The organism is Bacteroides sp. 14(A) (assembly GCF_000526555.1).
Classification (GTDB): Bacteria; Bacteroidota; Bacteroidia; order Bacteroidales; family Bacteroidaceae; genus Bacteroides; species Bacteroides cellulosilyticus.
The window spans coordinates 980,414-1,038,084 of record NZ_JAGH01000002.1 but is presented as its reverse complement, the minus strand read 5'-3'; the positions used below and the strand labels follow the sequence as shown (position 1 = coordinate 1,038,084).

Genomic DNA, 57,671 nt, shown 5'->3' with positions numbered 1-57,671 from the left:
TTTCACTGGTAACCTGTAAAGGTAATACCCATACGGCTTCCGGATCAGTTTCCATGAATGCTTTTACACTCTGAGGTTTCAGGAAGATATTTACCAGTTTATACCGGTCGGCAGATGAAAAGTCCAACGTGGTTGCATCCAGCGAATAACAGTTCTCACCTATCAGCTTATAGTTCGTTCCTTCCGGTTCGCTATATTCCTCGTCAAGTTCCGCTTGTGTCAGCACACTGACTTTGACACTGGCAGTCAGACTGGGATCACTCCCGGACTTAACTACGGAAAGAGTATACTTATTATCTTCATCCGTATCATACAACGTAAGATCCTGCTTACCGCTATTATTCACATACAGTATTTTATGGTACTCTTCCGGTACCAGTTGGTCCAAATCATATTTTGATTCGCTGCAGGCACCCAGTAGCACCAGGCCGCCCATCAACAATATTGTTCTTATTTTCATAAAGCTTTGTTATTAGAGATTGATTAATATCCGGGGGCCTGTACTAACTGAGGGTTACTGTAAAGCTCATCCATGTCACTTCTTGACCAAACGGGCATCAGATACAGTTTGTCATCCCACTTGAACGGTTGGTTAACCAAGGTAGGTTTGTTGAATTCCTCAAAACTCGGATTCACACGAAGACCATCCAGACCGTAGCGCATACCGGCTTTCAACATCTGAGGAGCAATTGCCCAACGACGCAGGTCATAGTAGCGGTGTCCCTCTTCAAAGAGTTCAACGAACCGTTCATTACGCACCCAGTCAGTCAGAGTCATGTTGCCTGTTACATCACTTCCAGTCAGTTCGGAAATACCGGCACGACGACGAATCTCATTCAGATTAGCAAGGGCTTCACCTTCATTATCCAACGCTGCATAGCACTCTGCCAGATTCAGGTAAAGTTCGGCCATACGAATCAACGGACGACGGGGAGCTGTGTGCTGACGGGTACCATCGGCGCCAAAATAGATGTTGGGATCGATGAACTTCTTCGACAGATAACCGCTTCCAGCACAGTTACGGGTATTACTTGTGTTATATCCGTTTGTATTGGTATTTTTCAGGTTAATCCACAACGGATTGCCATTATTAATCTTCGAGCTGTATTGAGTGCCGTCAAATACAATCCATGCATAGAAACGGGCTTCACGCTTAGCGTGCATCTTGATAATGTCATTCTTCACATCTTCACCGTCCAGATTATTGGTTGCCAGAGCAGGGCTTTGAGCGCCTTCATAGAAACGGGTATACCATTCTTCCTCAGGATAGAAATTGGGGTCCTGTGCCGGCAACTTACCGTTCTCAGTATAGAAATGCTGTACAGAATACAACGTCGGTGCCATAGCTGCCCAACCTCCTACATAAACTCCATTACTTCTCTTCACCACTTTGTTTGGCAAACGACAGTCCGTACCTTCTCCACCATTCTGGGCATCCAGTTCAATACGTTGTGCCCAAATCAGCTCCTTGTTATTATCGCCTTCGTTGGCAGTAACCATATATTGGAACATACGTACACGTTCTTTAAACTCACGGTTTTCCTCAGTGTCTTCTTCACGTCCCGGGATGAAAGGAAGAGCTATTCCGTCACGGTCAGCTTTCTTGTTTGCCGTTTCAATGTCAAAGAGTTGATAACCGGCTTCCTTGGCAGCAGTCAAGGCTTCCTGACAAGCAGTAAGGGCACGTGTCCATTTCTCGCGGTCGTAGCTGGAACTTACCAGTTCGTTACCATAACCGTCTGTCTCATAATTCTTATTCTTCCATTCCGGATTGGGGAACGAACCGTTCCACAACGGAGAAGCGGCATACAATAATATACGGGCTTTCAAAGCCTTAGCCATAGTAGAAGTAGCACGGCCCAATTCATTGTTAGGACGTGTTGCAGGAAGCGCACGGGCTGCATCATCCAGCTTGCCCACGATAAAATTCACACAGTAGTCGAAGTGTGAGCGTCCGGGAAGGTCTGAACTGGTAACATTCGGGTCCACTTTCTCAGGAATAATAGGACAGGGACCGAAAGCCTGAAGCACACGGAAATGATAATAAGCCTCCAGGAAATAACATTCACCTTTGTACTCTTCCTTATCTTCTGCCGTAACTCCCACCGGTTGCAAGTCATCAATCAGGCTCAGGAAATGGTGTACATACCCCAACCAGTTATAACTGGGAATCCAGATATTCATATCATCACCTCCCCAACTGTTGGAATATGCCGGAGAAATAGTTCCCCACGCCACTTGTTGCTGCCAGTTGGAGTAAGCATAAGGCTGAATAATCTCATCAGCTGACTGCTCAAAAGCATGATAATGATAAGGAGTAGAACGCGGAGTACCGCCATAGCAAGTATACAAGAAAGACAATGTAGCTTCTTCATCTTTCATGGTGTCTTTAAAATCAGCCTGTGCAGGCGGAATGACATCCAGATAATTGCATGATACCAGGCAACAGGAAGCTATCAATACCTGCGCCATTCGGGATATTTTATATGTTAGTTTCATACTTCAATAATGTATTAGATTGTTTCTTAGAATGTAAATTGAACGCCCAGATTGAACGTGCGTGACAACGGATAAGCATTCCATGCCAGTTCAGGATCCCACAATTTGAAGGGGCTGAATACCGCCAGATTATCGCCACTGAGATAGATACGGCAATAAGGCAAGCGATAGCCGATTTCCAACGTCTTGAAGCGAAGGAAGTTTCCATTGCGCAGCCAGAATGTACTGGGCTGAACGTTATTGGTTACATCGGCTTTGGTCAAACCCAAACGGGGATATGCCGCATTCGGATTCGGATTGTCTACTGACCAATGGTCGTCTGCAATCCACTGCATCAGGTTTCGGGCCAATGTTTCAGCCTCTTCACCATCTCCACCGCCAGAAAGGAAAGGAGCGATTCCACTGTTGATCATTATCTTACGTTTAGCCGAACCGTTGAAGAATACACCTAAGTCAAAGTTCTTATAGACAATATTCAAACCGAAGCCATACTGAATACGGGGATGCCAGTCATAAGATGAAATCATCACCTGGTCTTCAGTAGTAATCTGTCCGTCACCGTTTATATCACGATACTTGATATCACCCGGCATGATGTTGGCACCCAGTTGTGATTGGTCCGGTGAGTTGGCTATTTCTTCTTCGCTTGCGAACAATCCCTCGGCAATATAACCTTTAACAGTATTCAATGGTTTGCCGGTATTGGTTTGCCAAACATACGGATAACTGGGTTCATCCACATATTTATATTCATTCTGGTTGTAGGTAAAGTTACCGCGAAGGTCTAACGTCAGGTCTTTTCCAAACTGTTTCGTCCAATTCAAGCTTAACTCGAAACCTTGGTTTTCTACTTCACCAATATTACTCCAGGGTTTTGATCCCCAATATCCCAACATCGAAGGCCAGGAAGCACGTGACATCAGGATGCGCTCGCGTTTGTCATGGAAATAATCAAATGTAATATTCAGTTGGTTAAACAACATCATGTCGAAACCGATATCGAACTTCTTCACATGTTCCCAACCTGCGTCCTGCACCGCTAATACATAGAATCCGGGACCTTGTTTACTGATCTCACTCGTAGGAAGTCCGGTCCAAAACTTATGTGCTGAACCAATACCGATATTATTCTGATAGAGGAAATGTGGAGCTCCACTGGCAAAGGCATCACTACCTACCAAACCGTAAGAGCCTCTGATCTTAAAGTGATTGATATACTTGCTTATCGGCTCCCAGAACTTTTCAGAACTTGCTACCCAACCTGCTGACACAGCCGGGAAGAACTCAAAACGCTGACCGGCAGCCAAGCGTTCGGAACCATTATAACCGAAGTTGAATTCAACCAGATATTTACTGGCGTAATCGTAAGTCACACGTCCGGAGTAACCTTGATTACGGTTCGGCAATACATCGCTACGATATTCACGCATCATATACATTGCCATTGCTGTCAGGTTGTGATCACCGAAACTACGTTTCCAGTCCAGACGGGCATCGAAGTAGAAAGTCTGGTCCGAATTACGACTAATGCCGGATTGGCTCAGGAACTGATCTCCGGTCTGCAACAACTGATAATCATATTCGCCGGTTTCAGGATTATAGGAACCATCTTTCACCTTATATATATTAGACTTTATACTACGGGTATATGAAGTTTCCGACCAGTTTTTAAAATTCACCAGTGCTTTCAGGCTCAATCCTTTGGTAATAACACTCAAGTCCTGATTCAAAGCCAATGATGTATTCAGGGTATTGAAGTTTACTTCCTTGAAAGAACTCATCATATATTCATACGGATTGGTTCCCAAAACGCCCGGTTTAATCTCTGCACCGCCAAAGCGAATGAAACCGTCGTCCCCATCCTGCTGTGGAAAATAAGCGGGGAATTCCACCGGATTGGTACGCATAACCCTCTTGTACAAGTCATTGCCTATATTATAGTTAGGACCTTGCATATTACCGATCTGTGCCATCATGCGCAAATCAATGGTAGTGGTATTGGTCAGTTTATAGGAGATGTTATTCTGAAAATTATATTGCCACTGGTTAATATTGGGATTATAGAAGTAGTCCGGTGCATCGAGGAGACCTGTATCATGGTTAGCCTGAAGGCTCATATAGTAAGTTACACGCGAACCACCACCCGATACATTCACATTGGCACGTTGGTTATAATTGCCCGAACGGAATATCTGGTCAAACCAGTCCACATCGGGATATACATAAGGATTAGTACCCAATTCTGTATTCAGGATCTGGTCTTCACTATACTTAGGAGAAGTGATCGGGGTCAAACTTCTGGCCTGTTCCGCTTCATTGTAAGCCCGCATATAGGTAGCACCATCAGCAAATTTCGGTACATTTATCGGACGGAAGTAAGAAGCTTCCAATGAAACATTGATAGTAGCTTTCGTATTCTCCTGCCCTTTCTTGGTGGTTACCAGCATTACACCGTTTGCACCGCGGTTACCGTAGATAGCAGTTGCCGAAGCGTCTTTCAATAAAGAAAAGCTTTCGATGGATTCTGCCGGGATACGATTCAGGTCGGCAGATGAAATTTCGATGCCATCCAACAAAATCAACGGAGTAGCCACACCACCGAACGTATTGATACCGCGGATATAAAATTCGGAAGTAGAACCCGGTTCACCACTGTTCACCATGGATACCACACCGGCAAGTTTTCCGGCAAGTGAACTGGTCAATGAAGAGGAAGGTGCTTTTAATGTAGCTCCCTTCACTGTAGCAATGGCACCTGTCACAGATACTTTCTTCTGTGTACCCTGACCTACAATCACTACTTCATCCAACATTTCATTGTCCGATGCAAGCTTCACGGTCATTACACCCAAGTCACCTACCATCAGTGTCTGTGTTTTGTAGCCGATATAAGAGAATATCAGCTCTGTTTTGCTGGTTACAGAAATCTGGAACTTACCATCAATGTCGGTAATGGTACCTCCATCTTCACCTTGCACTTTCACATTTACACCAATCAAAGTCTCTCCGGTAGAGGAGTCAACTACAGTTCCTACCAAAGTACGTTTCTGCGGTGTTGTACTTTGAGTCGTTATTTGCACTGAAGAATTATCCGATTCCGCAAAGGCAGAAGAGGGATAATTGCAAATAAAACCAGTGCAAACGAGCAGGCCGGCAAGGACTCTCCGATTGTTTCTTACTAATACTGATTTCATCATCTTACTAGATTAAAGTTAAAAAATTAAGTTAGCTTCTTTTATTATCTTTTCTGATATTTATCTTGTTTTATAGCACCTGTATATAATAATATCTGCGTCAGAAAAAATCGCATAAACCCTGCAAAGATAACATACAAGAAAATGTATACCTAAGTACTTATGCAGGTTTATGCCAGTTTCTTCGCAAAACTTATCTTACTATCGCTTTTTAGTAGGTTGTTATTACTATGGAAGCATCTTCCAACCCTTTTGCAGAGACTTTCACCTGTATGTCGCCTTTTTCTCCATCAGGCTGAACAATGGCAATAGCCTTTCCCCGGAATGTATTGGGAGTAAGTGAACGGAAACTTTCCATATCGGCATAGGCTGCATTTCCACCTGCTATGACAGTTCCTTTACCCGTACATTCGATTTTGACAGGCAGAGAGGTTTCGGGAACTACGTTTCCATTTTTGTCCACCAGCTCAATCTTGACGTAGGAAAGATCGTTCTTGCAAGCCTTTATTTTACTGCGGTCAGCAATCAAACGGATAGCCGCAGGTTCTCCGGCAGTCTTTAATACGAATTCCTCCTTACCTTTTGAGTTCACCGCTTTCAAAGTTCCCGGTTCATAGGGCACATCGAAGGTAGCTGTGTAGTTCTCTTTACCCGTTTCTTTTTCTCCGATAAGCTTGTCGTTCAGATAGAGTTTCACTTTCGGAGAACGGCTGTATACGTTTACTTTCATCACTTTTCCTTCGCAACTCGTCCAATTCCAACTCACCAACTCATTGGGCCAGCCCCAACCGTTCACCACTTCTTTCTTGCCTTCGGGAACAGGAGCATGGACTGCCATAGTAATGGGACGCTCGCGCCACAACACATCACGATAATAAGATTGAGGCTTCTTGTCGCCACAAAGGTCAATATCACCGCACCAACCATTATACCAAGGCCAACCCATAAACTGCGTATCATGCTCGCCCTCTTTCAGATATAAGGCATGAGCTAATCCAGCCTCACCCAGATAGTCAATAGCGGTCCACACGAAATCACCTATTACATAAGGATGCTTTTCTACCAAGTTCCAGTTCTGGGCAGCTTCTTTCGGATAAGACTCACTACCATAGATCACGCGATCGGGATAGGCAGCATGATCGCTCTCATATTTCCACCAGATATAATTGTAGCCTGCCACATCCAGATTCTTGAAGATCCGGTAGGAATCTTTGTCCCAACTAAACTGGCGTCTGTCCCAGAAGTCATTGGAACCGATGGTTGTGAAACGGGATGTATCGTACTTGCGGACGGTATTCACCAGTCTTTTGGAAATCAAGTCTCCCTCAGGTTCATCAGCACGTTGCTCCACCTCGTTACCGATACTCCACATAATGATAGAGGGATGATTCCGGTCACGGCGGACAGACGCAGCCAAATCCCAGTCGCTCCATTCATCAAAGAACTGATGATAGTCCTGCTCGCGTTTAGCTTTCTGCCATTGGTCGAAGGTTTCATGAATCACCAGCATACCCAATCTGTCGCAAGCATCAAGGAAATGCTCGGACACTTGATTGTGGGCACATCTGACGGCATTGTAGCCGTTAGCTTTCATCAGTTCCACTTTCCGTTCTTCGGCACGGTCGATGGCGGCGGCTCCCAAAAGTCCGTTATCGTGATGTACGCAACCCCCTTTCAGCTTCATCGACTTACCATTCAGCAGAAAGCCTTTCTCAGCAGAAAAAGAAAGGGTGCGGATACCAAAAGGAACAGATATCTTATCATACTCCTTTCCGTCTGAGGAAAGGGATACTTCCGCTGTATAAAGCACAGGGGTATCTACTGACCATAACTCGGGCTTTTTAAGAGAGAAAGATGTTGCCACCGGCGTTCCTTCAGAGAGTATCACGTCCTGTGAAGTAGAAAACACTTCGTTTCCGGCAGGTGAATATATTTTAATACCTATTTTACCTGATTGATTTTGCAGGCCCTCGTTATGTACAATAGTAGAGAACTGAATCACAGCTTCCTTCTTCTGAAGTTCGGAAGCGTTGACAAAAGTATCCCATTTATCCAGATAGAGTTTATTTGTCTTGATCAGCCATACATGGCGGAAGATACCCGAACCGGCATACCAGCGACTGTTACGTCCGGCGTTCACCACTTTCATGGCAATCACGTTCGGAGTACCGGGTGCATTCAGATAAGGAGTGATGTCTACACGATAAGAGGTATATCCATAAACATTATAATTAGCTTTCTTACCATTGATCCATAGCTCGGACTGATTGTATACTCCTTCAAAATAGAGAACAATACGTTTATCGGCATCGCTTCCTGCAAGAGTGAGTTCTTTTCTGTACCAACCTTCACCACCAACGGTCTGTCCCGTATCGATGTCACCTTCGCTCATGCGAGAGAAAGGACCGGTAGTAATGCCTTGTTTTTGAAAAGACAATGGTTCAACGCTCCAGTCATGGGGAAGATCAAGAACTCTCCAATGACTATCATTATATTCCGGTTGTTCGGCATTGGCTACGATGCCTAAATGAAATTTCCAGTTACTGTCAAAAAGAGTCTTCCGGTCGGATGCATGAAGCACAGCGTCCGGCAATAATGTGAATAACATCACACAAGAAAGAAGTAATTTGCTTACTGTTCTCATAATACTAATATGATCTAAGTTTAATTATCCAAGGGCAAAGCAAGTGATATTTAATTAGAAGATAGGCACAAAAACAGGTTATCGAAGGGGCAAAATCCTTTCATGAAACGTTTTTATACCCTGATGAAAGGATTTTATACCCTACTTATTAATGCCTCACTGCAAACTTACGTGTAACTGACCGGTTGTTATCAACAAGCCTCAACAGATATAGACCGGTAGGGAGTCCGGATACATCCAGCGTAGTAACACCGGAACCAGCCGTCTCATGAGAAAGTACCGGAACTCCCTGCATATTATAAATACTGAGAGATACTCTACCCGATGACTGGGCAGGTGTATAAGTAACCTGTAGTTTCTGATCGGCAGGTAAAGGGCCGATAAACAATTCATCATCGGAAATCTGCGGAGTAATGATACCTACCGATCCCCCCTGGGCTACTTTCTTTATATCCTCTGCTGATAACTCATAATTATAAACTCTGAAATCATCGATACTTCCTTTAAACATCGGATCAGCTACAAACTGACTACGACCGATATAGTTCAGACAGGGACGGATATCCATCGGACGGATAGTAATATCCCCGGATGAAACAGCCAGTTCTCCATTCACATAAATCCGTACCTCCGCATCTCCGATAGTCAATGCCAGATGTACCCAATTGTCAATGCGTATGGGAGAGGGTAAGGCGGTTTCCAGGGCCTGTTCTTCCGCTCCGTTTTTCATTGCAAAGCGGAGTGACTGTATATTGGAACTATAAGTAAGGAACATATATTGATCTTCACCACTACCAAAGTCGAAGACACGTTGCCAGTCTGCACCACCATCCCACTTCACCCAAGTAGAAACAGTCAGATTCTGATGATTGGCAATATCCGTAGGTAATTGCAGAAATTCCGTTGAGCCGTTAAGTTGTACAGCTTTGTTTATTTTTCCATCGGTAAACATTGCTTTTTTCAAGGATGCACCATGATTCAAATTTTCCGTCTCGTCCAGTAAATCTCCATCAAAAGTATAATGTGCTACTAGGGCATGCACATCAGTAATAGTGGCAGTTACTTCCTGTGACTTCGGCGAACTGTTCAGACAATTATCATTGGCTTTCACCGTATAATAATAACTCTTACCCGCTAAGGTCTTATGATCGACAAAACTGGTTTCTTTTACATTACGCGCAATAATCTCGTAAGCTCCACCGGATGTTTCGGAACGTAGCACAGTGTATCCTGTAGCATCGGATTGCTTGTTCCACCTCAACAAAACGGATGCAGATTGCCCTTCCGTCGTCAGTCCGGTTGGAGTAGCTAAAGATTTGATTTCAATTTTAGAAGCCGGAGCAGGTATCAGACGCCATTGCAGCCGTTCATCATTACTTCCCTTTTTCGTACCTTGCTGCACATTGAAAGCTTCCTCTCCCTCTTCCAAATACAAGGCACTATGGCGACTGCGGATATAAAACCATCCATCCCCGGCATATTCCAATGCCCATTGCTGATTGCTGCCATTACTGGCACCATAGATGGCGATATTCCCGCCGTCCTCCAACGACCAATTCCAGATGTCGAATGACATCCCATTTATGGGAGACGTAATACAGAAATAGCTGAAATCTCCACCGATACGGCTGGAAACCGGACGGACATACCAACGCTGATAAGCCTTGGAAGCGTCAAACTTTCCGGTCTTCACGTTGGTGCCCTCCGCCGTGTTGCCCTGGGTTATTTCAACTGCCCGCTGAGTACTCCGGTTTATCAGCACATACTGTCCGTCTATCACCGGCTGAATATCTTCTCCCCAAGTAATATTGACCACCCGTTCGGCATTCCGCTGTTCATCGTCCTGATAAGAATTTCCTCCGGGCATCTCCAAGTAGAACTCACGCTGCGGACCATAACCATCATAGAACACATCCTTCTCTTTGGATACAAAACGATAAGTTGTCGTTTTAGCCTGACGTTCCGAAACGCCTCCAAAAGCCTGAACCTTACTGCCATCTTTAGACCGATAGACAGAAGCTGCCGTCCAATTAGGACGATGTTCAGTATATGCCAGTCGTTCTCCACCCCGGCTAATCTTGCAGAATTCACCACGGGCATACTCCGCACTTCCCCACCAGATACCGGTCTGCAACCCATACTCCAGACCCACCATCGCCTCCATCACGTTGTGCATCTCATCATTCATGGCCATTTTTCCATCCTTGCGAACCGTCTCGTAGAAAGCAGCGTAACCATTGAATTCACCGGCAAGCTGATGGGTATTTCCCTCATCAAGTTGTTCTTTGAGATAGTTATACCAAGGCAGTGCTTCATCACAATTCAGAGTATTTCCCCCACAAATCCGAATATTCTTGAAACGGGGATTCGCTCTCAACTCCACAGCAATTTTGTGGAAATCCTCCCGGGTACCTTGTCCTGTATAGGTATAATCCGGTTCATTGAATGGAGCCACTGAAATCACCTCGTATCCTGCATCCTGAAAATAACGAGTATGCAAATCCATCATCTGAGCCCAAGCCTGGGCGTTACCTTTATAAGAATCGTCAATCTTGGGGTGATCGCTATTTATAGCTAACTTGGGTTTAGGAGAGACAAAGCCCAGTAAACCAAGTCGTGTTTGTATATGTTCTTTCTGATCAGCTCCCAAATCTCCATCCACAATGGGATCGGTGGGGCGAAAAGAAACGCGCACTATATCTACCGTTTCCATAAATCCCTGACCACGGCGGATATTTCCCTCATCTTCCCAAGCCGTATCCAATCCCCATTCCACAGGGCGGACTACTCCTTGTTCACTAAGGCGGAAAGGTACAATGCGGTCAGCAGCAGGTTGTGCCGTTATCTGGTCACTTGCGGCATTTGTCTGGGCAGACAAAGAAGAAAATCCGGTGCCTAATGCTAATACAGTAAGTAATAGTACTGATTTGTTTCCGGATGATTTTCCATGACGGATACTGAGGTTCTTCATAACTATGCTTTGATTTAAGTTTGGGTATCTGACAACAAATCAACTCATATCTTATGAAAAAGGAGGTACAGAAATCATTTATAGAAGGGGAGAGATTCTGTCATGACCCGAATTTACCCCTTGATAACAGGATTTTACCCCTGTATGTAGCATCTATATACTAAAAATTAAGGGGTGTTTTTCTGAAGATATTCACTCGGCGTCACACCGAATTCATCCTTGAAGCACCGGGTGAAGTATTTGGGGCTATTGAATCCTACAGCATACGCAACCTCGGATATAGTATGCGAGCGGTTGAACAACATCATGCAGGCACGCTTCATCTTAATATTCCGTATAAAGTCCAAAGGAGTCATTCCCGTCATCGATTTTATCTTACGGTAAAGGGTAGACTTAGACATATTCTTCTCCGCAGCCAATTGTTCCAAGTCGAATTCAGACTCTTCCAAATGCTGTTCGATGCTATCTATAATGGATTGCAGGAACTGCTTATCCGCCGAGGGATAGGCCAGACTTTCCAGATCCAGGTTCTCCTCCTTACGGAAAGCCGCCTGACGCATCTTCGAAGATCGGATAAGGTTATCCACCCGGGCAAAAAGTATCTTCAACTCAAAAGGCTTGGCTATATATCCGTCGGCGCCCGCTTCATAGCTGGTAACACGGTCCTCAATACCATTCTTAGCCGTAAGTATGATAACAGGTATATGATTGAAACGCAAATCACCTTTCATACGCGCACAAAGTTCCCAACCATTGGCATCGGGCAACATGACATCACAAATGACGACATCCACCTCATTATTCTTCAACTTATCCCAGGCCTGTTGCCCGTCTGCGGCTGTCAGTACAGTATATCGTTCCCTGAACATCTCTTTCATAACGAACAGCAATTCCGTATTGTCGTCAATCAACAAGATAGCCGGTTTATCCACCTCATCAGACGAGGCATAATCTTCCATGGGCACATCATCCGTACTGGTTTGCAACACCATCGTCTCGTCAAGCAATTCATCCGGAGAGTAGCTTTCTTTGTCAACAGGCAGCTTTACAGTGAAACAGGAGCCTTGTCCTAAAACGCTTTCCACGGTGATAAGGCCATGATGCAAGGTTATCAAATCTTTCGTTAGCGAGAGACCGATTCCGTTCGACTCGATTCCCCGGTTCTTCTTACTGTTATAGAAACGGATGAATATCTGTTCCAGTTCTTTCTCAGAGATACCAACGCCCTCATCTTCTACTTTCAACACCAATATCCGATGTTCCGCTTCATTCACTACTCGTACATCAACAGTAATACGCCTGTTCTCAGGAGTATACTTCATGGCATTGGACAGCAAATTATGCAATATCTTATCCAGCTTATCAAAATCCACATAACCATGTGCTTCCTCCGCTTCAAAACGAGTATCCAGCGTGATGTTCTTCTTCAATGCAAGCGGTTGGAAGTTTACCTGGCAGATGTTCAGGACAAACTCACGGATATCTCCTTTCGAAACGTTCAGTTTCAGTTTCCCCACATCCATCTTGCGGAAATCAAGCACCTGCTGTATCAGTCGCTTCAACTTCTCCGCGTTAGCCTTGAGCATGACGGACTGTTGCCGCACGGCAGGAACCTTCTGATCCAGATAATCCGATATGCAGGATATGACGGTAAGCGGCGTCAGCAACTCATGGGAAACATTGGTGAAGTAAGTCAGCTTGGTACGCGTCAGTTCTTCCTGCAATCTCACTTCACTCTTCAGTTTAATGCGACGCATATAAAGCCGGATTACCACATAGAAGCACAATCCGATGAAAATGACATAAACAAGATATGCAAACCAGGTTTCATAGAAGGCAGGCTCTTTCACAATGGTCAGCAATACTTCGCCTTCAGTCCACTTACCCCGCTCATATTCCAACTTCAAACGGAGTTTATACGTTCCCTTCGGCAGGTGGTTATAGAAGGCGGAATTTCTGTTATTATCCGAATAGATCCAATAATGATCCACCCCCTCCAACTGATACGCTATGCGACATCCCGCATTCAACGAATACAAAAGCGAAGAAAAGAAAATCTCAATATTCCGATCATCCGGACCAAGGAAAATCTTATGTATCGTATTCTCTCCCGAGGCTTCCGCATTGCCGAAGAAGATACTTTTGTCTTCAACTTTGACATCTGTGATATGCAAGCTCGTGGGAGCCCTGTTCACCGCCGATGCATTACCGGGACGAATATGTATGAATCCGCGATGTCCGCCCACATAGAGTCCGCCCCAACCGTCCAGGCTGATAGCCTTATACCTGAAAACATCTACCATAATATTATCATCAGCAGTAGAATAGTGCTGAAAAGTCTGCGAATCAATATTATATTGAAGTACTTTCTTATTGGTGATAATCCACACACTGTTCTTATCGGAAAGTAATCCTAATACAGTACAGTCATCTATCTCATTATCCAGTGATACATTTTCAAACTTATGCATCGTTTCGTCAGACCGTAGTATTCTTCCCAAAGTAGTGTTCAGCCACAACCGTCCTTCCCGGTCAATGCAGACACTGTTCACTTCTTCCTTTTTCAGAAGAGAAGAAACACTGCCTTTTAATTCACAGGTAATCCGCCCGTCGGCACAACTCAGCCGATAGATTTTGCTCTCATGAGACAACCCTAAAACTTCTCCCTTTACATCATTGAACAGGGAAGTCATTACTGGAACGTCACTACCCGAAACTACCAAGTCATCTTTATCAGGACGTTTCACATTTATATCCGTCCATCTGGATATCCACAGATTACCAACTTTATCCTCAAGCAGCCCTGTAACTCCTCCTATATTGATGTCTTCTTCTATCTGCACCTTCATGTTCCGTTGTGTCAATCTCATGACATGAGGAGTCCGACTTGAATTAACCCAGACACCGGGTTTATGAAGAGATCTGATAATGGCATTAATCTCACCCACACCTGTACCAGCAAATGTATCCCGTGAATAATCGTACATACACAATTCGTATCTGTCCTGCCTGAACCACATAGTACTATCACTTCCTTGACAAAGATTCATAACATTGGCATCCCATCCCATCTCTTCCTTCAGTTGAGGAAGAAGGTAATTGTCTATGTTCGAATTATCGAAAAAGATAGTGTACGCCATATCATACGAAGGCAACCACAGATTACCCTCCCTGTCTTTGCATATCCGGGTGTACATCATGTGCGTATCAACCAGATGGTTGATATCCACCTTTTCCAGTGTTCCCGCATCTGTGTATTTAAACGCATGGAGCCCGGCATACGAAAGCATCCAGAGATAGCCAAACGTATCATCCTGCTCTATACTGAAAAGAATGGATTCAATGCCGGTTTCTTTATTGTTCGAAGCAGCTATATTATGTTTCTTATAGTGTCCTCCTTTCTGTGCATAGGGAAAGAATTGCCACAAACCTTCCCCCATGTGCCGATCCAGTAATTACCGGAATTATCCTGATGCATAATATATGCGGTATGTCCGTTACCCAATGGCGGATAACGGAAAAAAGAATCAGTTTCGGGCTCATATCTGAATATACCCCGTGATCCCACTGCCCAAAGTTGCTTTTGCTGGTCTACATAGATATTGCTAATAGCATATCCTTCCTGAATATTTCCAACTTCATACTCCTTTATAATATGCGCGGTAGAATCGCATCGGTATATCATTCCACCGGCGCTTACCCAAACATTCCCATCCTTGTCGACTGTTATAGCATCCACCACCTTATCCAGGAGCCGTACATCTGAGAAAGGAGTAATCTGACAGGTCTGCTTATTATACAGGTTCAGCCCTTTCCACGTACCGATCCATACATACAGATCATTGTCATTAATAGCAGTAATTCCATTGTCAGTCAGCAGATTCTGATTTTTATAGTCTGTACGGAATGTATTTAACTGATAGCCGTCATAGCGTGCCAGACCATTCGTGGTACCTATCCAGAAGTATCCTTCCCTATCCTGATGAATACTGAAAATCTCATTGGAAGAGAGTTGGTTGAAGAATGGAAATTGTCTGGAGAACATGTGCTGTGCGTTTACGGACAGTTCTCCAATAAACAGAAGTATAAAAAAGGACAGGTATTTCATAGCATAATAATATAGTTGCGAAAGCAAAGGTAGGAAAAAGATAGTTCCAAATGAGATATGTCCTTAGATAAAATGAATTCCTGATCTATTTTCATAAAGCAAGAACTCATTTTATCTTGAAAAGATATCACTCTTCAACAATCAACAAATCCCATGGAGCAATCGTCATCGAATCGCCTTTGCTCAATGTCCTGTTCTTCAGCAGTTCCTTTCCCTTGGATGCATAATTGTATTCCACCTCTTGAGAAGTCGGTGAATAATTAAATATATAGCGAATAGTACGACCTTTATCATTCGTTCCTTTCTTCACTATTATAGGGAATTTATATTCATCATCGGAAACAATGCCAGCCTTTTCTGCCTCTGTACGAACTATCTTCTCAAACAACTCTTGCGAAGGATATGAAGCAATATATACCAGTGATCCTTTACCATAACTATTCTCAGTTATTACAGGCCACTTCCCGAAGAAAGGATGATCAGCATAAGCCAAAGGTTGGGCTGTTTCGGGTATAATGAATTCTATAATTTCACCAATAGCCTTCTTATTATCTAGTCCGAACGGATTATCTTTCAGCTCCATCCATCCAATTGTAGAACTCTCCTGATAATAAAATCCACATGCTTTACGTAAAGGACCGGGAGCCAACATAGCTCTAACCGCAGAATGTTCATTACAGTAACCGCTCTTATACATCATGATAACCTTACCACCATTTTTCACGAAAGCATCTATCTTTTCCAACAGTTCATCGGTAGCAATATAGAGAGGAGGTATAATCAACATTTTATATTCCGAGAAATCGCTCACTTTATCGCAATGAACAATATCCGTTTCTATATTCATATTATAAAGCGAAGAGTGCAACATTTCAACCGGATAATTATCTCCATGAGTATAAGGCATGAATCTTAATCCATAATACGAATCATGACTGTAAAGAATAGCTACGTCATTCTTCTTTTTAAGATTAACCAATTTACTACCTATATTCTTCAATTCTTTTGCCACGGCAGTAAACTCATGATAAATGCGGTTTGGTTCAAGATCATGTCCCAAAATTCCCTTCCAGTAGGTCTCTTGACCATAATGTATAGAGTGCCAGTGCCAATATTCTACCATGTTTGCCCCGGATGCCAGATGTGAATATACATTTTGTCTGAGCTGATTATCATAAGGCGGATATTGATACCTCGCATCCCAACCGGTGGTTTGAGCATTCGTTTCAGTTATCAGATAGTTGCCTTTAGCAACAGTCCTCATGTGGTCGCCCGAATATGATATTAACCTGCCATTCTGGCCATCTTGCACACTATGATATGGATTAATCGCAGGATACTCCATCTGACGAAAACTTTCCACCTGATCTATTTCATGAAAAGCAGGCATAAAACAATGTGTTACAAATTGATCTTTCCGTTTGTATTCATTGACAATATCTACCTGCCAATTCAGAAAATCAGCAATCCTTTTACGGCCATAACGTTCCCACTCATTTTTGTACGAGGGATTAGTAACACCATCTCTGGTATAGAACTCTTCCCAACTATGAATGTTCATACTCCAATAATTCAGGCCCCAGGCTTTGTTTAAAGAATCCAGATCATTATCAAACTTCTCTTTAATATAGCTTCTGAATCCAACAAAAAAGTCATGATTATTAGTTCCACGTGCAGTAGCTTCATTATCCACCTGATATCCGATAATGGCAGGATGATTGGCATAGTGCTCCATCATTTTGCGAATGATACGCTCACTGTAGAACAAATAGGCAGGATTCGATATATCCATATTCTGGCGGGTTCCATAATATGCCTTATTGCCTCGTTCGTAAGCAGTTAACACATCCGGATGTTTTTCTGCCATCCAGGCTGGTATAGCATAAGTGGGAGTTCCCAAAATTACTTTTATACCTGCCTGATGCATCTTATCTATTATCCGATCCATCCATGCGAATTCAAACTCGCCTTCACGAGGTTCAAACAAGCCCCACGATGATTCTCCGACACGAACAACTGAAAGTCCACAATCTTTCATCATTTGGATATCTTTATCCAATCGATCTGTCGGCATGTATTCATGATAATAAGCCGCCCCATACAGTACATTATCAAATTTATACTGCGCACAGGCAAGTGTAGGCAGCAATAATGATATGATTAGCCAAAGGATAACAACATGTTTTTCTGTTTTCATAATCTTTCAATTTAGGATTCTACTTCATCTGCAAATATATGTGCATTTTTTTGCTTTTGAAGAAGGATATTTCCCCAAAAAACGGGTGGTATCTATTCACGTCCAACAATGGCTAAAAAGCCCCTGAAATTTGAATCAATATCCCAACAAATGATACACTCCACCTACTAATGCCTTTACAACACCTTTCATTTCCAGCTCAAAGAGCAAGCTGATCATACGATTTATGGGGATATCTGTTTCTACAACCAGTGCATTAATATGTAAATCCCCTTGACGGGTAAGAATACGAATGACAAATTCTTCCTCTCCTGTCAGTTCAAGGAAGAGATTGCGCTGGATGCCCTCCGGTTTGGCAAGCTTCTCTTCATGAGTCCAGCCCATGGCTTTTATAAAATCTTCGGCAGACTGAATGAGAGCGGCCTTATTATCTTGTATCAGTAGATTGCACCCTCTCGAAGAAGCGTCAGAAATGCGTCCCGGAACGGCGAAACAATCGCGATGATAGTCTACAGCAAGGTCTGCCGTAATCAGCGAACCACCTTTAGAGGCAGACTCCACAACGATGGTTGCGTCAGTCATACCTGCCACAATACGGTTACGACTGACAAAGTTATGCCGGTCAGGATTGGTTTCGGTGAGAAATTCGGTAAGGAGTCCACCGTTGTCCAGCATATCAATGGCAGTTTTACGGTGAACATAAGGATAGATACGGTCCAGTCCGTGAGCAAGGACAGCCACGGTGGAAAGGTTGTTGGCCAGGGCAGCGCGATGGGCATGGATATCAATGCCATAAGCCAGACCGCTGACTACCAGCACATCAGGATAATGAGAGGAAAGATCACGCAGGAAATCTACACAGAATTGCTTGCCATACTCTGTGGCATTGCGAGTACCGACCATATTGATGACACGAAGACAATTGAAATCGGTATGCCCTTTGAAGAAGAGGGCTATCGGAGCGTCTTCACATTCGCGCAAACGAGACGGATAAGCTTCATCTTTGAGAGTCAGACAAGTGAGGCGATTCTTCTCCACGAACTCCATTTCGTGTTCGGCACGCAGGAAAGCGGCAGGATTATCAAGGGCAGTAACTATAGTAGGACTCACACCGGGTAGCAATTCAGGCAGTTCTTTACGTTGAGAAAAGACTCCGGCAGCACTTCCTATACCGTCTATTAAACGCTTTGCCCCGATATGTCCTATACCGGGGCAAAGCGTGAGGGCTATACTGCAAATTCGTTCGTCGTTGTTCATGGTTGTACAAATTCAATTCACCACAGAGTAACACTGAATCTCACAGAGGTAATTATTCACATAAAAAAATAAAACTCTGTGAAACTCAGTGCTACTCTGTGGTGATATTTTAGAGGTATGCCTCAAATATCTCATCAAAAAGCTTACTGTCACTCAGTCGTCCATTCACCAGACACACCGTTTCGACTGTTGCTTTTATGACTACTTTATCATCACTCTTCCGAAAAATATCCTGATAGAAAACATACTTGATGCCTTCTTTCTTCATATAGAGTTTGGAAATAAACTCATCACCGCTCTTCAGAGGAGTTTTAAACGCCATGTTGATACGTGCCACTACGGGATCGACTCCCTGTTCGTGCAATCCCGCAAAACTGACACCGGTAGATAGCAGAAACTCATGACGGGTATGCTCCAAATAGTGCTGGTAATTTGCATTATTCACGATGCCTTGCAGATCACACTCGTAATCGCGCACCTTCATCTCTAACTCATAGATATACTTTTCCATATTCAATATAACTGTATCAAAAGTGTATCATCCACGTGTTTTCTCAATATCCAGTCCCTTGAACTTCTTCAGTTCTTCTGTAGAAACCAGCTTATAGAGTTTGTCACTGGGACGTATTTTGTCCGCTTTCATCGAGAAATGCTGTCCTTTCTTCACGGTTTGCACCGGTTTCAAGTCTACACGAGCTTCATCGAGCGTAGTGAATACTGCTCCTGTAGTGGGACCTGTAATCAGCAACTTGTCTCCCACATTCAGTTCGGCAGCTTCTACCAGGAACTCGGCAACACCGATATTAGAAAAGTATCTGATACCCTTACCTACATATATTTTCCGTTCCGTAGCGGCCGATCCGTAGTTCTTCGTCCACTCGCCGAGGCGTTGTCCGAGATAATACCCATCCCAGAAGCCACGGTTGAATACAGTCTTCAGACGTTCATCCCACGCGGCTATCTTTTCATCGGTAAAGGTGCCGTCCAGGTAAGAACGGATGGCTTCTTTGTAACATTCCGCCACCGTGCGTACATACTCCGGACCACGGGCACGTCCTTCTATCTTGAACACGCGTACGCCTGCATCCAGCATTTTATTCATAAAATGGATGGTTTTCAAGTCTTTGGGAGACATGATATATTGATTGTCCACGTCCAGTTCCACATCCGTCTCCTTATCACGCACCGTGTAAGAGCGACGGCACACCTGCATGCAGGCACCCCGGTTGGCAGAGTGGTTCATCTCGTGCAGAGAAAGATAGCATTTTCCCGACACTGCCATGCAGAGAGCACCGTGACAGAACATTTCGATACGAATAGGCTTTCCGCCGGGACCACAGATATTCTCCTCACAGATATGACGATAAATCTCCGCTACCTGCTCCAGATTCAACTCGCGTGCCAGTACCACAACATCGGCAAATTGTGCGTAGAAACGAAGGGCCTCCACATTTGAGATATTCAGTTGCGTACTGAGATGCACCTCCTGACCGATCTGCCGCGCATAGCTCATCACAGCTACGTCCGCCGCAATCACCGCAGAGATACCTGCCGACTTGGCCGCATCTACGATGGTGCGCATCAATGCCAGATCCTGATCGTAAATAATAGTGTTAACGGTAAGATAACTCTTCATATCGTGCTCATCGCACGTCTGCGCTATTTCCCGAAGATCTTCAATAGTGAAGGTATTAGCCGAACGGGCCCGCATATTCAGGTTTTCAATACCGAAATAGATGGAATCGGCACCTGCCTGGATGGCCGCCGCAAGTGATTCGCGCGAGCCGACAGGGGCCATGATTTCAAAGTCCTTTAAATCCATAAAATCATATATTTAATAAGCTACGAGTTACAAGCTACAAGCTACGAGTACCTTTCGGAGTATAGCGTAGCCCCTTGTAGCTTGTAGTTCGTAACTTGTAACTATTTTCCCTGTGCCTGCAATTCCTGTTGAAGTTCAGTGGCAATCTCCATTCCCAACTTTTGTCCTATTTGCATGCCCTCAGCCATCATGGCAGGAGTAGAAGCGCCCAGTTTCTTTCCTACAGGCGATTCATAGAAAGCAACAATTTTCTTCAAATCATCCAGTGTCAGATATTTCTGATAAACAGGAGCGTAAAGTTCCGCCAGCTTACTGCCAAACTTTCCTTCCCATTTCTTCTGAAAGCCATCCCAAAAAGAAACCGATGCCGATGATTGTTGTTTCAACATAGAAATCATCTGTGGCACCATAGCCTTTGCCGACGCCATAGAACCGGATAGTTCCAGCATTTTTTCCAATGTAGCCTTGTACTCATCACTCGGTGCTTGTGCCGAAGCCGAAGGTGCGGCAGCAAACAACATTGCTACACACATCACAACTAAAACCAAACCTTTTTTCATAATTCCATATTAGTTAAATAAATGAATGATACAAAGGTAGGCTTTTTTCCGTATTTTTGCAGCGAAATAATCATTTAGTTCAATCGATTCATGAAGATAGGCCACATAGACTTGGGCGAACGCCCCATATTTTTAGCTCCGATGGAAGACGTCACCGACCCTGCATTCCGGTTGATGTGCAAGAAGTTCGGTGCCGACATGGTGTACACGGAATTCGTATCTGCCGATGCCCTGATACGCTCCGTCAGCAAGACCGAACAGAAGCTGAATATCAGTGATGAGGAACGACCGGTAGCCATACAGATATACGGCAAAGATACCGAAACCATGGTGGAAGCCGCCCGCATCGTAGAGGAGGCGCGTCCGGATATTCTCGATATTAACTTCGGCTGCCCCGTGAAGCGCGTAGCGGGCAAGGGAGCCGGTGCAGGTATGTTGCAGAATATTCCCAAGATGCTGGAGATTACCCGTGCCGTGGTAGATGCCGTAAAGATACCGGTTACCGTAAAAACCCGCCTGGGCTGGGATGCGAACAACAAGATTATCGTGGAGCTGGCAGAGCAATTACAGGATTGTGGCATTGCCGCACTCACCATACACGGCCGTACCCGTGCACAAATGTATACCGGTGAGGCTGACTGGACACTTATCGGTGAAGTAAAGAAAAATCCGCGTATGCATATTCCCATCATTGGCAACGGTGATATCACCAGTCCCCAAAGGGCAAAGGAGTGTTTCGATCTTTATGGAGTGGATGCCATCATGATAGGTCGTGCCAGCTTTGGCCGCCCATGGATATTCAAGGAGGTGAGGCATTATCTGGAAACAGGCGAGGAGTTGCCACCGCTTAGTGCCGAATGGAAACTGAGTGTGTTACGCCAGGAGGTAGTGGACAGCGTCAATCTGCTGGATGAAAGAAGGGGTATTCTGCATGTACGTCGCCATTTGGCAGCAAGCCCGCTATTTAAAGGAATACCGAACTTCCGGGAGACGCGTATTGCCATGCTGAGGGCGGAGACCAAAGAGGAACTGTTCCGTATATTCGACGATATCACCCCCATACTTCATTCACCCGCATAACTCCTAAACACTTTCTAAATCTATCCGGGCCGTATCTGAGCCGTATCTGCTCCGTACCAACTCCGTAGTTTCTCCGTATAAAGGTACCTTTGACCGAAGAAGGTACGGAGCAGGTACGGCTCAGATACGGTTCGGGTATGGATCGAATGCAATTAGAGAATACAATTACAAGCATCCTTTGACAGGCATAAAAAATAACTTACTGAAATGCCGCTTTATAGAAAAAAGTTTCTACTTTTGCAAAGAATTGAAACAACATGAAAAGCAACAACATGAAAAGGAGCGCATTTATCATCGTTACATTCTTATTTATTGCCCTTGCCGCAAAAGGACAATCCATTGAAGAAATACAAACCAGCAAAGACTACATCTGGGGTACGGGAAACGCGGCTACCTTGAAGAAAGCCGATAATGAAGCACTTGCAGCACTCATCAGCCAGATCTCCACAAACGTATCTTCCAAATTCGAGCAACTGACCGAAGGCGGAATGAAGGATGATCAAGCAACTGTGGACGAGACATTCAAGTCCGTCATCAACACCTACTCGCGTGCTACACTGAACAATACCCGCCGTATCGTGATACAAAACGAACCGGAAGCCGTCGTCATGCGCTATATCAAAGTAGCCGAAATACAACGCATCTTCGACGGACGGAAGACAAAGATACTGGACTTTGCCCAAGAAGCCGTCCGTGCCGAAAAGAAAGCCCAGGTGGCCGATGCCCTGCGTTATTACTACTGGGCGCTCGTCCTACTCCAGAGCTACCCCGACGGCAACTTCCTCACCATGAAGGATGAGGACGGCAAAGACCTCTTGCTCACCACTTGGATTCCCAAACAGATGAACGAGATCTTCTCCAATCTGAAAATAAGTATGGAAAGCACCCATCTGGACGGTGATCTGAAGACGATCAACCTCAAGGTACTTTACAAAGGACAGCCCGCCCGCAACTACGATTACACGTATTTCGACGGTCGCGACTGGTCCAATATATTCTCAGCCAAAGACGGTACAGGCATCGTGGAACTTCCTGTGCTTGCCAATGCCCGCAATCTGCAACTACGCACCGAGTATATGTTTGAAGGTGAAGCCAATATCGACAACGAACTGTCAGAAGTGATGGGAACCGTCAACCCCATAGCCATGCGCAACTGCGCCTTGAAACTGGAAGGGGAGGAGCCGAAACCTGGTGAAGAAAAGACCGAAGAAGCCTTAATGGCAGAATCAGACAGTGCCACCACCACAAACAGCGGTATGCATTATTTGTCCACCATGGAATCCGCTGCCTACGACGATACCATGAAGAAAGTAGAAAAAGCTATTCGTACGCGCAATTTCACCGATATACAATCCTTATGTACCGAAAGCGGATATGAAATGTTCAACCGCCTCATCAAATACGGACAAGGCAAGATCATCAACGAACCGGAATTCAGATTCTTAGAGTGCAATGGGGAAGTAACTTGCCGCAGTCTTCCCATGAGTTTCAAGTTCAGCAACCAACGCACGTTTGTAGAAGATGTAGTGTTCACCCTGAACAAAGAAGGTAAGATAGATTGCCTCTCCTTCGGCCTCAACAAACCTGCCGTAGACGATATCATGAACCAAACATCCTGGAATGATACCGTACGCAACGTACTTATCAACTTCCTTGAAAGTTATAAGACGGCTTATGCTTTGAAGCGCTACGATTATATCAACAGTATTTTCTCTGATGATGCCCTGATTATCACCGGTTCAGTACTGAAACACACTGCCAGCAACGAAGGACAGGCCATGAGCAAGCAAGCTGTAAAATACACCCGTCAGACAAAGTCGGAATACATGAAGAAATTACAGCACATCTTCCGTAGCTCAGAATTCATCAACCTCCGCTTTGCCGACAACCAAGTTCGCAAGTCGGGTGTAGGAGGTGAAATTTACGGTATCCAGATCAAGCAGGATTATTTCTCGTCCAGCTACGGTGATACAGGGTATTTGTTCTTGATGGTAGACCTGAACAACCCTAAAGAACCGGTGATCCACGTCCGCACATGGCAACCGGAAAAAGACCCGAACTTCGGACTGATAGATTTGAGCCACTTCTGATTCTCTAATTTTTCACCACAGAGTAGCACAGAGTCCCACAGAGTTTTAGATTAATTTGAAATCAAAACTCTGTGGGACTCTGTGCTACTCTGTGGTGAACATGCAATAAAATAGCAGGACAGCAATTCTTTTGTCACGGTTTTCCGTTACAAATAAAATATTTTACTAACATCTTTTAATTATTGGAATAAAAAAGAATAACGGGACAGAAATTATATATATATTTGTAACGAAGAATATTAAACAACATTTTACACACTTAATTTATGGGTCAACAATACGCATTTAAGCATGCGCACGTCATTAGACATGTATGTATGCTATTGTTCTTGTTGCCGTTCATAATGGGCTGTGAAGAAGACAAAGAGCCTTCAGTTTATTCACCGACACTGACTACCAACAGTGTTACGGGCTTGAGCCGTTTTGGAGCTACTTTCCAAGGAACGGTGATGAAGCATCCCGGCAGTACCGGAGAACTGAAAATAGGCTTCCTTTATTCCACATCAGCCAGCTTGAGCAACGCACAAGAAGTCAACGCTACCCCGGGAGACGGCAACAACTATACTGCCACGGTCCAAGGACTGAAGCCCGGAGAAAAGTATTATTACTGCATCTTTGCTCGTAGCGGTAAGTCCGTCATCAAGGGAAAGAGCAGCAGTTTCAGTACTGAAGACGCTATTCCGCCTTCACTAAGCATTGCCGAGGCTACTAACGTTACCGAGTACAGCGCTACCCTCACCGCCAGTATTACGGATAATGGTGGCTACGAGCCTACAGTACGAGGCTTCGCCTATGCCATTTATATTGAAAATGCCGCCGAACCTACCCTCGACGACAACATCAAGCTGCCATTCGGTGATGATTTCACCGTAGAACTGACAGATCTGGTGGCAAACACCACCTATATTGTACGCCCTTACGCCACCAATGATGCAGGAACAGGCTACGGTGAATCGGTAAAGTTCACCACCACTCAACAAAAGATTCCGATGGTCATAGCGAATGGAACCGGTAGCCTTGCCAATAAACCGGTAGAAGCGGTTGCTTATGAAGCAGTTTGCCTGGGTGCCGTAACTCAGGATCACGGCTTCACAGTGGAAGAATACGGTTTTTGCTATAGTACCGAAAGCCGTCAGCCCACCGTCGAAAGCAGCCAGAAGGTACAGGCTATGGATGGAGCACAACGTTTCTCCGCTACGCTGACAGGGCTGACAGCCAGTACCAAATATTACATGCGTGCATATGCCAAGAATGAAAAAGGCATAGGCTACAGTTCGACCGTAGAATTTACCACAGATAAAGAGCAGGTAGTATCGCTGACACAAGCCACTGTTACTGCTCTGACATCTTCTACCGCTACTATCACAGCCCTAATGGCCTACGAAACGGAAAGCGTTATTAAGGAGAAGGGTATCTGCTACGGCAAAGATCCCAACCCCACTGTAGAGGGAGGTAAAGTTACGGACAGCAGCACCGAGCAGAAAGTAACAGCCACCATCACCGGACTGACAGAAGGAGATACTTACCATGCCCGTGCCTATGCGATCACCCGTGACGGTACATTCTACAGCGGTGACATTCAGTTCAATACAGAAACTACATTCGCACCTACCGTTGCACAACCCAGGGTATACGACCTGACGGAGAATGGTGCCAAAGTGAAAGCTACCATTTCGACTAATGGCGGACTGGAAGTAACGGAAAAAGGAGTCTGCTACAGCAGCACAAATTCCAAGCCGACTCTGGAGGATACCAAAGCGATATCTACGGAAGCTGACAATAATATTCTCGTCAACCTTGGCGACCTGCAGGGTGGTGTCACCTACTACGTCCGCGCATTTGCTACTAACGCCAAAGGCACAGGGTATAGCACCGTAGAGCAGTTTACCACAACAAAACATACGGAACCTACACTGAATGGTCTGAATGTGATTAATATCAAAGATGATAATGCGCAGGCCAGTGCCAACATCTCCAGCTTAGGCGGTGACGGGGAAACGATTAAAGAGCGTGGATTCGTGGTTTCTACCGGCAGCAATCCAAGTGTAGACGACGGTTACTCGCTAAAGTTTGTATCAAAAGACACTAAAGAGGCTTTCACTGCGCAACTAACGGGATTAAGCTATAATACCTTATATAATATACGTGCGTACGCTACTAATAATGTGGGAACAGGATACAGCCAGGCACTCTCCTTCGAGACGGGCAGCAGCAGTAGAGCCACATTGGGAGAATTGAAATGTACCAAGACAGAAGCGTATAAACTCAGTTTTGAATTTGAAGTCTCTAACAACGGAGGTACAGAACTAACGAAAACGGGCTTCAAATGGAAGAAATCGAGTGACAGTGAATATACTGACGCTCTCGGTACGCTCAACGGAACCAAGGTAACAGGGACCATCAGTGGACTGGAGGCAAATACCCAATATTACGTGTACGGCTATGCAACTAATAAAAACGGTGAAACCACTACCGGCTCCAATTATGTTAGCACCAATAAGCTACCACCAAACCCAGACGATAATCCGACACCTGATGACGACGACAATACCCGTAAGCCGAAGCTCAACTACCTTAATTATTCTGAGGTATATGCTACTACGGCATGGCTGAATTGCAGCATCAGCGATGAAGGTAACCTGCCGATCACTGAAAAAGGATTTATCTACAAAGTGAAAGACGGAACGGAAGTTACCGTAGATAACGGTACCAAAGTTGTGGTAACTACCAGCGGCACCAACATGAAGACCAAGCTGACCGGACTGACCGGTAAGACACAATATAGTGTACGGGCTTATGCCATCAACTCCAAAGGCATAGGCTACAGCAGCGAACGGTACTTCACCACCGAGGATGCCGACAAACCGGGTCCTGATGATGGAGACAACCCAACACCGGAACCCGTTACGCGGAGTGGAAACAAGTAATACTTATAGTTAGAATAATAAAAAAAAGATATATCATGAGACTAAAAAAACATTTTTATGCATTGGTATGCATTCTGTTTGCAAGCATTTGCAGCCTGCAAGCTAAAGTGGTCACATTGACTGAAGCCGGAACACTGTCCGGCATGATTAACGACAGCGAGTTGGCCTCACTGACCGAACTCACCGTGAATGGTCCTATAAACGGTAGCGATATCAAGATTATACGCGCCATGGGCGGCACGCTGAAAACGCTGGATCTGAAGAACGCCAACATTGTGAAAGGTGGAGACAGCTACTACCTGACGAACTATTTCACCCAGGACAATGTGATAGGCGACTATATGTTCTATGCGATGACGGCACTGGAGAAGATTGCGATGCCGAAGGATGTATGGGCTATCGGATCCTGGAATAGTGATGATCCTTGGAATGCGGAGAAAACGAAAATAGGAGGATATCCCAATAATTATGACTCATACTATAATAACAATGATCAATTCGGTTGCGCCTCTTTTTATCAATGCGTCAACCTGAAAGAGATAGAATTTCCGTCTACATTAGTCTACATAGGCTCCAAAGCATTTGGCAACTGCGTAAAACTGACCTCCATCACTATTCCCGAAGGAGTGGAATTGATGGGAAACAGTGTATTTATGAATTGTGCAGAATTAATCAGCGCATCTCTGCCATCTACATTAGGTAATCCCAATAAGATGGACATTGAAGATTGGCAAATCCGCGACTATGCCGGCTATAACAACATCAATGGAGCGCGGGATAGTGATTATGACACTTCTTCCGCTGAATATTATGCTCACAGGGGCTGTTTAGCTACTTTTTATAACTGTCCCAAATTAAAAAATGTCACTCTAACCGAAGGGATCAAACTGTTGATGAACCGTATGTTCTTAAATTGTACAGCACTTACATCCATCACCCTGCCATCCACTGTAACTCGAGTGAACAGTGCATTCATGGGTTGCTCCGGCTTGACAAAGATCACTTTCCCCGAAACAACTGTCGAAATCGGTAGCCTACAAGGTTGTACGGGGCTAACCACACTTTCTATTCCCACCAATGTCAATGTGAACGATTTCTATTGTACAGATTGCTCTGCGCTAACCTCTGTCAGCTTCAAAGGTAACGTAGGCACCCGAATCTCTTCATCCGCCTTTTCCGGTTGCGCCGCTCTGGCAAGTATCAACCTCCCCACAGCTGTTAATTCCATTGGTACCTCTTCCTTCGACGGTTGCGCTGCACTTGCCAGTCTTACCATGCCCGAAACTCTGGCAAGCATCGGTGAATACGCTTTCCGAAATAGCGGATTGACCAGCCTTACCTTATACCGCAACCTAACCATCATCGGAAAGAATGCTTTCGATGGTTGTACTGAATTAACTTCCATCAACTTCCCCGCCAACGTAACGGAAATCAAAGAATATACTTTTAATAACTGCGCGAAGCTGAAAGATATTGTGCTCCCCAACGGACTTATCTATATAAAAGACTACGCTTTCAATGGCTGCTCCTCCTTAGGTAAAGTAACCATCCCCGGCGGTGTACAGAACATCAGCCCAGGTGCTTTCAAGAATAGCGGACTGACGGAAGTTATCCTAAAAGAGGGAGTGATGAGCTTGAGCAACAACTCATTCGATGGGTGTTTGCTATTGAAAAAAGTAACCTTCCCTACCACCATGAAAACTATTGGAGGTTTCAGTAACACCGGTATCAAGGAAATAGCTTTTGCAGCAAATGCAGCCCCGGAAGCAATCAGTAGCTTCGCCTTTCTCAATTGCGACAGCCTGAGCACTATTACCTTGCCCAACTCTATCAAAGAGATAGGGCGCGGCGCGTTCTACGATTGTGACACTTTACAAAGTATCACTCTGCCCACGTCCATAAAAGCTATTGCCGGACAAACATTTCATCATTGCAACAGCTTAAAAAGCATAAAAATCCCAGAAGGAGTAACCAGCATAGGATATGACGCTTTTGCATATTGTTCCAAATTAACGAGCATATCTTTGCCCACTACCCTAACCACTTTAGGAGACAACTGTTTCCGCTTTTCAGGCCTCACAAGTATTGCCTTACCTGAGGGAATAACAGCTTTGCCTTACGGCAGTTTTGCCTCAACCGGACTCAAAAGTATCAAACTGCCCAAGTCGTTGACAGAAATATTATCCCCTGCCAATACAAACAGTTTTAACATAGGCTATATCTACGATACAGAATATAGAAATTTCCAAAAATCAGCAAACTTTAATTATGATCAAAGCGGTGCATTCTATAGTTGCACCAAACTGGAATCGATAGATTTCAACGGTGCAGCTTTAACGTCATTAGGACATGCCATATTCAACGAATGCGACATGCTACGTAACGTCAATCTCTCAACTACCAAACTGGAAACAATACCCAGATATGCATTCTATTCTTGCGACAGTTTGCGCACAGTCACTTTCCCAGCTACAGTGAAGACAATAGAGTATCAAGCTTTTTATAACAGCCAATCTCTAGAGACCCTAAAAATGCCGGCTGCATTAAGTAGTATCGGTGACAATGCTTTCGGTTATTGCAAAAAAATCAGAAGCATTGACCTCTCCGCCACTTCACTCACTAAAATCAGTGGTTGGTTCAGAAACATTGATAGTCTACGCGTAGTGAAACTACCTGCAACCGTTATTGAAATAGAACAACAGGCTTTCGAATATTCTCCTATTGAGGAAATCAACTTCCCCGCCAGCCTGACAACAATCGGCAACTACGCATTCTCTGGAAACCGATTGAAAACCGTAGATTTCTCCGCCACAAAACTCACCACCATCAAAAATTGGTTCTCAGAAAACAACAAACTGAGGACGGTGAAACTTCCGGAAACAGTGACCACGTTGGAAGAAAATGCTTTCAGTGGATGTTACATTCAGGAGATTAATTTCCCCGCCAACTTGACCAGTATTGGCAGAAATGCCCTTAACCGCTGTCAAATCGATACTTTACGCCTGCCTGCCACTGTTACTGAAATCGGAGAACAAGCTTTCCGTTATGCCAAATTCGACTGTGTTGAAATACCAAGTACCGTAACAAAAATTAATTCCGGTGCATTCTATGAAGCAGAAATCAGAGGCTCACTGAATATTACCCCTAATGCCGCTCTTGCATGGGGAGACGGAGGATATACCCCATTTCGATGCAGTGGAAACGAGTACATCAGCGATGAGAACGGCAGCTACAATAGGTATTATCACCTGCCCGATGTACATTGGAATTCCGCAGCAGAATTCCCCAGAGACAAATTCGGACAGATAGACAACCTCTACCTGCCTGCCAACGGTGCTGTAAGCAGCAACAACGACATCGGCTACATCTTCTATAACGGTCTGACAAAACGTATCGACATAGCTTATACCAATGAAAACAGAAAATATAGTTTCTCAGTAAACAAAGAAATGAAAACCCAGATGATCAACTACCGGAAGCACTTCAACACAAATAGCGGTTATGGTGAAGCAGCGGGATGGAAAACAATCGTGTTACCTTTCGACGTGAAGGAGATTTCTTATGAACGGGACGGATATAATGAAAAAGACACTGTTGCCTTGGCTCCCTTCGGAAGTAAAGCTTTGGAGACTGCCGGAACACTACCTTTCTGGCTCTATGAACTGGGAACTGATGGCAAATACAAGGCTGCTACAGAAATCAAGGCACACAAAGCCTACTTAATCTGTATGCCTAACAACGAAAAGTATCCTAGCGAAAATAACATCTCAGGATATGTCAACTTCACCACTTCCGACGCCACCAACGGTGTCACGCTGAAACCCACTGCCGGCGCTTTGAAGCGCAGCAAAGGAACCAAATTTGACTTTGTGCCCACATACGAAGGAGTAATGCAGCACGATACAGTGTATGTGCTGAATGAAAACAACTATTACAATACCGATGAAAAGAATTATCCCGCCGGCAGCGTATTCATAAAGAACTATAGTGAGCACTATAGCAATCCTGCCGTCTACCCCTTTGAAGCATACCTTGTGACTAACGAAGGCAAGACCTCAGTAGCCAGCGCCCCCATGCTCTACAGTATCGGTGGCGGTGATGGCACTATCACCGGCATCGAAGACATTCCATTCGCCACTCCGGAAAAAGCAACAAAAGCTTATAGCCGTGACGGCGTCCTCTACATCAACACAAACACTGACCGTACCATCAACATCTACGACGTTACCGGACGTACCGTACGCATCATTGAAGCCCGCGAAGGCATGAACGAGGTGCACGGACTGGACAGTGGCATCTACTTGCTGGAAGGTCAGAAAGTCGTTATCGGACGATAACCAAGAGAATTGAGAACGAAATAGAAACGTGAATAAACGAACAATAGAATGAAATCAAACAAACTGAAATGCTGGCTGGCAGCGGTAGTGGTAGCAGTGATCTGCTGCCCCGCCGCACTGGCGCAACAAAGCAAAATAGCCGTAGCATCGTTTAACCGAATGGAAACGGACATCACGGCACGCGTAACCGCCCCAAAGAAAGACCAGAACGGTGAGGTCTGCGCCTTGATTCGTATCGTGACCAACGTGAAGGACCTGATGTTTGAACCGGACGCACTCGGCATCACGGCACGTGAGAACAAAATCGGAGAAATCTGGCTTTACGTTCCCCGTGGCGCACGTCGTATCTCTATCCTGCATGACCAGCTGGGTATCCTGCGAAACTACTTCTACCCGGACATCATTGAAAAAGGCACCGTATACGAAATGGTGCTGAACACCGGAGACAGCGAAGACAAGCCCGTTGTAGAAAACAACATGCAATTCTTCGTACTGCGTCCCGAACCTGCCAACGCCAACGTGTATGTAGATGATGAACAAGTGCCTATCGAAAACGGACTCTTCTCTGCAACCATGCCCAAAGGCGAACATACTTACCGTGTAGAAGCTCCCATGTATCAACCGGATGCCGGAATCGTTACATTGGGCAGCGAACAGGTAATCAAGAGTGTCACCCTGAAACCCAAGTTCGGCTATGTAGAAATCTTCTCACTGCCCGAACAGGATGCCGACGTTTATATCGACAGCGTTCTGGTAGGTAAAACCCCTTACCGCAGCGACCGTATGGCCATCAAGGAATACAAAGTACGCATCGAGAAGCAAACTTACTTCCCCATCGACACCCTACTGAACGTGACCGCCGGTGAAACAGTTCGCCCCACCTTCCACATGGAATCTACTATCAAGCCTAAAGTACCGATGAATACTCTCGTCATGCTTCAGGCCGGATACAATCCTAATGGAACCACCTTTGGTGCCATGCTGGGATTCGGACGCAAGAACGGTTTCTATGTAGGTTTCCGTAGCGACTTCGGTTCGGCAAGCGGTGAACTGGAATGCGATGAGAACGGCATCATAACAGGTAGTGAAGAAACTACCGCTCCTTTCTATAAAGAAGGAACGAAAAACAAATCACGCATGTCTATCACAGGCGGTTACTTCCGTCAACTGGGCAAGAAGTTCTATCTCTATGCCGGTGCCGGATACGGTACTCGCACACTGACCTACGAACTGGCAGCTCCAATGACAATAGGTGACAAAGAATATGCTGAAGGCACACAGGTGAAAGATATGGATAACTCAGCCACAGGTGTAGCCGGTGAACTGGGTGGTATCCTGCGTTTCGGCAAGTTCTGTATTTCGGCAGGTTTCCACACTGTAAATTTCAAGTATCACGAAGCAACCGCCGGTCTGGGATTTGTATTCTAACCTACTAAACAAGCGAATTACAATGAAAATAAATCAGATAAAGAACGTGGTTCTCCCTTTATTGCTTCTATTCTGCCTGATAGGTTGCAGTGAGGACAAAGAGCCGCAGACATATCCGCCCACGCTGGTGACCAACAGCGCCGCAGAGCTGACCCGTTTCGAGGCCCTTCTCTCCGGTAGCGTTGTGCCACATGCAAACAGCGTTGTGAAAGCAGAGGTATTCTTCCTTTTTGCCAAAGGAAATACTTTAGTCGATGCGGAAGAATTTACAGCCACCCCGGACAATACGACGGAAGGCAGATACGTCTGTACCATTGACGGATTAACTCCGGGAAATGAATACTGTTACAGCATTTGTGCCCGTAGTGGGGGCAGCATAGCTAAAGGCGAAGTGATTAAGTTTGAGACCCTCTCAAGTACTGCCCCCGTACCGGCAGCAACCATCGCCACCAACATCAATGAAAATGGAGCATTACTAAGCAGCGACATCACCGATAATGGAGGACAAAACGTTACACAACGCGGGTTTGCTTACAAAGTTTATCAAGAAGGTATGCCGGAGCCAACCACATCTGACAAAACCCGGTCCGTCAGCCTGGAAGCCGAAACTTTCAGTGTCCAGATTTCCGACCTGCAAGCCAAAACCAAGTACATCGTCAGAGCTTTCGCCATCAACAAGGCGGGAACCGGATATGGAGAGGCCGTCACTTTCACAACCGAAGAGTTGAAGATTCCTCAACTGACATGCAGCATGGGCACCGTTACGGCTTTTGCCGCCACGCCTTCTGCCACCGTCAGCACCAACGGAGGCTTCAAGCTGACCGAATATGGTTTCTGTTGGAGTACTGAAAGCCAAGTACCCACCATCGAAAACCTGAAGACAGTGACCGGCAATAGTGAAACAGCCAACTTCAGTGAAGTCATAGAGGATCTGAACCCCGAAACAACTTACTATCTGCGCGCTTATGCCACCAATGAGAAGGGTACGGGATATAGCAACATCCTCACCTTCAAGACTGAACAAAAACAGGTGGCTACCCTGACCAAGCCCGAAGCAAGCAAGATCGAAGTAACCTCTGCCACTTTAAGCAGTACCATCACAGTGCCTTCGGGTGTAGAAGTTACGGAGAAAGGTATCTGTTACAGTATTTTCTCTACCAAACCGGCAACAGATGGGCAACACACCGTTGATAGCAGTCAAGGAAACGCTATCAGTGTAAACCTGAAAGATCTGAACGAGGGCGCTACTTACTATGCCACCGCTTATGCCACAACACGCGACGGTACATTCTACAGCGAAGCTACCCAATTCACTCTGGGACGCACGTATGAGCCTACTGTTGCCATCTCCGAAGTCACCGGAGTAGGTGAAACGGAAGCAACCGTAAATGCCACTATTAAGACTGATGGCGGACGTGATATCACAGAAAAAGGAATCTGTTGGAGTAGTACCTCCTCGACTCCTACCCTCGAAAACGATGCGTTTATGAAAGCCGAAGGTACAGGAAACAACTTCAGCCTGAAACTGACTTCGCTGACCAAAGGACAGAAATATTACGTACGTGCCTACGCCAAAAACGTAAACGGCACCGGCTACAGTCCTGCCTTCGAGTTTACCACTGCCTTGACAAAAGCTCCTGAAGTAGTGAACATGGCAATGACTGCCGTCCACGACGATCATTCCACTGCCCAAGCTGTTATTTCTGATAAAGGTGGCCTTGAAATCACTGAAAAAGGATTTGTATATTCCACCACAGTAGTCAGCCCTACTATAGGTGCAGCGGGAGTCCTCAAAATAGTATCCCAATCCACCGATGACACCTTCACCGCCGAATTGACAGGATTAACCTATCAGAAACGCTACTATATCTGTGCTTATGCCACCAATGCCAAAGGTACATCTTATAGTTCGGCCACCAACTTCTTTACTTCCACCTCTTCTACCCCGAATACCAACGCATCGGTAAAAGAGGGGTCGATAGGCAGCACTACTGCCACCATGGAAGGCAAGATTGCCAGTGATGGCGGTGACGGAAGCGAAGAACTTGAAATCAGTGAAGTAGGCTTCTGTTGGAGTGAAAACACTTCAGAACCAACCATAGATAAGGATAGTCATGTGAAGGCCACTTTGGATAAGGAGAGTAAGACTTTCACCGTCAACCTTACCGGTTTGAAAGCATATACTTACTATTATGTACGTGCTTATGCCAAAAATAAGAATGGAGTGGGATATAGTTATTACACTACTTTCCGTACCGAACGCACTACACCGGGAGGAGACGATAATGTTCCACCGGGAACAACTACAAAAAGTGTGAAATAAAACGATACGGACCTTAGTATTGTTTCCTCAGCCCTTGCTTTGTCAGCACAAACAAAGCAAGGGCTGACTGTTTATTAGAACAAACATACTCGATCACAGAAGGACTCGTATTAAATAAGAAACCCATCATTGATATAAATTTATCAAAGACGGGCAACCTACACTATTTTAATTATATCGAGTTCACACTATTATAAGAATAATCTTACATATCATCTATATCCGGTTTATTGCCGACGGTATGAGTGCTTCTTGTCTTAGTACCACTGTCTATGCTATACATACTGTTCTTTTAGCATCTATATATCGGTGGCGTAGGATATATAGATGCTGCACGTCCGTCATATAGATGGGATGCGTAGGATATATAGATGGGACACGTAGGATATATAGATCCTACTTTACTTAAACATCGGCTGTGCAAACCATCTCTTGAACATCCACGTCACCATCACATACAGTCCGAAAGCAGAAACAAATCCTACAATCGAATCAATCAAATAGTGCGCCTGAATGTACACCGTGGCACAACAAAGCAGTACATAGAAAGGAAACAGACAGGCAAATAACCTGCGGCTACCACGCCACGCCATAATCATCAGGATAGTGGAAATTCCCACATGCGAACTGGGGAAAGCAGCTGTAGGGCGTTCACCGATTTGCTGAGAACCCTCTACCAGGTTGTAAAAGAATCCATGATCGTATCCCGGTCCGGGCAGTAACTCCTGATTATGATTGAAGTAATCTCCAATGGAAGGAAACACACCCTGCGCCACATTATCATCGCCGATAGCCGGGAAATAGAACTGCGGACCTGCCACCGGAACAAAGATATAAATCAGATAATAGATAAAGAAAGAGGTGACCAGCACGAACGACAACTTCTCGAAAAGTTCAAAACGATAAATAAAATACCACACTACCACAATCAAAATCATCGGATAGTAGAAGAAATATCCCATATTGAACGGCTCACTTACCCACATATGCGGGAAACGGAGGCAGAACCATACCGCCGGCTGCCCGTTGAACATCCACTGCTCTACTGAAGCAAACACATGGTCCAGATTCGGAAATATCCGGTTAAACTCAAACGTATCGGGATACCAATAGGAAAGCAAGGACATCTGGATAGCAATACGCACAAAGGCGGAAAACTTACAGGGTGCCAGCCGGTAAAGATACATCAATAAAAACGTCATGCCCGCAATCATTGCGCGGTCAATCAACATCTGCACCGGATGATCCATTTCCTGAAAAAGAAACAAGATCAAAATCGAAGTCAACAAATTATATATAAGTGTTATCTTCTCAACTGCAAATAACCCCTTCCGGGTTTCTACCTTTTTAAATAAATCTAAAGCCATCCCTCGTTCTTATACCAGGCAATAGTCTCCCTTACACCTTGTTCCAGATTGTACTGAGGTGCAAATCCCAACTCTCTTACAGCCGGGCTGATGTCACATTGCCAATTGCGTTGTTTCATTATGTTATACTTATCAGAATTGAGAGTGCTGGGCTTCTTGCTACGCACCGCCCAGAATTCAGCGAGCAAAGATACAACTTTCAATATAATTAATGGGCATATCACCCGAATTACAAACGGATTACCCAATTCTTTTCGGATCAGGTCGGAAAAAGCGCGGCTACGATACACCTGTCCGTCTGCCAGGAAATAGGCGCGTCGGCATGCCTGTTTTTCAATACCAAGGAATACAGCTTGCACAATATCTTTCACATAAACAAATGTCAGATCCTGCCGGCGAAAGCCAACAGCAAAGTCCGTGTGCTGCTTGATGGACTTAGCCATCAGGTAATAATCTTTTTCACGCGGACCGTACACTCCCGTGGGGCGATAGATGACATAAGGAAAAGCGGGAATACTTTGCAAATAAAGCTCCGCTTTAAGTTTACTCAGCCCGTAAGCAGTATTGGGCATAGGGGAGTCTTCTTCCGTAATCGGCTGATAAGTTTTCTCATGAACAGGGCCAAACACGCTCAGCGTACTGATATAGATAAATTGCTTCGGTATCATATTCAGTTCACGAAGAGTATCGACAAAGTATTTCGTCTGCAAATAATTCACCCGGTCAAACTCCCGTTTGTCGGTACATTTGGTGACACCGGCACAATGGATGATATAATCGAACTTATTATATGTTCCCTTATGGCCGGAAAGCTGCGCACGCAATTCATTGGGGTGTGCAAAATCCAGTTCCAGAATGTGTATCTTACGGTTTCGCAGATATGCCCGGCTGCTGCTCGAACGGATGCCCGCCCACACGCCGAACTTCCGCTTCAACGCCTCTTCCACGATGAAACTTCCGATAAATCCACTGGCTCCTGTTATTAATATACTTTCCATTACTTCTTGGGTTCTACATGAATATTAATCAGCGTACCTTCGCCAAGCATTGTTTTTAATTTATGTTCAATAGCCGTAGCCGTAGTATGAGCTTCTTCCAACGTAATCCCCCCGTCCATGCGCACATGTACCTCAATCGCACAATAACTACCGATACGCCTCGTACGGAGATGATGCGGCTCACTAACTCCGGGAAAAGAGAGCAATGCTTGCTCAATATCTTTCTCCACTTCATCCGGCAAAGACTTTTCAAGCAACTCGTCAACACAAGGAATCAACAGTTGAATAGCTACCTTCATTATAAAGAAACTGACAATCACAGCAGCTATCGGATCGAGTACCCGCCAATGTTCGCCCAACAAGATTGCACCTCCAATACCTATAGCCGTTCCTATAGACGAAAAAGCGTCGCTCCGATGGTGCCAGGCATTGGCTACTACTGCCTGTGAATTCAAATTCTTCCCCTTAATAACTGTATATTGATATAATATCTCCTTCAGCAAAATAGAAATAAGAGCAGCTATCAGTGCCACCATTCCAGGTGCCTCCAGTTGTTCTCCTTTCATAAAAGCCCAAATAGAAAAAGCACCATTCCACAAAATGCCGAATCCCACCAGTAATAATAGAATTCCAATAATAGCGGTGGCTAACGTTTCATACTTCCCATGTCCATAATCATGATCTTTATCCTGAGGTTTATTGGAAATACGGACAAACACGAGAACAATGACATCCGTCACAAAATCAGATAAAGAATGAACCGCATCTGCCAACATAGCAGCACTATGGCCTAGAATACCTGCCACAAACTTAAAGGCAAGTAGCACAAAATTAACAATACTACCAACAATCGTTACTTTGTATATTTCCTTCTCCCGAGACAGAGAAGCAACTTCTACGCTCATTCTATACTGATTATTAAAATAATAATGGTGCAAAGATATAAAATAAAAGCCATTTTGTATTTCTTCATCATTATTTGTTTATTTGCATGGTTATTAATTGACTCCTCTAACTCCTTTACATCTTCTAACTCCTATGAATTATTCAGGCTAATTACATCTTTTTTGCCTACATCCCCATTCTTTTCAAGGCAGAAACAAAGCAAATTCGCAAAAAAATTGTTTTCTTTGTATCTATCATATGCAATCCATTCAATAATCAATATATTATGGCCAAAAACAAAGAAAAAAAAGCCGGCAAGCGAATGAAAAAGAAAGAACTCATTTCTGCCCTTATGGATTTTTTCCATTCGAAACCTGATGAGGTACTGTCCCTGAAATACATATTCGAACAACTCCACCTTACCACGCATCCTCTGAAGATGTTGTGTAAGGATATCCTAAGCGATATGCTACTGGATGATTACATCACCGAAGTGGAGAAAAGCAAATATAAACTGAACAATCATGGAGTGGAAATGACAGGCACTTTCCAGCGTAAAAGCAATGGAAAGAATTCCTTCATTCCCGAAGGTGGAGGTGACCCGATATTCGTGGCCGAACGTAATTCGGCACACGCCATGAACAATGATAAAGTACGCATTTCCTTCTACGCCAAACGCCGTGGCTGCGAAGCCGAAGGAGAAGTGATAGAAGTATTGGAACGTGCCAACGACACCTTTGTAGGCACACTGGAAGTAGGCAGTTCCTACGCCTTCCTGGTGACGGAAAACCGTACGCTTGCCAATGACATCTTCATCCCCAAAGAAAAGCTGAAAGGCGGAAAGACGGGAGACAAAGCCATCGTGAAAGTAATAGAATGGCCCGACAAGGCGAAAAACCCCATCGGGCAAGTCATCGACATCCTGGGCAAAGCGGGTGACAACACCACAGAGATGCACGCCATCCTTGCCGAATTCGGACTACCTTATGTCTACCCCTCTTCTGTAGAAAAAGCTGCGGACAAAATCCCCGCTGAAATATCCGATGAAGAAATTGCCAAACGCGAGGACTTCCGAAATGTGACTACCTTCACCATCGACCCGAAGGATGCCAAAGACTTTGATGATGCTCTCTCCATCCGCAAACTGAAAGATGGCTTGTGGGAAGTAGGTGTACACATCGCAGACGTTACCCATTACGTAACCGAAGGCAGCACCATCGACAAGGAAGCCGAAAAACGCGCTACATCCGTGTATCTTGTAGACCGTACCATCCCGATGCTTCCCGAACGTCTATGCAACTTCATTTGTTCCCTGCGTCCCGACGAAGAAAAGCTGGCGTACTCCGTTATCTTCAACATCAACGAAAAGGGAGATGTGAAAGACTCACGCGTAGTACATACAGTAATCAAGTCCGACCGCCGCTTTACTTACGAGGAAGCACAGCAAATAATTGAAACGAAAGAAGGAGACTTCAAAGAAGAAATCCTTATGCTGGATACCATTGCCAAGGCATTGCGTCAAAAGCGTTTCGTAGCCGGAGCCATCAACTTCGACCGTTACGAAGTGAAGTTTGAGATAGACGAAAAAGGGAAACCTATCAGCGTCTACTTCAAAGTTTCCAAAGATGCCAACAAGTTGGTGGAAGAATTCATGTTGCTTGCCAACCGCACCGTAGCAGAAAAAATCGGTCGCGTACCGAAAAACAAGAAGGCCAAGGTATTCCCTTACCGTATCCACGACCTTCCAGACCCGGAGAAACTGGATAACCTGGCACAATTCATCGCCCGCTTCGGCTACAAGATACGTACCGGTGGGACCAAGACAGATGTTTCCAAATCCATCAATCATCTGTTGGACGATATTCAGGGCAAGAAGGAAGAGAATCTTATTGAAACCGTATCCATCCGTGCCATGCAGAAAGCACGTTATTCCACGCACAACATTGGACATTATGGATTGGCATTCGAATACTATACACATTTCACCTCACCCATCCGTCGTTTCCCGGACATGATGGTACACCGCTTGCTTACTAAATACCTGAATGGCGGGCGCAGTGTTTCCGAAACTAAATATGAAGACCTCTGCGACCACTCCAGCAATATGGAACAAATTGCAGCCAACGCTGAACGTGCTTCCATCAAATACAAGCAAGTAGAATTTATGACGGAGCGTCTGGGACAAGTGTTCGATGGTGTAATTTCCGGTGTTACGGAATGGGGACTGTACGTTGAACTGAACGAAAATAAATGCGAAGGTATGATACCTATCCGCGATCTTGGCGATGACTATTACGAGTTCGACGAGAAGAACTACTGTCTGCGTGGGCGCCGTAAGCACCGTACCTACAGTTTGGGCGATGCAATTACAATTAAGGTAGCACGGGCCAATCTGGAAAAGAAACAGTTGGACTTTGCGCTGGTAGAATAAAAGGTGCGGATTACGCGGAATACACGGATCAAGGGTTGTTGATTAATAAAAGAAATCCGTGTAATCCGCGTAATCCGTGCCTAAATTTTCGTTCTCCTATGCACCATAATTCTCCCTGTAAGCCGTGGGCGACATTCCTGTATGATGCTTGAAGTATCTCCCCAGATAGGATTGATCAGGGAAATTAAACTGATTAGCTATCTCCTGTATGGAAAGTGCTGTAGAGTGAAGTGTCACTTTAAGCTCAAGTATCACGTAATCGTCTATCCATTCTTTCGCTGTGCATCCCACCGTTTGTTGAATCGTCTTACTCAGATGCCGCGTAGTGACACAAAGCTTATCCGCATAATAATCCACCGAACGCTGTTCCCTGAACGACTCTATCACTAACGCAATAAAGCGGTCCTTCAACCGCCAACGCAAATGATTCGGCTTCGTTTGCCGGTAAAGACGCTCCGACTGATTACAGATCTCATAAAACAGCATCCGACAACAGTAAATCACCAGCTCACGTTGATATATATTATCACTGTCCACAGATTTCTGTTGCAGAAGTTTAAGATAATGATTACATATCCCATCCCACTCTTCGTCTCGGAATGAACTATAATTATGCTCACGCATGAAGGATACCTTATCCGAAGGCAGCGAATAGAAAATCTCATGTCGGAACTGGGCGGAAAAAGCAAAAACAGCCAGTTCAAGGTCATCTGTAGCATCTTTATAAAACGTAATCTGTTCGGGGAAAACAAGTATTACACTTCCGGCAGCTAAAGCATATTTCTGCTGGTTAATGTAAAGCTGTACCCCTCCTTGCAGACAAAACAGCAATTCCCCTCTCTCCATCCGATAAGGATAAGAAAACAAATCGGATTTCTTCCGGGTATGAAACAGGTATTCCTCACTCATAAAGTTCTATTTTTGAAGTACAAATATAGTTTTAAAGGAGCTTATGAACAAAATAATCCCACTTTTTGAACAATTCGCTTCGATTTTTGAACCGTGAGACAGGCAATAGAAGCCGTAACTTTGCAGCGGTTAATAATTTTGGTTATTTGCTCATCAAAGATTGGATATATACGGTATAGGAATGAATAAGACTCACCACAGATTACACAGATTCACACAGATTTATTAATCTAATAATCAGTAAAATAGAATCTGTGTCAATCTGTGTAATCTGTGGTAAATTCATTCATAACCATACAGTGATGAACTCAAGAAAAAAGATTGTAATATGGCAAAAAGAGAATTAACAGCCCGGTATCTGTTTTTCATTGCGGGCTTATTTGTAAATGCGTTTGGTATTAGTTTAATTATTAAAGCAAATCTGGGCTCCTCACCTATATCGAGCCTTCCTTACACACTGAGTTTAAATTTTCCCGTCACACTGGGACAGTTCACGCTTCTGCTGAATGCCGCGCTGATAGCCGGACAAATATGGCTTCTGAAAAGGGACTTCAGAAAAGAGCAGTTTCTACAAATTCCCGTAGCAATACTCTTCAGTTTCTTCATAGATTGCTCGATGGCATTATTGGGAGGATTCACTCCTGCAGGCTATGCCTCGCAGATTCTATCACTGATAGCTGGCTGTGCGATACTTGGCCTGGGAGTAAGTATGGAGGTAATTGCCAATGTAGTGATGCTATCCGGAGAAGCCTTTGTGAAAGCCATCACTTTGCGTACGGGAAAAGAATTCGGAATTACCAAGATCGGCTTTGATACTACACTGGCACTCCTTGCCTGTGCAGCTTCTCTGATGATAGCAGGAAGCATAGAAGGTGTACGCGAAGGTACAATCATTGCCGCATTGATCGTAGGACTTTTCGCACGCTTCTTCAACAGACGACTGGGGTTTGTCAATAAAATGATTACCTTTGCACCGAATAAAACACCCATTCAGCCCTATGAAGACAATTGCAATCACCGAACTGACAGAAATTGAAGCAATCATTCGCAAATGTCCTTACTGCACGGTGGGCATCACCGATCTGGAAGGCAACCCTTACGTAGTCCCCATGAACTTTGCTTACCGGGACGGAATTATCTATCTGCACTCCGGTCCCGAAGGCAGCAAAGTAACGATGGCAGAAAAACATCCTCATGTCTGCATCACCTTCTGCGAAGGACACGAGTTGGTGTATATGCACCGGCAGGTGGCATGCAGTTACAGCATGAAGTCGCGCAGCGTGATATGCCACGGAAACGTCCGTTTCATCGAAGATATGGATGAAAAAAGAGAGGCACTTGATATAATCATGCAGCAATATACAAGCGATGAATTTAAATACAGTGAACCTGCCGTGCGCAACGTAAAGGTTTGGGAAGTAAAAATAGACAAAATGACTTGCAGATCCTTCGGACTGCGACCCAGCGAGGTCACCTCAGAGTAGTTACAAACCCATTTCAGGATGGCTACACCCTTTCCCCCGGATAGCTACACCCTTTACTGCAAATAGCTACACCCTTTTGGTGAAAGGGTGTAGCCCTAATATTCTACAGCGGGTATTCATCAAATGCATATAGCAACGTTGAAAGATACCGTTCGCCTGTATCCGGCAATAATGCAACAATAGTTTTCCCCTCATTCTCCGGAAGAAGTGCCAGACGAGTGGCTGCACTGACTGCCGCCCCGGAAGATATACCTACCAGCAGGCCTTCTTTCTGCGCCAACTCGCGTCCTGTACGGATAGCATCGTCATTTGTTACCTGCAATATTTCATCCACTACTGCCGGATTGTAGTTCTTGGGAACAAAACCAGCACCGATACCTTGTATCTTATGTGCTCCCGGAGCACCTCCTGAAAGTACAGGAGAGTCGGTCGGTTCTACCGCTACCACCTTTACAGCCGGATTATGTTTTTTCAAGGCGGCGCCTACTCCACTTACCGTTCCGCCAGTCCCTACACCAGCAACAAAAATATCAACATGACCTTCCGTATCCCGCCAGATCTCCTGTCCTGTAGTACGTTCGTGCATGGCAGGATTTGCGGGGTTGTCAAACTGCTGAAGAATCACCGCACCGGGTGTAGCCGCTTTCAGTTCTTCAGCACGGGCAATAGCCCCTTTCATACCATTGGCACCGGGCGTAAGCACCAATTCGGCACCCAAGGCTTTCAGTAAGTTGCGACGCTCAACGCTCATGGTATCGGGCATGGTGAGAATCAACTTATAACCTTTTGAAGCGGCCACAAATGCAAGTCCTATTCCGGTGTTTCCACTGGTAGGTTCTATGATTGTCGCTCCGGGTTTCAGCAAACCGGAAGTCTCGGCATCTTCAATCATTGCCAGTGCCACGCGATCTTTCACGCTTCCGGCAGGATTAAATGACTCCAGTTTCACGATCAGACGGGCTTTCAGCCCCTTTGATTTATTGTAATTACTCAGCTCCATCAGGGGAGTGTTGCCCACCAGATCCGTGAGCTGTTTTGCTATCTTTTTCATAACATATTGGGTTTTAATTTATACTCTTCTTTCTAAATGACAAAGATAGAGGGTTAACGGTTCATAGGAAATACCATATTTGTGGGATTTTCATACTATAAATGAGGGATTTTCGCTGAGAATAGTTACCTTTGTACCCACCTTATTATAAAAAGGATATCCCAATGAGTCCATTGAACTTTACTCACATTTTGACACAGGCAGTCGATGAACTATCGGAAAGCTCATCTTACAAAGGACTGTTTCATCAGCACACGGACGGCACTCCATTGCCTTCGGCTAGGGCACTGCAAGATATTGTAGAGCTATCACGTGCCATCCTCTTCCCCGGTTATTTTGGTAATTCCACAGTCAACAGCCGCACCATCAAATATCACATCGGCGTAAACATCGAACGCTTGTTCGACTTGCTGACCGGTCAGGTACTTGCAGGGCTTTGCTTCACCGGAAACGGAGAATGTACCTGCTGCACTGAACTTCAGCGTGAAGAAGCGGCACTGATTGCCGCTAAATTCATCAGCAATTTGCCGGGAATGCGCCGTGTGCTGGCCACTGATGTGGCAGCCGCCTACAATGGAGATCCGGCAGCACACAGTTTCGGAGAAGTAATCAGTTGTTATCCCGCCATACGTGCCATCAGCAATTACCGCATTGCGCATGAGTTACTGAAACTCGGTGTGCCCCTTATTCCGCGTATCATCACTGAAATGGCCCACAGCGAAACAGGAATCGATATTCATCCGGGTGCCGCCATCGGCAGCCACTTCACCATAGACCACGGAACGGGTGTGGTAATCGGGGAGACGTGCGTCATCGGAAATAACGTAAAGTTATATCAAGGCGTAACTCTGGGTGCCAAGAGCTTTCCATTGGATGCGGACGGTAAACCGATCAAGGGTATCCCACGCCACCCGATACTGGAAGACAATGTAATCGTCTATTCCAATGCCACCATTTTAGGACGTATCACTATCGGACAGGGTGCCACGGTAGGTGGTAATATCTGGGTGACGGAAGACGTTCCGGCCGGAGCAAGAATTGTACAGACTAAAGCCAAAAAGTAACCGGCAGTCAGCAAGCAAGCGCCCCGGTTGAGGGACACAAGCGTTCCGGCTGAGCAACACAAGTGTTTCGGAAGAGAGACACAAGTGTTACATCCGAGAAGTACAAGTGTTCCGTAAAAGGGATATTAAGAGAATAGTAATCATCAATAGAAACAATAGATACAGAAGAAGTTACAGCAGCTTCAACCGTAAAATTGTAAATCGTAAAATCAATAATAAACAGATGGAATCCTTTCAAATGATTGCCAAGACCTTTCAAGGTCTGGAAGAAGTATTAGCACAAGAACTGACTGCATTAGGGGCAAACGACATAGAAATAGGCCGACGCATGGTGTCTTTCAGTGGAGACAAGGAAATGATGTACAAGGCAAACTTCTGCTTGCGCACAGCAATCCGTATCCTGAAACCGATCAAGAACTTCACTGCCAAAAATGCTGATGAAGTCTATGAACAAATCAAAGCTATCAGCTGGGAAAACATCCTGGATGTGGAGAAAACATTTGCTGTAGATGCCGTTGTGTTCAGCGAAGAATTCCGTCACTCTAAGTTTGTATCTTATAAAGTAAAAGATGCCATTGTAGATTATTTCCGCGAGAAATTCAACAAACGTCCGTCCGTACGAATCAACCGCCCGGATGTACTGCTGAATATACACATTGCACAAACCACGTGTACGCTTTCACTCGACTCATCGGGTGAGTCACTACACCGCCGCGGTTATCGTCAGGAAGCGGTAGAGGCTCCGTTGAACGAAGTACTGGCTGCCGGAATGATCCTCATGACGGGCTGGAAAGGAGAATGTGATTTGATTGATCCGATGTGTGGTTCGGGTACCATCCCCATTGAGGCGGCACTGATTGCACGTAACATTGCTCCGGGAGTATTCCGTAAGGAATTTGCTTTTGAGAAGTGGAATGATTTCGACCAGGATTTATTCGATACGATTTACAACGACGACAGTCAGGAATGTGAGTTTACACATAAGATATACGGATACGACAATAATCCGCAGGCCAACGAAATAGCAACGCACAACATCAAGGCAGCAGGTGTATCGAAAGACATTGTCTTGAAGTTGCAGCCCTTCCAGCAGTTTGAACAGCCGGCGGAAAAGTCCATGATTATCACCAATCCGCCTTATGGGGAACGTATTTCTACCAATAATCTGCTGGGACTGTACCAGATGATAGGCGAGCGTCTGAAACACGCTTTCACCGGAAACACGGCATGGGTGCTCTCTTATCGTGAAGAGTGCTTCGACCAGATAGGACTGAAACCGACTGCCAAAATACCTCTGTTCAACGGTGCACTGGAATGTGAATTCCGTAAATACGAGATTTTCGACGGTAAATACAAGGAATTCAAGAAACAGGAAGGCGAAAGTGAAGAGGGAGAAGACTCTAAAGAATCAGGCTTCAAACCGAAAGAAGGACGGGAGTTCAGACCAAGAGAATCACGTGAATTCAGACCGAGAGAACCCCGCAAATCAGGAGAATTCAGATCCAGAGATGACAAGCCAAGGGAATTCAGACCAAGAGACAGTAAACCCCGGGAGTTTGGTTCGAGAGAAGACAGGCCCAGAGGGGAATTCAAGCCAAGGGAATTCCGCAAGGATGGAGACAGGGAAAGAAAACCGTTTGACAGAGAACGTCGTCCGGGAGGAAACGGGGAGTTCAAGCCGAAAAGGGAGTTTAAACCGAGAAAGCGGGAAGAGGGAGAGTAAGTTGCTGAGAGACAGTTTGAGGTGCCAAATTTTCACCTCAAACAAAGGAGGTGTTAGATACTCTGCCTTTGCCAAGCTGAGTGCCGCCGTACAAGTGAAAAGTACACCAATGGGCAGAATAGAAGTGAAAGGTTTTAGAAAAGAGAATGACTAACAAAAGACTATGAACATGAAGATAATCAGTAAATGGATGGGAGTGGTATTATTGGCATCATCCGCTCTCTTCACAACGAACGTTATGGCACAAGATTTAAAGAAACCGACGCTGGAAGACCTGATCCCCGGCGGAGAAACCTATCGCTTTGCAAAAAGCCTGTACGGACTGCAATGGTGGGGAGACACGTGCATCAAGCCCGAAATAGACTCTTTGTTTGCAGTGAACCCTAAAACAGGAAAGGAAACCCTACTCCTGACGCGTGAGAGAATCAACCAAGCACTGGAACAGGAAAAACTGGGTAAACTGAGTCATTTATATCAGGTGAGCCTGCCTTGGGCTGAAAAGACTCAGTTGCTTATCACCCTGCCCGGTAATTATATCGTTTACGACTGGAAAGCGGATAAAATCATCAGCAAACAAGCCTTGCCAGAAAAGGCAGCCAATGAGGATTATAATACCGTAAGCGGCCATATTGCTTACACTCTGAATAATAATCTTTATGTCAACGATCGCGCCGTAACCAACGAACCGGAAGGGATCGTATGCGGACAAAGCGTACACCGTAACGAGTTCGGCATCAGCAAAGGAACTTACTGGAGTCCGAAAGGTGACTTGCTCGCCTTCTACCGCATGGATGAAAGCATGGTAACACAATATCCGTTAGTGGACATCACCGCACGGGTGGGCGAATTGAACAATGTACGTTACCCGATGGCAGGTATGACGAGCCACAAAGTAACTGTAGGCATCTACAATCCCGAAACGCAGAAGACAATTTATCTGAATGCAGGTGATCCTACCGACCGTTACTTCACCAATATAAGTTGGGCACCGGATGCCAAAAGCCTTTATCTCATAGAGCTGAACCGTGATCAGAACCATGCCAAGCTATGCCAGTACAGCGTAGAAACAGGCGAACTGATAGGAACTCTTTTTGAAGAGACACATCCCAAATACGTAGAACCCCAGCACCCCATCGTATTCCTGCCGTGGGACAACAGCAAGTTTATCTACCAAAGCCAACGCGACGGCTTCAACCACCTGTACCTCTATGGCACAGACGGTAAGCTGGTCAAGCAACTGACTTCCGGCAACTGGCTTGTGCAAGATGTGCTTGGCTTCAACAGTGGAAAGAAAGAAATCATTATAGCTTCCACGGAATATTCCCCGTTGCAAAGCAACCTCTTCAAAGTAAGCATAGCAACAGGCAAACGTAGCCCGCTAGGCACACCGGAAGGTATACACCACGGCACACTGAGTGCAAGCGGCAGTTACCTTATAGATACCTATTCCAGCCCTGAAGCGCCACGCAGCATCAATCTCATCGCCACACAAAACGGGAAAAGCATCAATCTGCTGACAGCAGAAGATCCATTCAAGGACTTCACCATGCCGAGCATCGAAGTAGGCACCATCAAAGCTGCCGACGGTGTGACTGATCTTTACTATCGTCTCATAAAACCTGCGGACTTTGATCCGAATAAGAAATACCCCACCATTGTCTATGTATACGGTGGACCGCACGCCCAAATGGTCACCGGCGGTTGGCAGAACGGTGCACGTGGCTGGGATATCTACATGGCCAACAAAGGTTACATCATGTTCAGCCTCGACAACCGTGGAAGTGACAACCGCGGACTGGAATTTGAAAATGCTACTTTCCGACATCTTGGCATTGAAGAAGGAAAAGACCAGGTAAAAGGTGTGGAATTCCTGAAAAGTCTGCCTTATGTAGATGGCAACCGCATCGGTGTGCACGGCTGGAGTTTCGGTGGTCACATGACTACGGCATTGCTGCTCCGCTATCCCGAGATATTCAAGGTAGGCGTTGCAGGTGGTCCGGTCATCGACTGGGGATATTATGAAATCATGTACGGAGAACGCTATATGGATACCCCACAGAGTAATCCGGAAGGGTACAAAGAGTGCAACCTGAAAAACCTTGCCGGCAATCTGAAAGGACATCTGCTATTGATCCATGATGATCATGACGATACTTGTGTACCTCAACATACACTTTCGTTCATAAAGGCTTGTGTGGATGCACGCACATATCCGGACCTGTTTATCTATCCCACACATAAGCACAATGTCAGGGGACGTGACCGGGTACATCTACATGAAAAGATAACCCGTTATTTTGAAGAACATCTTTGATGTACAATTTACCATTTACAATGTACAATTTAGTGCATGAGTAAAATGGTAAAGCACAGAAGAAGAGAAAGAAATGTAAATTGTTAATTGTACTTTAATTGTACTTTGTAAATTGTAAATTGTAAATGAAACCATGAAAGTATTATTATTAGGAAGTGGTGGCCGCGAGCATGCCCTGGCATGGAAAATAGCCCAAAGCCCGAAAGTAGAGAAACTTTTTATCGCCCCCGGTAATGCCGGCACCAGTGCGGTAGGTGAGAACGTATCCATCAAGGCAACCGATTTCCCTGCCTTGAAAGCCTTCGCTTTAGAACAAAAGATAGACATGATCGTGGTAGGTCCCGAAGATCCGCTGGTAGAAGGTATCTACGACAGCTTTACCGGAGATGCCTCCACCCAACATATTGCCATCATCGGCCCTACAGCTAAAGGTGCGCAACTGGAAGGCAGCAAAGAGTTCGCCAAAGGCTTCATGGAACGTCACGGTATTCCCACCGCCCGTTACAAAAGCATCACTGCTGCTAATCTGGACGAAGGCCTTGCTTTCCTCGAAACCCTCCAAGCTCCCTACGTGCTGAAAGCCGACGGTCTATGCGCCGGAAAAGGTGTGCTCATTCTCCCTACACTGGAAGAAGCCAAGCGGGAACTGGAAGAAATGCTCGGCGGTATGTTTGGCCAGGCCAGCGCCACAGTTGTTATCGAAGAATTCCTCAGCGGTATAGAGTGCTCCGTATTTGTGCTGACAGACAGTAAGAACTATAAGGTTTTGCCTGTTGCCAAAGATTACAAACGCATCGGTGAAGGCGATAAAGGCCTGAATACCGGTGGCATGGGAAGTGTAACTCCTGTCCCCTTTGCCGACGAGGTATTCATGGAAAAGGTACGTACCCGCATCATCGAACCTACCATCCGCGGATTGCAGGAAGAAAACATCCTTTACAAAGGCTTCATCTTCCTCGGCCTGATCCGTGTGAAAGGTGAACCAATGGTGATAGAATACAACGTCCGTATGGGCGATCCGGAAACAGAAAGCGTCATGTTGCGTATACAAAGCGACTTTGTAGAACTTCTGGAAGGTGTACGCGATGTCAACCTCGACACCAAGACATTGGTGATGGACCCACGGACAGCCGCCTGTGTCATGCTTGTCAGCGGTGGATACCCCGAAGCTTACGAAAAGGGCAAAGTGATGACCGGGTTTGAAGCAGCCACGGACAGTATCCTCTTCCATGCCGGAACCGCAATGAAAGACGGACAAGTGGTAACGAACGGCGGACGCGTGATTGCCGTATGTTCGTATGGTGAAAACAAGGAGGAAGCCCTTGCCAAAAGTTATAAAGTAGCGGATATGATCCACTTCGACAAGAAGTATTTCCGCCGCGACATCGGGTTCGATCTCTAATCACCCCATCACCTTTATTATAATGATACGAAGTAAACGATTACAGAACCGGATTACAGCGGGGCGCTTCACCCTCCCCGCTGCTGTCTTTCTATCACTGTTCTGCTGGGTACTGACTTCCATCTTATTACCCGAGATTCCAGTGATGAAAAGCAATTACCCATTGTGGGAAACCATCTACAACGATTGGATTCCGACATGGGCAAGTGCGCCCCTAAGCTTTCTGCTTTACGGTATAATCGGTTACTTCCTGATAGAGCTGAACAACACCTTCGCCATTATCCGTATGCGGGCATCCGTGCAGACAGCCATTTACTTTCTGCTGATATCTGTCTGTCCTGCCATGCACCAATTATATGCCGGAGACATTGCCTCGACAGCATTTCTGATATCTTTGTTCTTCCTGTTCAAGGGCTATCAACATCCACATCCGGCGGGCATCCTATTCTACTCGTTCCTGTTTATCGGGGCGGGCAGTCTGTTCTTCCCGCAACTGACATTGTTCATTCCCATTTTCTGGATCGGTGCATACAGTTTCCAGGCACTCACTCCTAAGAGCTTTTTCGGAGGTCTGATCGGCTGGACGCTTCCCTATTGGTTCCTGTTTGGACATGCCTACTTCTATGGTGAAATAGAATTATTCTATCAGCCATTCATCGAACTGGTGACGTTCCATCCCATTACTTTATGGAACTTCCCATTATGGGAAATCGCTACATTGGGCTATTTGTTCCTGTTGTTCATAGTAAGCTCCGTTCACTGCCTGGTGGCAGGTTACGAAGATAAGATACGTACCCGCAGTTATCTGCATTTCCTTATTTTCCTGACGTTCTGCATCTTTGTCTATATCCTGTTGCAACCGGCACAAACGTTTCACCTCCTGCCCTTGCTGCTGATAGGCGTCAGCATCCTGACAGGACATTTCGTGGTACTGACGAACAGTCGGGCTTCTAATGTGTTTTTCATTTGTGCCCTTGCCGGGCTTATACTCTTATTCGGATTTAACGTATGGATGCTTTTGTAGACTCATTGGTTCAACTCCTGATAGACTGGGGCTATCTCGGTTTATTTATCTCCGCCTTACTGGCAGGAAGCATCGTTCCGTTCAGTTCGGAACTGGTGATGATAGCACTGATAAAGGTAGGGCTCAGTCCGGTGATGTGTGTACTCTTCGCCACGTTGGGTAATACGATTGGCGGTATGACGTGCTACTACATGGGGCGTCTGGGCAACGTAGTCTGGATAGAGAAATATTTCAAAGTAAAAAAAGAAAAAGTAGACAAGATGCAGACTTTCCTTCAAGGTAAAGGAGCATTGATGGGCTTTTTCGCATTCCTGCCCTTCGTGGGCGAAGTAATTGCCATTGCGCTGGGTTTCATGCGTAGCAATGTATGGCTGACTACTTCGTCCATGTTTGCCGGAAAGCTGATACGGTATGCCGTGATGCTGCTGGCATTGCAGGGAGTAATATCTATGTTTTAAGTTATGAAACGAATTATAGAACGTACGGAAGATGGAAGCGCAACGCTCTTTGTGCCCGAACTGGATGAACATTATCATTCGGTGAAAGGGGCGCGTACAGAGTCGCAGCATATCTTTATCAACATGGGGCTGAAAGCCTCTGCCGCACCGCAACCGCACGTTCTTGAGATAGGCTTCGGCACCGGACTGAATGCCTTGCTCACACTGGAAGCTGCCGAACAAGATGCGCGTCCCGTACATTATACCGGTATCGAGCTCTATCCCCTTGCCTGGGAAGAAGTCGATGCACTAGGATATAGCAATAACCCGCTGTTCAAGCAGTTGCACACTGCCCCGTGGGAAGAAGACGTAAAAATATCCCCGCACTTCACCCTGCGGAAGATAAAGATGGATGCGATTAGTGATAAGTGGTTATCACTAAATCCTGATCTCGTTTACTTCGATGCTTTCGCCCCTGAAAAGCAACCAGAAATGTGGAACGAGCAATTATTTCGCTCTCTTTACGTTTATATGAATACAGGGGGAATATTGACGACGTATTGCGCCAAAGGTGTCATCCGCCGTATGTTGCAAGCTGTGGGCTTCCGTGTGGAGCGCCTTCCGGGACCTCCGGGGGGAAAACGGGAGATACTGAGGGCAACGAAAGAGAAACCATAAAGAGTAATCAATTATAAAAACCATAAATATAATAATGAAACGAACATTCCTGTACATCCTCGCTGCCTTGCTCGCCGCATCCTGCAAGAACAACAGCGTCCAAAATAATAAGAGTGAAGGCGATAAGCCCGTCATCACTGTCACTATTGAGCCATTACGCTATTTCACCGAAGCCATTGCAGGCGATAACTTCAACGTTATCAGCATGGTTCCCAAAGGAAGTAGCCCGGAAACCTACGACCCTACCCCCCAGCAACTCGTAGATCTTGCCAAGAGCAAAGCCTACTTCCGGATCGGCTACATCGGTTTTGAACAAACCTGGATGGACAAGCTGACGGATAACGCTCCGCACCTGCAATTCTTCGATACTTCCCGCGGCATTGACCTGATTTATGATTCCTCACACGCCCACCATCATCACGATGCCGATGAACCTCACGCCCACGATTCCATCCAAGACGATGAGCATCAGCATCTTTTGGGTGTGGAACCACACGTTTGGAGTTCTGCCTATAATGCACAGATTATTGCCGGAAATATCGTAAATGCACTGTGCGCCATCGACAAAGGCAATGAAGAAGTCTATATGGAGCGTTACAAAAGTCTCTGCAACCAGATTGAACATACCGATAGCCTTATTTGTCACATGCTGTCGGCTCCCAATGCGGACCGTGCTTTCATGATTTATCATCCGGCATTATCTTACTTTGCCCGCGACTACGGTCTGCATCAGATTTCCATCGAAGAAAATGGTAAAGAACCTTCTCCCTCCCACCTCAAGAATCTGATAGACACTTGTAAAAAAGAGAAAGTCCGTGTTATCTTCGTGCAACCTGAATTTGACCGTCGCAATGCAGAGATTATTGCCAAACAGACGGGAACGAAGGTAATCCCTATCAATCCGCTTTCTTACGATTGGGAAGAAGAAATGTTGAACATTGCCAAGGAATTGGTCGTTAAGAACTAAAGACATCGTCAAGTAGTAAACAAATGGGTACGCCTCTTATTGAAATAAAGAATCTCAGTGCCGGCTATGACAGCCGCACGGTATTACGCAACATAAACCTCACCGTTTACGACCGGGACTTTCTGGGCATCATCGGCCCTAATGGCGGCGGAAAAACAACTCTCATCAAATGTATACTCGGTCTGTTGAAACCTACTGGAGGGGAAATTCTTTATAGAGGTGGACGAGCACTCAAAATGGGATATCTGCCACAATACAACAGTATAGATCGTAAGTTTCCCATTACAGTGGAAGAAGTAATCCTTTCCGGACTCAGCTCGCAAAAGTCACTTATTTCACGCTTCACCGCAGCACATCGGAAGAAAGCCCGCCAAGTGATTGCCCGCATGGGATTGGAAGGATTGGAAGAACGTGCCATCGGTGCACTAAGCGGCGGACAATTGCAACGTGCTTTGCTGGGGCGTGCCATCATCTCCGATCCTCAACTCGTTGTCCTAGACGAACCCAGTACCTATATCGACAAGCGTTTCGAAGCCCGCCTTTACGAACTATTGGCAGAGATTAACCACGACTGCGCCATCATTCTTGTCAGCCATGATATCGGCACAGTACTGCAACAAGTGAAGTCCATCGCCTGTGTGAATGAAACACTGGATTATCATCCCGACACGGGGATAAGTGAGGAATGGTTGGAACGGAACTTCAACTGTCCGATAGAGTTATTAGGGCACGGAGCACTGCCCCATCGCATATTGGCAGAGCATAAACATGGCGACGAAAGTGGATGCTGTAATTGCGAACATTAAACATCAAAGCTATAATATTTGAAACTTTTCTCTACAAAAAATCAATGTATATCTTTTAACCTATCCTAATAAATATGCCTTACCTCCACGCATTTAGCAGTTAAATCACTATATTTGCGGCCGTATATACCAAAATACAGAGCTATAACTTAAAAACATAACGAATTCTTTCCGAATGAAACAGTACAGAACCGTAAACAACCTTGTGGGTTGGATTACTTTCCTCATTGCAGCTACGGTCTATTGCATGACTATTGAGCCGACTGCAAGTTTTTGGGACTGCCCGGAGTTCATCACTACCGGCTACAAACTGGAAGTAGGACACCCGCCCGGAGCACCTTTCTTCATGCTGGTAGCCAACCTGTTCTCACAATTTGCCTCCGACCCGAGCACCGTTGCCAAAATGGTAAACTATATGAGTGCACTGATGAGTGGCGCTTGTATCCTGTTCCTGTTCTGGAGCATCACGCACCTGGTGCGCAAACTTGTTGTTACAGATGAGAATAATATTACCCGCGGACAACTGATTACCATCATGGGTAGCGGTCTGGTAGGCGCACTGGCATATACATTCAGTGACACCTTCTGGTTCAGTGCCGTCGAAGGTGAAGTTTACGCATTCTCTTCTCTTTTCACAGCCGTTGTATTCTGGCTGATACTGAAATGGGAGGATGTGGCGAACGAACCTCACAGCGACCGCTGGCTTATCCTCATCGCTTACCTGACGGGACTTAGTATCGGCGTACACTTGCTGAACTTGCTCTGCTTGCCTGCCATCGTACTGGTTTACTATTACAAGAAAGTGCCCAACGCAAATGCCAAGGGTTCATTACTGGCATTGCTCGCTTCGGGCATTCTGGTTGCCGCCGTACTTTATGGCATGGTACCGGGTATTGTAAAAGTAGGAGGCTGGTTCGAACTGTTCTTCGTGAATACACTGGGAATGTCCTTCAACAGCGGTGTAATGGTTTACATCATTGTATTGGCAGCTTCCATCATCTGGGGAGTATACGAAAGCTACACGGAAAAGAACAAGATGCGCATGTCCGTCTCCTTCGTACTGACAATTGCCTTGTTGGGTATTCCCTTCTACGGACACGGAACGAGCGCTGTTATTATAGGTATTATTGTTATCGCCTTCCTGTTCTTCTACCTCAGCCCGAAGATGCAGGCAAGTATGAAAGAGAAATACCGTGTTTCTGCGCGTACGCTCAACACCTCGCTGTTGTGTACCATGATGATTGTCATCGGATATTCTTCCTACGCCATTATCGTGATCCGCTCTACAGCCAACACCCCCATGGATCAGAACTCACCCGAAGACATCTTCACGCTGGGTGAATATCTGGGTCGTGAACAATACGGAACCCGCCCGTTATTCTACGGACAGGCATTCTCTTCCAAAGTAGCCCTCGATGTAAAAGATGGCTATTGCGAACCGCGTATCTCGTACAACGGAACCAAATTTATCCGCAAGGAAAAAGCCACTCCCGATGAAAAGGACAGCTATATTGAAATCCCCGGACGTATCGAATACGAATACGCGCAGAATATGCTTTTCCCGCGTATGTACAGCAGCCAGCACGCCAGGGAATATCAAGCCTGGGTAGACATTAAGGGCGAAGACGTTCCCTATGACCAGTGCGGACAAATGGTGATGGTGAACATGCCCACACAATGGGAAAACATCAAGTTCTTCTTCACCTACCAGCTCAACTGGATGTACTGGCGCTACTTCATGTGGAACTTCGCCGGACGCCAGAACGACCTGCAAGGCAGCGGAGAAATAGAACATGGTAACTGGATCACCGGCATCCCGTTCATTGACAACTTCCTGGTGGGCGACCAGAGTCTGTTGCCGCAGGAACTGCAAAACAATAAGGGACACAACGTCTTCTACTGTCTGCCTTTATTGCTCGGTATCATCGGCCTTTTATGGCAGGCATACCGCGGACAGAAGGGTATTCAACAATTCTGGGTAGTGTTCTTCCTGTTCTTCATGACGGGTATCGCCATTGTGCTCTACCTGAACCAGACACCGAGCCAACCGCGTGAACGCGACTATGCATACGCCGGATCATTCTACGCCTTTGCCATTTGGATAGGTATGGGTGTGGCAGGTATTATCCGCCTGTTGCAACACTACGCCAAGATGAAGGAACTTCCGGCCGCAACACTGGCATCCGTTGTCTGCCTGTTCGTGCCCATACAGATGGCAAGCCAGACGTGGGACGACCACGACCGCAGCGACCGCTACCTGGCACGTGACTTCGGCCAGAACTATCTGATGTCTCTGCAAGAAACCGGCAATCCGATTATCTTCACCAACGGTGATAATGATACATTCCCCTTGTGGTACAATCAGGAAACAGAAGGATTCCGCACGGATGCACGTACTTGTAACCTCAGTTACTTACAGACAGATTGGTATATCGACCAGATGAAGCGTCCTGCCTACGATTCTCCGTCATTGCCCATCACTTGGGACCGTATGGATTACGTGGAAGGAACCAATGAATACATTCCTGTACAGGCCGATTACAAGAAGAGCATCGACGCCCTCTATGCCGAAGCTGAAAAGCAGGCACTGAACGGTAACCCGGAAGCTCTGGTAAATGTGAAGAAAGAGTTCGGTGAAAACCCGTACGAATTGCAGAACATCCTGAAATATTGGGTACGAAGCAAAAATGAAGA

Annotated in this window: 34 protein-coding genes and 1 pseudogene (2 of these 35 running past the window's edge); 19 read left to right on the top strand and 16 right to left on the bottom strand. The window is 45.5% G+C overall.

The window, feature by feature from the left end; all coding sequences use genetic code 11:
* The 11 genes and pseudogenes from K429_RS0111440 to K429_RS0111390 all read right to left on the bottom strand — a co-directional run.
* Window positions 1-460, bottom strand: the beginning of a protein-coding gene (locus K429_RS0111440; RefSeq protein ID WP_007219121.1) for a BT_3987 domain-containing protein. Its footprint begins 884 nt before the window's first position; the window shows 460 of its 1,344 coding nt (coding positions 1-460); its start codon is at window positions 458-460; its stop codon lies beyond the left edge, outside the window.
* Between the two features lie 23 nt (window positions 461-483).
* On the bottom strand, window positions 484-2,499 hold the full coding sequence (locus tag K429_RS0111435; protein ID WP_026367006.1) for a RagB/SusD family nutrient uptake outer membrane protein: 2,016 nt from the start codon (window positions 2,497-2,499) through the stop codon (window positions 484-486).
* A gap of 26 nt (window positions 2,500-2,525) precedes the next feature.
* Window positions 2,526-5,693: a TonB-dependent receptor gene (locus K429_RS0111430; protein WP_007219122.1), complete on the bottom strand. Its 3,168-nt coding sequence runs from the start codon at window positions 5,691-5,693 to the stop codon at window positions 2,526-2,528.
* A gap of 211 nt (window positions 5,694-5,904) precedes the next feature.
* Entirely contained in the window at window positions 5,905-8,337 is a 2,433-nt protein-coding gene (locus K429_RS0111425; RefSeq protein ID WP_026367005.1) for a glycoside hydrolase family 2 TIM barrel-domain containing protein, read from the bottom strand.
* Between the two features lie 148 nt (window positions 8,338-8,485).
* The gene (locus tag K429_RS0111420; protein WP_026367004.1) at window positions 8,486-11,308 is read right to left on the bottom strand and encodes a LamG-like jellyroll fold domain-containing protein; all 2,823 of its coding nucleotides are present in this window, start codon (window positions 11,306-11,308) and stop codon (window positions 8,486-8,488) included.
* A 167-nt stretch (window positions 11,309-11,475) separates the two neighbouring features.
* Window positions 11,476-15,416, bottom strand: a pseudogene (locus K429_RS28675) (response regulator).
* Window positions 15,417-15,543: 127 nt separating this feature from the next.
* Window positions 15,544-17,613, bottom strand: coding sequence for a beta-galactosidase (locus K429_RS0111410; RefSeq protein ID WP_007211576.1), 2,070 nt, complete (start codon window positions 17,611-17,613; stop codon window positions 15,544-15,546).
* A 135-nt stretch (window positions 17,614-17,748) separates the two neighbouring features.
* A complete protein-coding gene (dprA, locus tag K429_RS0111405; RefSeq protein ID WP_026367003.1) occupies window positions 17,749-18,870 on the bottom strand; it encodes a DNA-processing protein DprA in 1,122 nt (373 codons plus the stop codon).
* Between the two features lie 109 nt (window positions 18,871-18,979).
* The gene (locus K429_RS0111400; protein WP_007211574.1) at window positions 18,980-19,381 is read right to left on the bottom strand and encodes a thioesterase family protein; all 402 of its coding nucleotides are present in this window, start codon (window positions 19,379-19,381) and stop codon (window positions 18,980-18,982) included.
* Window positions 19,382-19,408: 27 nt separating this feature from the next.
* Complete coding sequence (locus K429_RS0111395; protein ID WP_026367002.1) at window positions 19,409-20,692, bottom strand: peptidase U32 family protein; 1,284 nt, start codon at window positions 20,690-20,692, stop codon at window positions 19,409-19,411.
* Window positions 20,693-20,793: 101 nt separating this feature from the next.
* Window positions 20,794-21,252, bottom strand: coding sequence for a DUF2059 domain-containing protein (locus K429_RS0111390; protein ID WP_007211572.1), 459 nt, complete (start codon window positions 21,250-21,252; stop codon window positions 20,794-20,796).
* Between the two features lie 90 nt (window positions 21,253-21,342).
* On the opposite strand from K429_RS0111390, the gene dusB reads away from it, so the two are divergent.
* From dusB to K429_RS0111360, 6 genes are all read left to right on the top strand, one after another.
* Window positions 21,343-22,332 (top strand): tRNA dihydrouridine synthase DusB, encoded by a 990-nt coding sequence (gene dusB, locus K429_RS0111385; RefSeq protein WP_007211571.1) that lies wholly within the window; start codon window positions 21,343-21,345, stop codon window positions 22,330-22,332.
* 257 nt (window positions 22,333-22,589) lie between these two features.
* Window positions 22,590-24,422, top strand: coding sequence for an LPP20 family lipoprotein (locus K429_RS0111380; protein WP_225979465.1), 1,833 nt, complete (start codon window positions 22,590-22,592; stop codon window positions 24,420-24,422).
* Between the two features lie 266 nt (window positions 24,423-24,688).
* Window positions 24,689-27,349, top strand: coding sequence for a fibronectin type III domain-containing protein (locus K429_RS0111375; protein WP_026367001.1), 2,661 nt, complete (start codon window positions 24,689-24,691; stop codon window positions 27,347-27,349).
* Window positions 27,350-27,384: 35 nt separating this feature from the next.
* The gene (locus tag K429_RS0111370; RefSeq protein WP_026367000.1) at window positions 27,385-31,686 is read left to right on the top strand and encodes a leucine-rich repeat domain-containing protein; all 4,302 of its coding nucleotides are present in this window, start codon (window positions 27,385-27,387) and stop codon (window positions 31,684-31,686) included.
* Window positions 31,687-31,734: 48 nt separating this feature from the next.
* The gene (locus tag K429_RS0111365) at window positions 31,735-33,114 is read left to right on the top strand and encodes a PEGA domain-containing protein (protein ID WP_007211566.1); all 1,380 of its coding nucleotides are present in this window, start codon (window positions 31,735-31,737) and stop codon (window positions 33,112-33,114) included.
* 22 nt (window positions 33,115-33,136) lie between these two features.
* Window positions 33,137-35,437 carry a fibronectin type III domain-containing protein gene (locus tag K429_RS0111360; protein WP_026366999.1) on the top strand — a complete coding sequence of 767 codons (2,301 nt, stop codon included), beginning with the start codon at window positions 33,137-33,139 and terminating at the stop codon, window positions 35,435-35,437.
* A gap of 401 nt (window positions 35,438-35,838) precedes the next feature.
* Here K429_RS0111360 and K429_RS0111355 read toward each other — a convergent pair whose 3' ends face one another.
* From K429_RS0111355 to K429_RS0111345, 3 genes are read right to left on the bottom strand one after another with little or no spacing between them, the layout of a single operon-like run.
* A complete protein-coding gene (locus tag K429_RS0111355) occupies window positions 35,839-36,804 on the bottom strand; it encodes a phosphatase PAP2 family protein (protein WP_007211564.1) in 966 nt (321 codons plus the stop codon).
* A complete protein-coding gene (locus K429_RS0111350; protein WP_026366998.1) occupies window positions 36,795-37,802 on the bottom strand; it encodes an NAD(P)-dependent oxidoreductase in 1,008 nt (335 codons plus the stop codon). Before K429_RS0111350 ends, K429_RS0111355 begins: the two co-directional genes overlap by 10 nt.
* Window positions 37,802-38,707 (bottom strand): cation diffusion facilitator family transporter, encoded by a 906-nt coding sequence (locus K429_RS0111345; protein WP_007211562.1) that lies wholly within the window; start codon window positions 38,705-38,707, stop codon window positions 37,802-37,804. The genes K429_RS0111350 and K429_RS0111345 overlap by 1 nt, the downstream gene beginning before the upstream one ends.
* Before the next feature lie 266 nt (window positions 38,708-38,973).
* On the opposite strand from K429_RS0111345, the gene rnr reads away from it, so the two are divergent.
* On the top strand, window positions 38,974-41,118 hold the full coding sequence (gene rnr, locus K429_RS0111340) for a ribonuclease R (RefSeq protein WP_007219115.1): 2,145 nt from the start codon (window positions 38,974-38,976) through the stop codon (window positions 41,116-41,118).
* Window positions 41,119-41,214: 96 nt separating this feature from the next.
* Here the strand turns inward: rnr and K429_RS0111335 are convergent, their stop codons facing one another.
* The gene (locus tag K429_RS0111335) at window positions 41,215-42,027 is read right to left on the bottom strand and encodes an AraC family transcriptional regulator (RefSeq protein WP_026366997.1); all 813 of its coding nucleotides are present in this window, start codon (window positions 42,025-42,027) and stop codon (window positions 41,215-41,217) included.
* Between the two features lie 328 nt (window positions 42,028-42,355).
* Between K429_RS0111335 and K429_RS0111330 the strand changes: the two genes are divergently transcribed.
* On the top strand, window positions 42,356-43,063 hold the full coding sequence (locus K429_RS0111330) for a YitT family protein (protein ID WP_007219113.1): 708 nt from the start codon (window positions 42,356-42,358) through the stop codon (window positions 43,061-43,063).
* The gene (locus tag K429_RS0111325) at window positions 43,026-43,511 is read left to right on the top strand and encodes a pyridoxamine 5'-phosphate oxidase family protein (protein ID WP_007211557.1); all 486 of its coding nucleotides are present in this window, start codon (window positions 43,026-43,028) and stop codon (window positions 43,509-43,511) included. The genes K429_RS0111330 and K429_RS0111325 overlap by 38 nt, the downstream gene beginning before the upstream one ends.
* 103 nt (window positions 43,512-43,614) lie before the next feature.
* Here the strand turns inward: K429_RS0111325 and cysK are convergent, their stop codons facing one another.
* Complete coding sequence (cysK, locus tag K429_RS0111320) at window positions 43,615-44,562, bottom strand: cysteine synthase A (protein ID WP_007211556.1); 948 nt, start codon at window positions 44,560-44,562, stop codon at window positions 43,615-43,617.
* A 164-nt stretch (window positions 44,563-44,726) separates the two neighbouring features.
* Between cysK and epsC the strand changes: the two genes are divergently transcribed.
* From epsC to K429_RS0111270, 10 genes are all read left to right on the top strand, one after another.
* Window positions 44,727-45,626 carry a serine O-acetyltransferase EpsC gene (gene epsC / locus K429_RS0111315; protein ID WP_007211555.1) on the top strand — a complete coding sequence of 300 codons (900 nt, stop codon included), beginning with the start codon at window positions 44,727-44,729 and terminating at the stop codon, window positions 45,624-45,626.
* 223 nt (window positions 45,627-45,849) lie between these two features.
* On the top strand, window positions 45,850-47,349 hold the full coding sequence (locus K429_RS0111310; protein WP_026366996.1) for a class I SAM-dependent RNA methyltransferase: 1,500 nt from the start codon (window positions 45,850-45,852) through the stop codon (window positions 47,347-47,349).
* Window positions 47,350-47,518: 169 nt separating this feature from the next.
* A complete protein-coding gene (locus K429_RS0111305; RefSeq protein ID WP_026366995.1) occupies window positions 47,519-49,663 on the top strand; it encodes a S9 family peptidase in 2,145 nt (714 codons plus the stop codon).
* Window positions 49,664-49,796: 133 nt separating this feature from the next.
* The gene (gene purD, locus K429_RS0111300; RefSeq protein ID WP_026366994.1) at window positions 49,797-51,065 is read left to right on the top strand and encodes a phosphoribosylamine--glycine ligase; all 1,269 of its coding nucleotides are present in this window, start codon (window positions 49,797-49,799) and stop codon (window positions 51,063-51,065) included.
* Window positions 51,066-51,087: 22 nt separating this feature from the next.
* On the top strand, window positions 51,088-52,089 hold the full coding sequence (locus K429_RS0111295; RefSeq protein WP_007211548.1) for a hypothetical protein: 1,002 nt from the start codon (window positions 51,088-51,090) through the stop codon (window positions 52,087-52,089).
* Window positions 52,074-52,547 (top strand): YqaA family protein, encoded by a 474-nt coding sequence (locus K429_RS0111290; RefSeq protein WP_007211547.1) that lies wholly within the window; start codon window positions 52,074-52,076, stop codon window positions 52,545-52,547. Before K429_RS0111295 ends, K429_RS0111290 begins: the two co-directional genes overlap by 16 nt.
* 3 nt (window positions 52,548-52,550) lie before the next feature.
* Window positions 52,551-53,204: a tRNA (5-methylaminomethyl-2-thiouridine)(34)-methyltransferase MnmD gene (gene mnmD / locus K429_RS0111285; RefSeq protein WP_007211546.1), complete on the top strand. Its 654-nt coding sequence runs from the start codon at window positions 52,551-52,553 to the stop codon at window positions 53,202-53,204.
* 34 nt (window positions 53,205-53,238) lie between these two features.
* Window positions 53,239-54,171 carry a metal ABC transporter solute-binding protein, Zn/Mn family gene (locus K429_RS0111280; RefSeq protein ID WP_026366992.1) on the top strand — a complete coding sequence of 311 codons (933 nt, stop codon included), beginning with the start codon at window positions 53,239-53,241 and terminating at the stop codon, window positions 54,169-54,171.
* Between the two features lie 23 nt (window positions 54,172-54,194).
* Window positions 54,195-54,977 carry a metal ABC transporter ATP-binding protein gene (locus K429_RS0111275; RefSeq protein WP_026366991.1) on the top strand — a complete coding sequence of 261 codons (783 nt, stop codon included), beginning with the start codon at window positions 54,195-54,197 and terminating at the stop codon, window positions 54,975-54,977.
* Between the two features lie 175 nt (window positions 54,978-55,152).
* Window positions 55,153-57,671, top strand: the 5' portion of a protein-coding gene (locus tag K429_RS0111270) for a DUF2723 domain-containing protein (protein WP_007211543.1). 826 nt of this gene lie beyond the right edge of the window; 2,519 of the gene's 3,345 nt are visible here — the first part of the coding sequence; it begins with the start codon at window positions 55,153-55,155; its stop codon lies beyond the right edge, outside the window.

Excerpts from the sequence above, each read along its gene's own strand:
- K429_RS0111435 (WP_026367006.1), bottom strand. The coding sequence starts at position 2,499 with ATGAAACTAACATATAAAATATCCCGAATGGCGCAGGTATTGATAGCT.
- K429_RS0111430 (WP_007219122.1), bottom strand. The coding sequence starts at position 5,693 with ATGAAATCAGTATTAGTAAGAAACAATCGGAGAGTCCTTGCCGGCCTG.
- K429_RS0111425 (WP_026367005.1), bottom strand. The coding sequence starts at position 8,337 with ATGAGAACAGTAAGCAAATTACTTCTTTCTTGTGTGATGTTATTCACA.
- K429_RS0111420 (WP_026367004.1), bottom strand. The coding sequence starts at position 11,308 with ATGAAGAACCTCAGTATCCGTCATGGAAAATCATCCGGAAACAAATCA.
- K429_RS0111410 (WP_007211576.1), bottom strand. The coding sequence starts at position 17,613 with ATGAAAACAGAAAAACATGTTGTTATCCTTTGGCTAATCATATCATTA.
- dprA (WP_026367003.1), bottom strand. The coding sequence starts at position 18,870 with ATGAACAACGACGAACGAATTTGCAGTATAGCCCTCACGCTTTGCCCC.
- K429_RS0111400 (WP_007211574.1), bottom strand. The coding sequence starts at position 19,381 with ATGGAAAAGTATATCTATGAGTTAGAGATGAAGGTGCGCGATTACGAG.
- K429_RS0111395 (WP_026367002.1), bottom strand. The coding sequence starts at position 20,692 with ATGGATTTAAAGGACTTTGAAATCATGGCCCCTGTCGGCTCGCGCGAA.
- K429_RS0111390 (WP_007211572.1), bottom strand. The coding sequence starts at position 21,252 with ATGAAAAAAGGTTTGGTTTTAGTTGTGATGTGTGTAGCAATGTTGTTT.
- dusB (WP_007211571.1), top strand. The coding sequence starts at position 21,343 with ATGAAGATAGGCCACATAGACTTGGGCGAACGCCCCATATTTTTAGCT.
- K429_RS0111380 (WP_225979465.1), top strand. The coding sequence starts at position 22,590 with ATGAAAAGCAACAACATGAAAAGGAGCGCATTTATCATCGTTACATTC.
- K429_RS0111375 (WP_026367001.1), top strand. The coding sequence starts at position 24,689 with ATGGGTCAACAATACGCATTTAAGCATGCGCACGTCATTAGACATGTA.
- K429_RS0111370 (WP_026367000.1), top strand. The coding sequence starts at position 27,385 with ATGAGACTAAAAAAACATTTTTATGCATTGGTATGCATTCTGTTTGCA.
- K429_RS0111365 (WP_007211566.1), top strand. The coding sequence starts at position 31,735 with ATGAAATCAAACAAACTGAAATGCTGGCTGGCAGCGGTAGTGGTAGCA.
- K429_RS0111360 (WP_026366999.1), top strand. The coding sequence starts at position 33,137 with ATGAAAATAAATCAGATAAAGAACGTGGTTCTCCCTTTATTGCTTCTA.
- K429_RS0111355 (WP_007211564.1), bottom strand. The coding sequence starts at position 36,804 with ATGGCTTTAGATTTATTTAAAAAGGTAGAAACCCGGAAGGGGTTATTT.
- K429_RS0111350 (WP_026366998.1), bottom strand. The coding sequence starts at position 37,802 with ATGGAAAGTATATTAATAACAGGAGCCAGTGGATTTATCGGAAGTTTC.
- K429_RS0111345 (WP_007211562.1), bottom strand. The coding sequence starts at position 38,707 with ATGAGCGTAGAAGTTGCTTCTCTGTCTCGGGAGAAGGAAATATACAAA.
- rnr (WP_007219115.1), top strand. The coding sequence starts at position 38,974 with ATGGCCAAAAACAAAGAAAAAAAAGCCGGCAAGCGAATGAAAAAGAAA.
- K429_RS0111335 (WP_026366997.1), bottom strand. The coding sequence starts at position 42,027 with ATGAGTGAGGAATACCTGTTTCATACCCGGAAGAAATCCGATTTGTTT.
- K429_RS0111330 (WP_007219113.1), top strand. The coding sequence starts at position 42,356 with ATGGCAAAAAGAGAATTAACAGCCCGGTATCTGTTTTTCATTGCGGGC.
- K429_RS0111325 (WP_007211557.1), top strand. The coding sequence starts at position 43,026 with ATGAAGACAATTGCAATCACCGAACTGACAGAAATTGAAGCAATCATT.
- cysK (WP_007211556.1), bottom strand. The coding sequence starts at position 44,562 with ATGAAAAAGATAGCAAAACAGCTCACGGATCTGGTGGGCAACACTCCC.
- epsC (WP_007211555.1), top strand. The coding sequence starts at position 44,727 with ATGAGTCCATTGAACTTTACTCACATTTTGACACAGGCAGTCGATGAA.
- K429_RS0111310 (WP_026366996.1), top strand. The coding sequence starts at position 45,850 with ATGGAATCCTTTCAAATGATTGCCAAGACCTTTCAAGGTCTGGAAGAA.
- K429_RS0111305 (WP_026366995.1), top strand. The coding sequence starts at position 47,519 with ATGAAGATAATCAGTAAATGGATGGGAGTGGTATTATTGGCATCATCC.
- purD (WP_026366994.1), top strand. The coding sequence starts at position 49,797 with ATGAAAGTATTATTATTAGGAAGTGGTGGCCGCGAGCATGCCCTGGCA.
- K429_RS0111295 (WP_007211548.1), top strand. The coding sequence starts at position 51,088 with ATGATACGAAGTAAACGATTACAGAACCGGATTACAGCGGGGCGCTTC.
- K429_RS0111290 (WP_007211547.1), top strand. The coding sequence starts at position 52,074 with ATGGATGCTTTTGTAGACTCATTGGTTCAACTCCTGATAGACTGGGGC.
- mnmD (WP_007211546.1), top strand. The coding sequence starts at position 52,551 with ATGAAACGAATTATAGAACGTACGGAAGATGGAAGCGCAACGCTCTTT.
- K429_RS0111280 (WP_026366992.1), top strand. The coding sequence starts at position 53,239 with ATGAAACGAACATTCCTGTACATCCTCGCTGCCTTGCTCGCCGCATCC.
- K429_RS0111275 (WP_026366991.1), top strand. The coding sequence starts at position 54,195 with ATGGGTACGCCTCTTATTGAAATAAAGAATCTCAGTGCCGGCTATGAC.